This window comes from Streptomyces sp. VNUA24, assembly GCF_029167005.1.
Taxonomy (GTDB): domain Bacteria; phylum Actinomycetota; class Actinomycetes; order Streptomycetales; family Streptomycetaceae; genus Streptomyces; species Streptomyces scabiei.
In genome coordinates this window covers 9,070,126-9,127,796 of record NZ_CP119143.1, presented here as the reverse complement: position 1 = coordinate 9,127,796, position 57,671 = coordinate 9,070,126, and the positions used below count along the sequence as shown (strand labels likewise).

50 protein-coding genes (2 of these 50 only partly in view) are annotated in these 57,671 nt (G+C 71.0%); 5 read left to right on the top strand and 45 right to left on the bottom strand.

Annotated elements, in window-relative coordinates; all coding sequences use genetic code 11:
* The 3 genes from PYR72_RS39285 to rpe form a co-directional block, all read right to left on the bottom strand.
* Nucleotides 1-1,380 carry the 5' portion of a GuaB1 family IMP dehydrogenase-related protein gene (locus tag PYR72_RS39285; protein WP_275459702.1) on the bottom strand. Its footprint begins 63 nt before the window's first position, so the window shows 1,380 of its 1,443 coding nt (coding positions 1-1,380); it begins with the start codon at nucleotides 1,378-1,380; its stop codon lies beyond the left edge, outside the window.
* A gap of 270 nt (nucleotides 1,381-1,650) precedes the next feature.
* Entirely contained in the window at nucleotides 1,651-2,694 is a 1,044-nt protein-coding gene (locus PYR72_RS39280; protein WP_275459701.1) for a sugar-binding domain-containing protein, read from the bottom strand.
* 137 nt (nucleotides 2,695-2,831) lie between these two features.
* The gene (gene rpe / locus PYR72_RS39275) at nucleotides 2,832-3,518 is read right to left on the bottom strand and encodes a ribulose-phosphate 3-epimerase (protein ID WP_275459700.1); all 687 of its coding nucleotides are present in this window, start codon (nucleotides 3,516-3,518) and stop codon (nucleotides 2,832-2,834) included.
* A 161-nt stretch (nucleotides 3,519-3,679) separates the two neighbouring features.
* Between rpe and PYR72_RS39270 the strand changes: the two genes are divergently transcribed.
* A complete protein-coding gene (locus tag PYR72_RS39270; RefSeq protein ID WP_275459699.1) occupies nucleotides 3,680-5,821 on the top strand; it encodes an MMPL family transporter in 2,142 nt (713 codons plus the stop codon).
* On the opposite strand, the gene PYR72_RS39265 is transcribed toward PYR72_RS39270, so the two are convergent.
* Together PYR72_RS39265 and fmt are read right to left on the bottom strand one after the other, a co-directional pair.
* Nucleotides 5,802-7,232 (bottom strand): transcription antitermination factor NusB, encoded by a 1,431-nt coding sequence (locus tag PYR72_RS39265; RefSeq protein ID WP_275459698.1) that lies wholly within the window; start codon nucleotides 7,230-7,232, stop codon nucleotides 5,802-5,804. The two genes, PYR72_RS39270 and PYR72_RS39265, sit on opposite strands and share 20 nt — an antisense overlap.
* Before the next feature lie 138 nt (nucleotides 7,233-7,370).
* Complete coding sequence (gene fmt / locus PYR72_RS39260) at nucleotides 7,371-8,303, bottom strand: methionyl-tRNA formyltransferase (RefSeq protein WP_275459697.1); 933 nt, start codon at nucleotides 8,301-8,303, stop codon at nucleotides 7,371-7,373.
* Nucleotides 8,304-8,594: 291 nt separating this feature from the next.
* Between fmt and PYR72_RS39255 the strand changes: the two genes are divergently transcribed.
* Nucleotides 8,595-9,164, top strand: a complete 570-nt coding sequence (locus tag PYR72_RS39255) for a hypothetical protein (RefSeq protein ID WP_037725705.1) — start codon at nucleotides 8,595-8,597, stop codon at nucleotides 9,162-9,164.
* Between the two features lie 84 nt (nucleotides 9,165-9,248).
* Here PYR72_RS39255 and PYR72_RS39250 read toward each other — a convergent pair whose 3' ends face one another.
* The 14 genes from PYR72_RS39250 to pyrR form a co-directional block, all read right to left on the bottom strand.
* The gene (locus tag PYR72_RS39250; RefSeq protein ID WP_275459696.1) at nucleotides 9,249-11,438 is read right to left on the bottom strand and encodes a primosomal protein N'; all 2,190 of its coding nucleotides are present in this window, start codon (nucleotides 11,436-11,438) and stop codon (nucleotides 9,249-9,251) included.
* Between the two features lie 132 nt (nucleotides 11,439-11,570).
* Nucleotides 11,571-12,779: a methionine adenosyltransferase gene (gene metK, locus PYR72_RS39245; RefSeq protein ID WP_037725700.1), complete on the bottom strand. Its 1,209-nt coding sequence runs from the start codon at nucleotides 12,777-12,779 to the stop codon at nucleotides 11,571-11,573.
* Nucleotides 12,780-13,019: 240 nt separating this feature from the next.
* Entirely contained in the window at nucleotides 13,020-14,222 is a 1,203-nt protein-coding gene (gene coaBC, locus PYR72_RS39240) for a bifunctional phosphopantothenoylcysteine decarboxylase/phosphopantothenate--cysteine ligase CoaBC (RefSeq protein ID WP_275459695.1), read from the bottom strand.
* 133 nt (nucleotides 14,223-14,355) lie between these two features.
* A complete protein-coding gene (gene rpoZ / locus PYR72_RS39235; RefSeq protein WP_005485492.1) occupies nucleotides 14,356-14,625 on the bottom strand; it encodes a DNA-directed RNA polymerase subunit omega in 270 nt (89 codons plus the stop codon).
* A gap of 64 nt (nucleotides 14,626-14,689) precedes the next feature.
* On the bottom strand, nucleotides 14,690-15,283 hold the full coding sequence (gene gmk, locus PYR72_RS39230; protein WP_059083350.1) for a guanylate kinase: 594 nt from the start codon (nucleotides 15,281-15,283) through the stop codon (nucleotides 14,690-14,692).
* Between the two features lie 60 nt (nucleotides 15,284-15,343).
* Nucleotides 15,344-15,667 carry an integration host factor gene (locus PYR72_RS39225; RefSeq protein WP_003977346.1) on the bottom strand — a complete coding sequence of 108 codons (324 nt, stop codon included), beginning with the start codon at nucleotides 15,665-15,667 and terminating at the stop codon, nucleotides 15,344-15,346.
* A 253-nt stretch (nucleotides 15,668-15,920) separates the two neighbouring features.
* A complete protein-coding gene (gene pyrF / locus PYR72_RS39220; protein ID WP_275459694.1) occupies nucleotides 15,921-16,772 on the bottom strand; it encodes an orotidine-5'-phosphate decarboxylase in 852 nt (283 codons plus the stop codon).
* Complete coding sequence (locus PYR72_RS39215; RefSeq protein ID WP_275459693.1) at nucleotides 16,769-17,875, bottom strand: quinone-dependent dihydroorotate dehydrogenase; 1,107 nt, start codon at nucleotides 17,873-17,875, stop codon at nucleotides 16,769-16,771. The genes pyrF and PYR72_RS39215 overlap by 4 nt, the downstream gene beginning before the upstream one ends.
* A gap of 80 nt (nucleotides 17,876-17,955) precedes the next feature.
* Nucleotides 17,956-21,264 (bottom strand): carbamoyl-phosphate synthase large subunit, encoded by a 3,309-nt coding sequence (carB, locus tag PYR72_RS39210; RefSeq protein ID WP_275459692.1) that lies wholly within the window; start codon nucleotides 21,262-21,264, stop codon nucleotides 17,956-17,958.
* Nucleotides 21,257-22,399 carry a glutamine-hydrolyzing carbamoyl-phosphate synthase small subunit gene (gene carA / locus PYR72_RS39205; protein WP_275459691.1) on the bottom strand — a complete coding sequence of 381 codons (1,143 nt, stop codon included), beginning with the start codon at nucleotides 22,397-22,399 and terminating at the stop codon, nucleotides 21,257-21,259. Before carA ends, carB begins: the two co-directional genes overlap by 8 nt.
* The gene (locus PYR72_RS39200; RefSeq protein WP_275459690.1) at nucleotides 22,396-22,962 is read right to left on the bottom strand and encodes a hypothetical protein; all 567 of its coding nucleotides are present in this window, start codon (nucleotides 22,960-22,962) and stop codon (nucleotides 22,396-22,398) included. Before PYR72_RS39200 ends, carA begins: the two co-directional genes overlap by 4 nt.
* Entirely contained in the window at nucleotides 22,959-24,245 is a 1,287-nt protein-coding gene (locus tag PYR72_RS39195; RefSeq protein WP_275459689.1) for a dihydroorotase, read from the bottom strand. Before PYR72_RS39195 ends, PYR72_RS39200 begins: the two co-directional genes overlap by 4 nt.
* A gap of 4 nt (nucleotides 24,246-24,249) precedes the next feature.
* A complete protein-coding gene (locus PYR72_RS39190) occupies nucleotides 24,250-25,230 on the bottom strand; it encodes an aspartate carbamoyltransferase catalytic subunit (protein WP_005485479.1) in 981 nt (326 codons plus the stop codon).
* Nucleotides 25,231-25,319: 89 nt separating this feature from the next.
* On the bottom strand, nucleotides 25,320-25,919 hold the full coding sequence (pyrR, locus tag PYR72_RS39185; RefSeq protein ID WP_275459688.1) for a bifunctional pyr operon transcriptional regulator/uracil phosphoribosyltransferase PyrR: 600 nt from the start codon (nucleotides 25,917-25,919) through the stop codon (nucleotides 25,320-25,322).
* A 219-nt stretch (nucleotides 25,920-26,138) separates the two neighbouring features.
* On the opposite strand from pyrR, the gene bldD reads away from it, so the two are divergent.
* A complete protein-coding gene (bldD, locus tag PYR72_RS39180) occupies nucleotides 26,139-26,639 on the top strand; it encodes a transcriptional regulator BldD (RefSeq protein ID WP_005485476.1) in 501 nt (166 codons plus the stop codon).
* Nucleotides 26,640-26,751: 112 nt separating this feature from the next.
* On the opposite strand, the gene nusB is transcribed toward bldD, so the two are convergent.
* From nusB to PYR72_RS39090, 18 genes are all read right to left on the bottom strand, one after another.
* The gene (nusB, locus tag PYR72_RS39175) at nucleotides 26,752-27,186 is read right to left on the bottom strand and encodes a transcription antitermination factor NusB (protein WP_275459687.1); all 435 of its coding nucleotides are present in this window, start codon (nucleotides 27,184-27,186) and stop codon (nucleotides 26,752-26,754) included.
* Between the two features lie 2 nt (nucleotides 27,187-27,188).
* Nucleotides 27,189-27,755, bottom strand: coding sequence for an elongation factor P (gene efp, locus PYR72_RS39170; RefSeq protein WP_033532566.1), 567 nt, complete (start codon nucleotides 27,753-27,755; stop codon nucleotides 27,189-27,191).
* A gap of 59 nt (nucleotides 27,756-27,814) precedes the next feature.
* Nucleotides 27,815-28,921 carry an aminopeptidase P family protein gene (locus PYR72_RS39165; protein WP_275459686.1) on the bottom strand — a complete coding sequence of 369 codons (1,107 nt, stop codon included), beginning with the start codon at nucleotides 28,919-28,921 and terminating at the stop codon, nucleotides 27,815-27,817.
* A 636-nt stretch (nucleotides 28,922-29,557) separates the two neighbouring features.
* The gene (locus PYR72_RS39160) at nucleotides 29,558-30,475 is read right to left on the bottom strand and encodes an AAA family ATPase (RefSeq protein WP_275459685.1); all 918 of its coding nucleotides are present in this window, start codon (nucleotides 30,473-30,475) and stop codon (nucleotides 29,558-29,560) included.
* A gap of 177 nt (nucleotides 30,476-30,652) precedes the next feature.
* Nucleotides 30,653-31,744 (bottom strand): 3-dehydroquinate synthase, encoded by a 1,092-nt coding sequence (gene aroB, locus PYR72_RS39155; RefSeq protein ID WP_275459684.1) that lies wholly within the window; start codon nucleotides 31,742-31,744, stop codon nucleotides 30,653-30,655.
* On the bottom strand, nucleotides 31,741-32,223 hold the full coding sequence (locus PYR72_RS39150; RefSeq protein ID WP_275460638.1) for a shikimate kinase: 483 nt from the start codon (nucleotides 32,221-32,223) through the stop codon (nucleotides 31,741-31,743). The genes aroB and PYR72_RS39150 overlap by 4 nt, the downstream gene beginning before the upstream one ends.
* Nucleotides 32,224-32,255: 32 nt before the next feature.
* Nucleotides 32,256-33,440, bottom strand: a complete 1,185-nt coding sequence (aroC, locus tag PYR72_RS39145) for a chorismate synthase (protein ID WP_275459683.1) — start codon at nucleotides 33,438-33,440, stop codon at nucleotides 32,256-32,258.
* 228 nt (nucleotides 33,441-33,668) lie between these two features.
* Nucleotides 33,669-34,508, bottom strand: a complete 840-nt coding sequence (locus tag PYR72_RS39140) for a shikimate dehydrogenase (protein ID WP_275459682.1) — start codon at nucleotides 34,506-34,508, stop codon at nucleotides 33,669-33,671.
* A complete protein-coding gene (gene mltG / locus PYR72_RS39135; protein WP_275459681.1) occupies nucleotides 34,505-36,334 on the bottom strand; it encodes an endolytic transglycosylase MltG in 1,830 nt (609 codons plus the stop codon). The genes PYR72_RS39140 and mltG overlap by 4 nt, the downstream gene beginning before the upstream one ends.
* A gap of 124 nt (nucleotides 36,335-36,458) precedes the next feature.
* Nucleotides 36,459-36,923 (bottom strand): Holliday junction resolvase RuvX, encoded by a 465-nt coding sequence (gene ruvX, locus PYR72_RS39130; RefSeq protein ID WP_013005023.1) that lies wholly within the window; start codon nucleotides 36,921-36,923, stop codon nucleotides 36,459-36,461.
* Between the two features lie 38 nt (nucleotides 36,924-36,961).
* Nucleotides 36,962-39,634, bottom strand: coding sequence for an alanine--tRNA ligase (gene alaS, locus PYR72_RS39125; RefSeq protein WP_275459680.1), 2,673 nt, complete (start codon nucleotides 39,632-39,634; stop codon nucleotides 36,962-36,964).
* The gene (locus PYR72_RS39120; protein WP_275459679.1) at nucleotides 39,634-40,008 is read right to left on the bottom strand and encodes a hypothetical protein; all 375 of its coding nucleotides are present in this window, start codon (nucleotides 40,006-40,008) and stop codon (nucleotides 39,634-39,636) included. The genes alaS and PYR72_RS39120 overlap by 1 nt, the downstream gene beginning before the upstream one ends.
* 7 nt (nucleotides 40,009-40,015) lie before the next feature.
* Nucleotides 40,016-40,462 carry a DUF948 domain-containing protein gene (locus tag PYR72_RS39115; protein WP_275460637.1) on the bottom strand — a complete coding sequence of 149 codons (447 nt, stop codon included), beginning with the start codon at nucleotides 40,460-40,462 and terminating at the stop codon, nucleotides 40,016-40,018.
* 230 nt (nucleotides 40,463-40,692) lie between these two features.
* A complete protein-coding gene (rpsD, locus tag PYR72_RS39110; RefSeq protein WP_005485453.1) occupies nucleotides 40,693-41,307 on the bottom strand; it encodes a 30S ribosomal protein S4 in 615 nt (204 codons plus the stop codon).
* 303 nt (nucleotides 41,308-41,610) lie between these two features.
* Entirely contained in the window at nucleotides 41,611-42,966 is a 1,356-nt protein-coding gene (locus PYR72_RS39105) for a replication-associated recombination protein A (RefSeq protein WP_275459678.1), read from the bottom strand.
* A 67-nt stretch (nucleotides 42,967-43,033) separates the two neighbouring features.
* Entirely contained in the window at nucleotides 43,034-43,672 is a 639-nt protein-coding gene (locus PYR72_RS39100) for a vitamin K epoxide reductase family protein (protein WP_275459677.1), read from the bottom strand.
* Between the two features lie 146 nt (nucleotides 43,673-43,818).
* Entirely contained in the window at nucleotides 43,819-45,081 is a 1,263-nt protein-coding gene (hisS, locus tag PYR72_RS39095; protein ID WP_275459676.1) for a histidine--tRNA ligase, read from the bottom strand.
* Between the two features lie 13 nt (nucleotides 45,082-45,094).
* Entirely contained in the window at nucleotides 45,095-45,811 is a 717-nt protein-coding gene (locus PYR72_RS39090; protein ID WP_275459675.1) for an MBL fold metallo-hydrolase, read from the bottom strand.
* 170 nt (nucleotides 45,812-45,981) lie between these two features.
* Here PYR72_RS39090 and PYR72_RS39085 point away from each other — a divergent pair, with 170 nt between their 5' ends.
* The gene (locus PYR72_RS39085; protein WP_275459674.1) at nucleotides 45,982-46,824 is read left to right on the top strand and encodes a peptidylprolyl isomerase; all 843 of its coding nucleotides are present in this window, start codon (nucleotides 45,982-45,984) and stop codon (nucleotides 46,822-46,824) included.
* A 135-nt stretch (nucleotides 46,825-46,959) separates the two neighbouring features.
* Nucleotides 46,960-48,189: a DUF349 domain-containing protein gene (locus tag PYR72_RS39080; protein ID WP_275459673.1), complete on the top strand. Its 1,230-nt coding sequence runs from the start codon at nucleotides 46,960-46,962 to the stop codon at nucleotides 48,187-48,189.
* A gap of 96 nt (nucleotides 48,190-48,285) precedes the next feature.
* Here the strand turns inward: PYR72_RS39080 and PYR72_RS39075 are convergent, their stop codons facing one another.
* The 8 genes from PYR72_RS39075 to ruvC form a co-directional block, all read right to left on the bottom strand.
* Nucleotides 48,286-50,829, bottom strand: a complete 2,544-nt coding sequence (locus PYR72_RS39075; RefSeq protein WP_275459672.1) for a bifunctional (p)ppGpp synthetase/guanosine-3',5'-bis(diphosphate) 3'-pyrophosphohydrolase — start codon at nucleotides 50,827-50,829, stop codon at nucleotides 48,286-48,288.
* A 426-nt stretch (nucleotides 50,830-51,255) separates the two neighbouring features.
* A complete protein-coding gene (locus PYR72_RS39070) occupies nucleotides 51,256-51,795 on the bottom strand; it encodes an adenine phosphoribosyltransferase (protein ID WP_013005011.1) in 540 nt (179 codons plus the stop codon).
* Nucleotides 51,792-52,898, bottom strand: coding sequence for a protein translocase subunit SecF (gene secF / locus PYR72_RS39065; RefSeq protein WP_275459671.1), 1,107 nt, complete (start codon nucleotides 52,896-52,898; stop codon nucleotides 51,792-51,794). The genes PYR72_RS39070 and secF overlap by 4 nt, the downstream gene beginning before the upstream one ends.
* Nucleotide 52,899: 1 nt before the next feature.
* Complete coding sequence (gene secD / locus PYR72_RS39060; protein ID WP_275459670.1) at nucleotides 52,900-54,675, bottom strand: protein translocase subunit SecD; 1,776 nt, start codon at nucleotides 54,673-54,675, stop codon at nucleotides 52,900-52,902.
* A 131-nt stretch (nucleotides 54,676-54,806) separates the two neighbouring features.
* Nucleotides 54,807-55,316, bottom strand: a complete 510-nt coding sequence (gene yajC, locus PYR72_RS39055; protein ID WP_275459669.1) for a preprotein translocase subunit YajC — start codon at nucleotides 55,314-55,316, stop codon at nucleotides 54,807-54,809.
* A 174-nt stretch (nucleotides 55,317-55,490) separates the two neighbouring features.
* Complete coding sequence (ruvB, locus tag PYR72_RS39050) at nucleotides 55,491-56,561, bottom strand: Holliday junction branch migration DNA helicase RuvB (RefSeq protein WP_059081911.1); 1,071 nt, start codon at nucleotides 56,559-56,561, stop codon at nucleotides 55,491-55,493.
* An 85-nt stretch (nucleotides 56,562-56,646) separates the two neighbouring features.
* Nucleotides 56,647-57,252, bottom strand: a complete 606-nt coding sequence (gene ruvA, locus PYR72_RS39045) for a Holliday junction branch migration protein RuvA (protein WP_275459668.1) — start codon at nucleotides 57,250-57,252, stop codon at nucleotides 56,647-56,649.
* Nucleotides 57,249-57,671: the 3' portion of a crossover junction endodeoxyribonuclease RuvC gene (gene ruvC, locus PYR72_RS39040; RefSeq protein WP_275459667.1), read on the bottom strand. The gene runs 108 nt beyond the window's last position; the window shows 423 of its 531 coding nt (coding positions 109-531); its start codon lies off the right edge, out of view; the stop codon is at nucleotides 57,249-57,251. The genes ruvA and ruvC overlap by 4 nt, the downstream gene beginning before the upstream one ends.

Sequence of the window (57,671 nt, the reverse complement as noted above, 5' to 3'; positions counted from 1 at the left end):
GACCGCCCGCTGCGCGAACTCCTCCAGCGATCCGGCCCCGGCGTACGTGCAGGAGGACCGCACCCCCGCGATCACCGAGTCGATCAGGTCCTCGACCCCGGGCCGGGCCGGGTCCAGGAACATCCGCGACGTGGAGATGCCCTCCTCGAACAGCGCCTTGCGCGCCCGGTCGTAGGCCGACTCCTCGCTCGTACGGTTGCGCACGGCCCGCGCCGACGCCATGCCGAACGACTCCTTGTAGAGCCGCCCGCTCGCGTCCTGCTGCAGGTCGCCCGGCGACTCGTACGTCCCGGCGAACCAGGAGCCGATCATCACGTTGGACGCGCCGGCCGCCAGGGCCATGGCGACATCGCGCGGGTGCCGGACGCCTCCGTCGGCCCACACGTGCTTGCCGTACTTCTTCGCCTCGGCCGCGCACTCCAGGACCGCGGAGAACTGGGGCCGCCCGACCCCGGTCATCATGCGGGTGGTGCACATCGCGCCGGGACCGACACCGACCTTGACGATGTCCGCGCCGGCCTCGATCAGGTCCCGTACGCCCTCGGCGGCGACGATGTTGCCCGCCACGATCGGCACCCGGGGGTCGAGGTCGCGCACCAGCTTGATCGCGTTGATCATCGACTCCTGGTGGCCGTGCGCGGTGTCGATGACGAGCGTGTCGACGCCCGCGTCGAGCAGCTGCCTGGCCTTGCCCACGAAGTCGCCGTTGACCCCGATGGCGGCGGCGACGCGCAGCTTGCCGTGCGCGTCGACGGCGGGGGTGTAGAGCGTGGCGCGGAGCGCGCCCTTGCGGGTGAGGATGCCGGCGAGACGGCCGTCCTTGTCGACGGCGGGCGCGTACCGGCGGTTGGCGGCGTCGAGCCGGTTGAAGGCCTCGCGCGGGTCGATGTCGGCGTCCAGGAGCAGCAGGTCCCGGGACATGACGACTTCGAGCTGGGTGAAGCGGTCGACGCCGGTCAGGTCCGCGTCGGTGACGACACCGACGGGCCTGAGCGCCTCGTCGACGACGACGCCCGCGTTGTGCGCCCGCTTGGGCAGCAGGGCCAGCGCGTCGGCGACGGTCTGGTGCGGGTTGAGCACGATGGGGGTGTCGAGGACGAGGTGGCGGCTCTTGACCCAGGAGATGACGTCGGTGACGACCTCGTTGGGGATGTCCTGCGGGATGACCACGAGACCGCCGCGGCGGGCGACCGTCTCGGCCATGCGACGGCCGGCGATGGCGGTCATGTTGGCGACGACGAGCGGGATGGTGGTGCCCGTGCCGTCCGGCGAGGCCAGGTCCACGCCCTGCCGCGATCCGACGGCGCTGCGGCTGGGGACCATGAAGACGTCGTCGTACGTCAGGTCGTAAGCGGGCTGGATGTCATTGAGGAAACGCACGTGCCGCACATCCCGGTCGATCAGAGGTGACCCCCTGACAGGACCGCCAGGGGGAAGAGCACGTACCTCATTGTCCCATGTCGGCGGGTGTGAACGCCCCCGACGGATCGTCCAGAGGGGCGGTGGCCGCTCTGGGAGGATCCTCCGAGAGCGGGCACGGTGCGGCCGCCCGGGGCCACGCGATCAGCGGCCGCGGACCCCGGCCGCACGCACCGGGGCCGGGCGGAGCGCCCCGCCCCCGGGAGCCGCGGGGCACCCGGCCTGCACTGTTCAGACGCCGTCGGGATCCGCCCGGTTGAGCGCCGGGCGGGGCGTCTGGCCGGCCGTCAGCAGATGGTCCGCCGCCGAGGTGTCCGTGACGAGGCTGGTCACCAGCCCCGACCGCAGCACCGCGTCGATCGCGGCCGCCTTGCGCTGCCCGCCCGCGATCGCGACGACCTCGGGGATACGGCGGAGCTGGTCGGCCTTGACCGTGATGCACCGCTCGCCCAGGTCCCGGCCCACCCGGCGGCCCTCGGCGTCGAAGAGGTGCGCGGACATCTCGGCGGCGACACCGAGGGAGGCGTAGTGGGCGCGCTCCTCGTCGCTGAGCATGTCGTGCACCGTGGAGATGCCCGCCTCCCACGAGCCGATCGAGACACAGGCGACGGTGACCTTGTCGAAGTACTCGAAGGCCCGCGCGATGCCGGTCTGGTGGCGCAGCGCACTCGCGGTGGCCGCGTCCGGCAGCAGCATCGGCGCGTAGATGGGGTGGGCGTCGCCGCCCGACACCTGCGCGGCCCGCCGGACCGCCTCCACCGAGCCGCGCTCGGCGGTCCCGGCGTCGTACACCCCCGTCAGCTGCACCACCGTGCAGGGCGGCAGCCGGTCGAGGGCGGCCGCCATGTGGATGGTGGAGCGGCCCCAGGCGAGGCCGAGGATGTCTCCCTCGTCCACCAGTTCGCCGAGCAGGTCCGCGGCGACCTCGCCGAGGTTCTCCGGGTCGGTCGTCTCCTCGGCCTCGGCCGGGGACTCGACGACCACGGCGTGCCGCAGGCCGTAGCGGGCGCGCAGCGCGTCGGAGCGCTCGGCGTCCAGTTCCGCGGGGACGCGGATCTCGATGCGTACGAGATCCCGTTCGAGGGCGGTCTCCAGAACCCGGGCCACCTTGAAGCGGCTCACGCCGAACTCCTCGGCGATCTGGATCTTCGACTTGCCCTCTAGGTAGAAACGGCGGGCCATGGCCGCCGCCTGAACCAGCTCAGCGGGTCCCATCCGCATGGCTGACCGGCCCGCCGACATACCCGACACGGTCATCTCCTCACTGCTCTTCACACATGGATACGCCGTTCATCCTTGCAGATCCGACGTTTTCGATCAGCCCGAAGGAATGTCGTTCACGTTCCCTTGGCCCTCTATACGCACGACGTGCCACGATCGCCTCGGCGTTCGCACGGCCGTGCCCCCGCGGCTCAGTGGCCGCAGGCCCAGCCCGCGGTCGCCGTCGCGGCCTCCGCCTGCGCGCGCAGCGCACGCACCGCCTCGGCCGGGTCGTCCGCCCCGTACACCGCGGAACCGGCGACGAAGACGTCCGCGCCCGCCTCGGCGCAGCGCTCCACGGTGGAGGCGGAGACGCCGCCGTCGACCTGGAGCCACAGGTCGAGGCCGTGCTTGCTGATCAACTCGCGGGTCCGGCGGATCTTGGGGAGCATGATGTCGAGAAAGGCCTGGCCTCCGAAGCCCGGTTCGACCGTCATGATCAGCACCATGTCGAGTTCGGGCAGCAGGTCCTCGAACGGCTCGATCGGCGTGGCCGGCCTGAGCGCCATGGAGGCCCTGGCTCCCTTGGCCCGGATCTCACGGGCGAGCCGCACCGGTGCGGCGGCCGCCTCGACGTGGAAGGTGACGGAACCCGCACCCGCTTCCACGTACTGGGGTGCCCACCGATCGGGGGCCTCGATCATCAGATGACAGTCCAGCGGCGTCTGCGTCGCACGGGCCAGGGACTCTACGACCGGCACACCGAGCGTGAGGTTCGGCACGAAATGGTTGTCCATCACGTCCACATGGAGCCAGTCGGCGCCTTCGACCGCCTTCGCCTCGTCGGCGAGACGGGCGAAGTCGGCGGACAGGATGCTGGGGTTGATCTGCGCGGCCATGGGCCAAGCCTGCCATGCCCTCCGGGGGTTGCGGGCATCGGTCCGTCCTCGGGACCGTTGTTTTCCGGCTGCGGACCGTCGCCGGCCGAGCGCGCCCGCGCGGCGGAGCCGCAGATGTCACTGACCCGCGCCTCTCGCGGGGCGCCGTTCTGGAGGCCGGTATGACAGGGAACCGGGGAATCGGGCACCTCGTCTGCGGACGGCGGGCCAAGTGGGTCGTGCTGGGGCTGTGGCTGGTGGTGCTGTTCGTGGTCGCGCCCTTCGCCACGAAACTCACCGACGCCCAGGACAACGACGCGGCCTCGTGGCTGCCGGGCTCGGCCGAGTCGACCCAGGTCCTGGAGATCTCCGAGGGCTTCCGGCCCGAACAGATCCCGGCGGTCGTCGTCTACGCCCGGGAGAGCGGGCTGACCGCCGAGGACCGGGCGGCGATCCAGGCGGAGGTACGGGAGCTCAAGGGGCTCACCGCCCACGGGATCATCGGCGACCAGACCCGGGGACCGGTCCTCGACCGGGCCGTCGACCCGAGGGCGGCCCAGGTCCTCGTCCCGATCACGATGGACGAGAAGGGCTGGGAGCGGATCGCGCCGGCGGTCGACTCGATCCGGGACGTGGTGGGCGAGGGCGGTGACGGGCTCGCCGTGCACATCACCGGGCCGGGCGGTACGTCCGCCGACTTCTCCGAGGCGTTCGAGGGCATCGACTCCACCCTGCTGATGTCCGCGATGGCCGTCGTCATCGTGATGCTGCTGCTCACCTACCGCAGTCCGACCCTCATCCTGGTCCCCCTGCTGGGGGTCATCGCCGCCCTGTTCACGGCCCAGGCCCTGATCTACCTGCTGGCGCAGCACACCGGTCTGACCGTGAACGGTCAGAGTGCCGGCATCCTCACCGTCCTCGTCTTCGGCGCGGGCACCGACTACGCCCTGCTGCTGGTGGCCCGCTACCGCGAGGAGCTGCGCCGTCACGAGGACCGCCACGAGGCGATGGCCCTCGCCCTGCACCGGGCGGGCCCGGCGGTGCTGGCGTCCGGCGCGACGGTCGTGCTGAGCATGCTGGTGCTGCTGGCCGCCGAGATGAACTCCACGAGCGGTCTGGGCCCGGTGGCGGCCATCGGTGTCGCGGTCGCGCTGCTGGCGATGATGACGCTGTTCCCCGCCCTGCTGGTGATCTTCGGGCGCTGGATCTTCTGGCCGGTGATCCCGCACCTCGGCACCGCCGATCCGACCGAGAGCGGTGTGTGGGCCCGGATGGGCCGCCGTTTCTCGCACCGGCCGCGCACGGTCTGGGTCGCCACGGCGGCCGCCCTGGCCCTGTGCTCGCTGGGTCTGATCCAGCTGCGCGCGGAGGGCATCGGCAACGCGGACGCCTTCACCGGGAAACCGGACTCGATCGTCGGCCAGGAGGTCTCGGCACGCTACTTCCCGGCAGGCAGCGGCGACCCCCTGGTGATCGTCAGCAACCAGGCTCAGGCCCGGGAGGTGGGCCGCGCGGTGGCCGGCACGGAAGGGGTCGTGCCGGACTCGCTCGGCCTGCCGCCCGGCACGAAACCCGCCCACGAGGGCCGGGTCCTCTTCGAGGCCACCATGTCCGACCCGGCCGACAGCGAGGCCGCCAAACAGACCGTGGAACGGGTCCGGGACGCCGTCCACGCGGTGCCGGACGCCGACGCCCAGGTGGGCGGCGGCACGGCGGCCCTGCTGGACATGGACGAGGCGACGACCCACGACAACATCCTGATCATCCCGCTGGTGCTGCTCGTGGTGCTGCTGATCCTCTGCGCCCTGCTCCGCGCACTGATCGCACCGCTGCTGCTGATCGGGACGGTGATCCTGTCCTTCGCCGCCGCGCTGGGCATCAGCGCGCTCGCGTTCAGACACCTCTTCGACTACGCGGGCGAGTCGACCGACTTCCCGCTGTTCGTCTTCGTCTTCCTGGTCGCCCTGGGCATCGACTACAACATCTTCCTGACCACCCGCATCCGCGAGGAGGCCGCCCGCCAGGGCACCCGCAAGGCCGTGGTGACGGGTCTCGCGACGACCGGCGCGGTGATCACCTCGGCCGGCCTGGTCCTCGCCGGCACCTTCGCGGCCCTCGGCACGCTCCCCATGGTCGCCTTCGCCGAGATCGGCTTCGCGGTGGCCCTGGGCGTGCTCCTGGACACCTTCGTCGTACGGTCCGTCCTGGTCACCGCCCTGTTCCTGGACGTCGGCCCGAAGGTGTGGTGGCCCCACCGGCTCGCCCACGAGGACGGCGGGGCACCGCCCCCGAGGGAACGCGTGGCTACGCGACCCGGCGGATGAGAGCCAGGTACATGGCGTCCGTGCCGTGCAGATGCGGCCACAGCTGGACGTCGGGGCCCTCGCCCAGCGCCGGCACACCCTCCAGCAGGGGCCGGGCGTCGATGAGGTCGGCCGCGTCGCCGTAGCCCTTGAGCACGTCGTCGACCACCGCGCGGGTCTCCGCGAGGTGCGGCGAGCAGGTCGCGTAGCCGACGACCCCGCCGACCCGTACGGAGTCCAGCGCGGTCCGCAGCAGCGCGCGCTGGAGCGGGGCGAACCCCTCCAGGTCCTCGGGCCGCCGCCGCCAGCGGGCCTCGGGCCGCCGCCGCAGGGCACCCAGCCCCGTGCAGGGCACGTCCATCAGCACCCGGTCGAACGCGCCGGGCCGCCACGGCGGACGGGTGCCGTCGGCGGCGATCACCTGGTACGGGCCCGGGTTGCCGTGCAGCGCCTTCGCGACCAGCCCCGCCCGGTGCGGCTGCTTCTCGGAGGCGAGCAGGACGGCCCCGCGCTCGGCGGCGAGGGCGGCGAGCAGCGCGGCCTTGCCGCCGGGACCGGCGCACCCGTCGAGCCACGCCTTGTCGGGTCCCTCCAGCGGGGCGTTCGCGAGCGCCAGCGCCACGAGCTGACTGCCCTCGTCCTGGACCCCCGCGCGGCCCTCCCGTACGGCGTCCACGGCGCCGGGCTCCCCGCCCTCGGAGAGCCGCACGGCGTACGGCGACCAGCGCCCCGCCACCGCGGCCTCCTCCCGGAGCAGTTCCTCGGTGGTGGCCCGGCCGGGACGGGCGACCAGGGTGACCTCGGGCCGCTCGTTGTCGGCCTCCAACAGATCCTCGATACCGGCCCGCCCGCCGCCGAGGGAGTCCCAGAGCGCGGAGACCACCCAGCGGGGATGCGAGTGCACGACGGCGAGGTGGTCCTCGGGATCCTCGTCGTAGGGCGGTGCGACGCGCTCCAGCCAGCCGTCGAGATCGTGCTGGGCGATCTTGCGCAGCACGGCGTTCACGAACTTGGCCCGCCCGTCGCCGAGCACGACCCGCGCGAGGTCCACCGAGGCGGAGACGGCGGCGTGGGTGGGGATCCGCGTCCCCAGCAGCTGGTGCGCGCCGAGGCTCAGCACGTCGAGCACCGGCGGGTCGACCTCGCGCAGGGGCCGGTCCACGCAGCTCGCGATGACCGCGTCGTAGGTCCCCTGCCGGCGCAGCGTCCCGTAGACCAGCTCGGTCGCGAGCGCCGCGTCCCGTGCGTCGAACTTCTCGGGCCCCTCCTTCTGGCGCGCCCGGCGCAGCAGGGGCGGCAGGACGAGGTTCGCGTACGCGTCCCGTTCGTCGACCGCCCGGAGCGCCTCGAAGGCCAGCATGCGGACGGGGTCCTTCTGAGGACGGCGGTACGGCTTGCCCGGCTTGCCCGGACGACGGGACTGCTCACTCACGAAAAAGGTGCTCCGGATATGGGTCGAGATACCACGCCCAGCCTACGCCGCGGGGACGAACCGCCGGACGTCGGCCGGCGCGGCAGACCGGCCAGGACGGTGGAGGGGGACGGCGAGCCCAGTCGCCTCGCGGGGGCCTCAGTCGCCGACGGTCTCGCCGGCGTCGATCCGGGCCCCGCGCGCCCAGTCGGCGGCCCGCATCGGCTTCTTGCCCTGCGCCTGCACCCAGAGCAGCTCCACCGCGTACGACCCGGTCCCGACGTGGACGCTGTTCTTGCCGATGTCGAGCGCGCCCGGGGCGAGTCCGGTCCGCTCGGGCACCGGCGTCACCTGGACGAGCTTCAGCCGCTCACCGCGGAACGTCGTCCAGGCGCCCGGCGCGGGTGTGCAGCCGCGCACGACCCGGTCGACGCGCAGCGCGGGCGCGGCCCAGTCGATCCGGGCGTCCTCCACGGTGATCTTCGGCGCGTGGGTGATCCCGTCGGCGGGCTGCGGCACGGCCTTGAGGGTGCCGTCCTCGATCCCGTCCATCGTGGCGGCCAGCAGCCCGGACCCCGCGAAGGCGAGCCGGGTCAGCAGATCACCGCTCGTGTCCGTCGGCCGGATCTCCTCGGTGACCGTCCCGTACACCGGTCCGGAGTCGAGCCCCTCCTCGATGAGGAAGGTGGAGGCCCCGGTGATCTCGTCCCCCGCCATGATCGAGTGCTGCACGGGTGCGGCGCCCCGCCAGGCGGGCAGCAGGGAGAAGTGCAGATTGACCCACCCGTGGGCGGGCACGTCGAGGGCGACCCTGGGCAGCAGGGCTCCGTAGGCGACGACGGGGCAGCAGTCGGGCGCGATCTCCCGCAGCCGCGCGAGGAAGTCCTCGTCCCGCGGCCGGGCCGGCTTCAGCACCTCGATGCCCGCCTCCTCGGCCCGCTGTGCCACCGGGCTCGCGACGAGCCGCCGCCCCCGCCCCGCGGGCGCGTCGGGCCGCGTCACGACAGCGGCCACCTCATGCCTCCCGGACGCGATCAACGCGTCCAGTGCGGGAACAGCGACCTCTGGGGTACCGGCGAAGACTAGCTTCATGGATGACTGACGGCCTCTCACACGGAAATTCGTCCGCCCCGCACACGACGCCGCACACGCGACGACGCGGGACAACGCCCCAGTCTATGGTCCGCGTCCGGGCCGCGGACGGCGGAGCACCCCGGCCGCCGGCGGCGGGGGCGCATCCCCGCCCGCGCGCCCCGCGCATATGCCGCCACGCCCCCACACCGTGACCAGCGGAGCGAATTCGCGTTGGTCAAGAAAGAGTTGACCACTACGGGCCGCAATCGCGGCACTGCCCCTTTTCACGCCGGTTCGAGAGGCTTGTTCATGGCCGACCACGCAACCCACGACGCCCAGGCTCGGGCCAGCCTGCACTTGCTGGTGCGGGACATCGAGCGGGTCCGCCGGCAGGTGGACGCACTGCGCACCCTCACCGCCCAGTTGGGCAACGTCTACCGCCCGCGCCGCTCCGGCCCCTCCACGGGCTTCGTCGTCTACGGACGCGCCCCCGCCCCGACCGTCCGCCTCGCCCAGGAGCTGCGGGACAGTGTCGAGACCCTGGTCACGGCCGCCGTGGACTTCGACCGCTCCCTCGGATTCTCGTGGGACGCGGTGGGCTCGGCCCTCGGCGTCACCAAGCAGGCCGTGCACCGCCGTTACGGCGCCCGGCGCGCGGCCGCCCAGGCCGCCGCGGAGGCGGAGCGGACGGGCGATCCCCAGGGCCCCCGCACCGTCAACGTCGCCTCCGGCATCCCCACGGTCCCCGCGGCCCGCTCGATGCCGGCCCCGATCCCGGCCCCGATGCCCGCGCACATGCCGACCCAGCCGACAGCGGGCAGCCCCACCCTGCGCGAGGACGTCAGACCCACCGCCTTCCCCGGCCCTCGCAACGGCTGACCGATCCGCTGCCTCCCGGCGCCCCGCCGGGAGGCAGCCCCATGCCGGGGGACACCACGTCGTCCGCGGCGCGCCCGGCCCCGCTCAGCCGATGTCGGGCGGGTCCACGCGAATGCGCACGCGCGCACTCTCGCTCACTCCCCGGGCCATCCGCGCCGCCTGAGCGGCTTTCAGCGCGGCGGCCAGCGCGGCCCCGCTCCCCGGCGGCACCCGGACCAGCGCCCGCTCCCACCGCTCCCCCGGCGACGGCGCCCCCGCCCGCCGCGCCCTGCCCGAGTCCGGCCCCGGGGCGGGCCCCGCCCCGGGGACCGGCGCGGCCATCGGCACGGGTCCCAGCACCTCGGCATCCGACGGCAGTTCGACCGCGGCCAGGAAGTCGACGACCGCCTCGGCGGTCCCGGACACGGCCGCCATCCGGGAGACCGGCGGGAACCCCAGCTCGGCCCGCTCGGCGAGTTCCCGCACCGCGTGCCCCACCGGATCCCACCGCACGAGCGCCTGGACCGGCCGCAGCGTCGGCTCGGCGACCACGACGACCGTGCCGCCCGCCCCCTGGTTCCGTACCAGCGCCGCGGCGCCGATCCAGCGCCGCAGCGCGTCCTCCCCGGCCCGCAGATCGGGCCTGCCGAGCATGGCCCACCCGTCGAGCAGCAACGCGGCCGCGTACCCGCCCTCGGCGACGGGCTCGGCCCCCGGCGTACTCACCACCAGCGCGGGCGTCCCCGGCACGGTGTCCAGCACCTGTTCCCGCCCGGAGGTCCGTACGGGTACGGCCGGAAAGGCGCGCCCCAGTTCCTCGGCGGTCCGCCGCGCCCCCACGACCTGGGCCCGCAGCCGGTGGCCCCCGCACTCGGGGCAGTGCCAGCCGCCCTCCTCACGCCCGCACCACCCGCACACCAGCGCCCCGGCACCGTCCCGCGCCTCCAGCGGCCCCGCGCAGTGCCGGCACCGCGCGGGCTCGCGGCATCGCGCGCAGGCCATCCGCGGCACATACCCCCGCCGGGGGACCTGCACGAGCACGGGCCCGTCCCTGAGGCCGTCGCGCGCGACCTGCCAGGCGAGGCTGGGCAGCCGCGCCGCCCGGGCCGCCTCGTCCCGCGCGAGATCGCCGTCCCCCACGGTCCGCACCAGCGGCGCGGCGGCCCGCACCTGCTCCCGCCCGGCCACGATCGGCGCGGCCCAGCCGCTCTCCACGAGCTGGGCGGCCTCGACCGTGCAGCTCCAGCTCCCCAGCAGGAAGGCGCACCTGTCCCGCGAGGCCCGCAGCTCCAGCACCTCGCGCACATGCGGGAAGGGAGCGTTGTCGTCGCTGTGGCCGCTGTCGCCGTCGTCCCAGACCACGACCAGCCCCAGATCGCGCACGGGAGCGAACATGGCCGCCCGGGTCCCGACCACCGCCCGGACGGCCCCCCGCCGTACGGCCAGCCACTCCCGGTACCGCCGCTCCTGCCCGGCGTCGGCCGTCAGCAGCGCGTGCCGCCCCTCCCCCAGCAGCGCCCCGAGCGCCTCGTCCACCCGGGCCGCGGGCCGCCCCGCCGGTACGACGACGAGTGCCCCCCGCCCGGAGGCGAGCGTCGCCTGCACGGCCCGGGCGATCTCCTCGGCCCACTCCGGGCCCGGCAGCGCGGTCCACACCGCCCGGGGCGCACCCCCGCCCGCCAGGGACCGCAGGAACTCCGGGCCTCGCCCGTACCGCGCCCACGACCCGGGCTCGGGCGCGGCCGGGGGCCGCGGCGGCTCGCCCGACTCCACCGCCTCGGCCCGGGCGTGCCGAGGCGGGACGGCCAGCTGCAGCACGTCCGCGAGGCTTCCCGCGTACCGGTCCGCGACGGCCCGTGCGAGCCCCAGCAGCTCCGGGCTCAGCACCGGCTCCGGCGAGACGACCTGGGCGAGCGCGGCCAGCGCCCCGGGGTAGTCCGACTCGGCGACCCGCTCGACCAGGAACCCGTCGATCAGCGAGCCGCCCTCGCGCCGCCCTTCCCGGACATTGCGCCCCCCGGCCCCGAACCGCACCCGGACCCGGACCCCGGGCCGGGCGGCCTCGTCCAGCTCCTCCGGCACCGCGTAGTCGAAGTACCGGTCGAGATGGAGGACTCCCTTGTCGACCAGCACACGGGCGACGGGCAGGTCCTTCGCCAGCGCCGCGCCCCGCCAGGTGCGCGGCTTGGCGCGCGGTGCCTTGGCCTTGCGCACGGCCTCCCGGACCAGCGCGAGCTGCTCCGGCCCCGCGTCCCCCGCCGCGCCGCCGCCCCTCGTCCCGTCCTCGCCGTTCACATCCGCATTCTTCCAAACGCCACTGACAACCGGCGCCGCCCACGATCACCGCAGCCCGGTCGCGCACACGGCGAGGCCCGGCGCCCCCGAAGGGACACCGGGCCTCGCCGGAGAACGGAGGAACCGTGGGACCTACAGCCCCGCGGCCGTGCGCAGCGCCTCGACGCGGTCCGTGCGCTCCCAGGTGAACTCGGGCAGCTCACGGCCGAAGTGGCCGTACGCGGCGGTCTGGCCGTAGATCGGGCGCAGCAGGTCGAGGTCGCGGATGATGGCGGCCGGGCGGAGGTCGAAGACCTCGTCGATGGCCTTCTCGATCCGGTCGGTGTCGACCTTGGCGGTGCCGAAGGTCTCGACGAAGAGACCGACGGGCTCGGCCTTGCCGATGGCGTACGCCACCTGGACCTCGCAGCGGGAGGCGAGGCCCGCCGCGACGACGTTCTTGGCGACCCAGCGCATCGCGTACGCGGCGGAGCGGTCGACCTTGGACGGGTCCTTGCCGGAGAAGGCGCCGCCACCGTGGCGGGCCATGCCGCCGTAGGTGTCGATGATGATCTTGCGGCCGGTGAGGCCGGCGTCGCCCATCGGGCCGCCGATCTCGAAGCGGCCGGTCGGGTTGACCAGCAGGCGGTAGCCCTCGGTCTCCAGCTTGATGCCGTCGTCCAGCAGGGCCTTCAGCTCCGGCTCCACCACGAACTCGCGGATGTCGGGGGCCAGCAGCGACTCCAGGTCGATGTCGCTCGCGTGCTGCGAGGAGACGACGACCGTGTCCAGGCGGACCGCCTTGTCACCGTCGTACTCGATGGTGACCTGGGTCTTTCCGTCGGGACGGAGGTAGGGGATCGTGCCGTTCTTGCGGACCTCGGACAGGCGCTTCGACAGCCGGTGCGCCAGGAAGATCGGCAGCGGCATCAGCGTCGGCGTCTCGTCCGTCGCGTAACCGAACATCAGGCCCTGGTCGCCGGCGCCCTGGCGGTCCAGCTCGTCCTCGTCGCCCTCGACCCGGTTCTCGTAGGCCGTGTCCACACCCTGCGCGATGTCCGGGGACTGCGAGCCGATCGACACCGACACACCGCAGGAGGCGCCGTCGAAGCCCTTCTTCGACGAGTCGTAGCCGATGTCCAGGATGGTGTCGCGCACCAGCTGGGCGATCGGCGCGTACGCCTTGGTCGTGACCTCGCCGGCCACGTGGACGAGGCCGGTCGTGATGAGCGTCTCCACCGCTACACGGGACGTGGGGTCCTCGCGCAGCAGCGCATCGAGAATGGCATCGCTGATCTGGTCAGCGATCTTGTCGGGGTGGCCCTCGGTCACGGACTCCGAGGTGAACAGACGACGGGACACAACGCTCCCTGGGGTTGCAGCGGCTGCTGGCTGATCATTGGCGGACGTGCTCGGGGGCTGCGCCCGGCGTCGTCCGAGAACAGTTTATCGGTCGGGCTCGGCCACCGGCCCACCTGTCTCGCCTCTCGGGAGCCTTGTGACCTGCGGCACGTGCATTCTGCCCAATGGCCGTAGCTGTCCGCCAGGGTCGCCACGCCCCAATGTGCGAGGTTCGAGGCAGACGTGACGCGAATGGCACTGTCAGCCGAGGCGGTCCGCGACCAGGTCCCACACCGTTTCGGCCAGGGCCTCCTTCGGGCCGTACGGCACCGGCGTCTCGCTGCCGTCGGCTCCCAGCACCACGGCCTCGTTCTCCTCGGACCCGAAGGTCTTGCGCTCCCCCACCTCGTTCACCACCAGCAGGTCGCATCCCTTGCGGGCCAGTTTGGCGCGGCCGTTGGCGAGGACGTCGTCGGTCTCCGCGGCGAAGCCGACGACCACCTGACCGGGGCGCGGGCGGTCCGCCGAGATCTCCGCGAGGATGTCCGGATTACGCACCAGGACGAGGGGCGCGGGCTCCTGGCCGTCCTTCTTCTTGATCTTCCCGGTGGCGTAGGTGTCGGGGCGGAAGTCGGCGACCGCCGCCGCCATCACCACGACGTCGGCGTCCGGCGCCGCCTTGAGCACCGCCTCGCGCAGCTGTACGGCCGTGCCGATCCGTACGACGTCCACGCCCGCGGGGTCCGGCAGTCCGGTGTTGGCCTCGATCAGGGTGACGCGGGCGCCCCGCGCGGCGGCCGTGCGGGCCAGGGCGTAGCCCTGTTTGCCGGAGGAGCGGTTGCCGAGGAAGCGGACCGGGTCGAGCGGCTCGCGGGTACCGCCGGCGGTGACGACGACGTGCCGTCCGGCGAGGTCCGGCTCGGTGACGCCCCGGGCCAGCACCCGGCGGCAGATCTCGAAGATCTCCCCGGGGTCCGGGAGGCGGCCCTTGCCGGTGTCGGCGCCGGTCAGTCTGCCCACGGCGGGGTCGATGACGAGCGCGCCCCGGCGGCGGAGCGTCGCCACGTTCTCCTGGGTGGCCGGGTGCTCCCACATCTCGGTGTGCATGGCGGGGGCGAAGACGACGGGACAGCGGGCGGTGAGCAGGGTGTTGGTGAGGAGGTCGTCGGCGAGGCCGTGGGCGGCCTTGGCCAGCATGTCGGCGGTCGCCGGGGCGACGACCACCAGGTCGGCGGCCTGGCCGATGCGGACGTGCGGCACCTCGTGGACACTCTCCCAGACCTCGGTGGAGACCGGGTTGCCGGAGAGCGCGGACCAGGTCGCGGCGCCCACGAAGTGCAGCGCGGAGTCGGTCGGCACGACCCGGACGTCATGTCCGGACTCGGTCAGCCGGCGCAGCAGTTCGCACGCCTTGTAGGCGGCGATCCCACCGCTGACCCCCAGAACGACCTTCGGCTTGCCCACCGTGCCTCCCCGCACTCGGATGCGTACGCGCTCCATGACACACCACAGGCCCGACAGTCGCTCCCCCATCTGACGCTGGGAGGTGCCCCCTGCCGGGCCTGTGGAAAAACCTACCGCGACCTGCTGATACGACTTACGCGGGGCCTTCGACGGCCTCGGACGTCAGCAGACCCGCGTTGATCTCGCGCAGGGCGATCGAGAGCGGCTTCTCGTGCACGTGGGTGTCGACGAGAGGACCGACGTACTCGAGGAGACCCTCGCCGAGCTGCGAGTAGTACGCGTTGATCTGGCGAGCACGCTTGGCCGCGTAGATCACGAGGCTGTACTTCGAGTCGGTTGCCTCGAGGAGCTCGTCGATCGGCGGGTTGATGATGCCCTCGGGCGCGGAGATGGAAGAGGACACGCTCTACCTTCCGATGGATGGGAAAAGACCGGTCGTGATCACAGAAAACGGACAGAACCCGTGATCACACAACATCCATCAAGGCTAGCAGCTCGCGGGCCACGTCCTCGACGGAGGTGTTGACCAGGGTGACGTCGAACTCCGGCTCGGCCGCCAGCTCGATCTTGGCCGCCTCCAGACGGCGTTCGATCACCTCGGGCGGTTCGGTGCCCCGCCCGGTGAGCCGGCGCACCAGCTCGTCCCAGGAGGGAGGCGCCAGGAAGACCAGCTGGGCGTCCGGCATGGTCTCGCGGACCTGCCGCGCGCCCTGGAGGTCGATCTCCAGCAGGACCGGCTCGCCCTTCTCCAGGCGTTCGAGTACGGCGGCCCGGGGGGTGCCGTAGCGGTTGCCGGCGAACTCGGCCCACTCCAGCAGTTCGCCGTTGGCGATCAGCTTGTCCATCTCCTCGTCGGTGACGAAGAAGTAGTGGACTCCGTTCCGCTCACCGGGGCGCGGCTTGCGGGTCGTCGCCGACACCGAGAGCCAGACCTCGGGGTGCGCCTTGCGCATATGGGCGACGACCGTGCTCTTGCCGACCCCGGAGGGGCCGGAGAGCACGGTCAGCCGCGGACGTACGTCCGGGGGCTCGGGGGTCGTCCCCCGGAATGTTGCAGCCATGCAGCGATTATTCCAGCAATCCCGGAGTGCCCGGGACTCCCTTCCCGTCAGTGCCCGGGATCAGGAACCGGTGCTGCCGAACTCACGCTCCAGGGAGGCGATCTGGTTGGAACCGAGGCCGCGGACACGACGGCTCTCGGAGATGCCCAGTCGCTCCATGATCTGCTTGGCGCGGACCTTGCCCACGCCCGGCAGGGACTCGAGCAGGGCGGAGACCTTCATCTTGCCGATGACGTCGTTCTCCTGGCCCTGCTTGATGACCTCGTGCAGGGAGGCGCCGGAGTGCTTGAGTCGATTCTTGACCTCGGCCCGCTCCCGGCGAGCCGCGGCGGCCTTTTCGAGCGCGGCTGCGCGCTGTTCAGGGGTAAGGGGCGGAAGAGCCACGCCTACGTCACCTCGGATGTCGAACTGTCGGATACGGACCGGTGAGGAACCTAGTCGCCCCTCACCTGGGGTGCCACGAGCAACACGCTTGCCCGTCGACCCTGCTCGGAGACTAGCGGCCAAGTCCGCCGGAGTCAGCGAGAACAGCGGAAAAGTCCTGGTCAGCCTCCATGGACTCGGACATAAGACGCATAATGCCCCGGATTTGAGAATGTATTCAGACTCAAGTCGTCCGGGAACCGCCTCCCGGCACTCATCGGAGGTCTCGGGCGGCGGTCGTCGCGGTGCGGATCTCGTCCGCGAAACGATCCGAGGCGTCACGCAGAGCGACGATCGCGGGACCGTGACGAAGGACACCCCGGCTGACGTTCGGGACGACCTGACGCACGGCGCTCCCGAAGACCGCCGGAAGATCGGCCGGAGTGGCTCCCTGGGCGCCGATCCCGGGTGCCAGGAGGGGGCCGCCGATGTTCAGGTCGTAGGACGAGAGGTCACCGAGCGTGGCGCCGACGACGGCACCGAAGGACCCCAGCGGCGCCTCGCCGGCGTTCTCGGCCGCCAGGTGCGCCAGCATGGTCGCGCCCACGTTCCGTCCGTCGCCGCGCAGCGCGTGCTGGACCTCGCCGCCCTCCGGGTTCGAGGTGAGCGCCAGCACGAACAGCCCGGCCCCGTTCTCGCGCGCCAGGGCCACGGCGGGCTGCAGGGAGCCGTAGCCCAGGTACGGCGAGACCGTCAGCGCGTCCGAGAACAGGGGCGCGTCCTTGTGCAGAAAGGTCTCGGCGTACGCGGCCATGGTCGAGCCGATGTCACCGCGCTTGGCGTCCATGACGACCAGCGCGCCGGCCGCCCGCGCCTCCTGGACGGACTTCTCCAGTACGGCGACGCCCCGCGACCCGAAGCGCTCGAAGAACGCGCTCTGCGGCTTGAGGACGGCCACCCGGTCCGCGAGCGCCTCCACGACCGTGCGGCTGAACCGCTCCAGCCCGGCGATGTCGTCGTCCAGGCCCCAGTCGGCCAGCAGGGAGGCGTGCGGGTCGATGCCGACACAGAGCGGCCCGCGCTCGTCCATGGCACGGCGCAGCCGCGCACCGAAGGACTCGGTCATACCGTCTTCCTCACGTCGGCGCCGACCGCGTCGGCGAGGGTGGCGTACGGGCTGGTGCGCAGGCGGGCGGCGAGGCCCTTGTGGACGGAACGCGCCCAGAAGGGGCCCTCGTAGACGAAGGCGCTGTAGCCCTGGACCAGCGTGGCGCCCGCCAGGATGCGCTGCCAGGCGTCCTCGGCGTCCTCGACGCCGCCGACGCCCACCAGGGTGATCCGGTCGCCCACGCGCGCGTAGAGGCGGCGCAGGACCGCGAGGGAGCGGGCCTTGACGGGGGCGCCGGAGAGACCGCCCGTCTCCTTCACGAGGGAGGGTGCGGAGGTGAGGCCGAGGCCCTCGCGCGCGATGGTGGTGTTCGTGGCGATGATCCCGTCCAGGCCGAGCTCCACGGCGAGGTCGGCGACCGCGTCGACGTCCTCGTCGGCGAGGTCCGGCGCGATCTTCACCAGCAGCGGGACGCGGCGGGTGCGGACCGTGCGGTCGGCGGCCTCGCGCACGGCGGTGAGCAGCGGCCGCAGCGCCTCGGTGGCCTGGAGGTTGCGCAGGCCGGGCGTGTTGGGCGAGGAGACGTTGACGACGAGGTAGTCGGCGTAGGGGGCGAGGCGCTCGGTGGACTTCACGTAGTCCTGCGCGGCCTCCTCCTCGGGGACGACCTTGGTCTTGCCGATGTTGACGCCCACGACCGTCCGGAACACGGGCGTACGGGAGGCCAGGCGGGCGGCGACGGCGAGGGAGCCCTCGTTGTTGAAGCCCATGCGGTTGATCAGGGCGCGGTCGGCGACCAGGCGGAACAGCCGCTTCCTGGGGTTGCCGGGCTGGGCCTCGCCCGTCACCGTGCCGATCTCGACGTGGTCGAAGCCGAGCATCGACATCCCGTCGACGGCGACCGCGTTCTTGTCGAAGCCGGCGGCGAGTCCGAAGGGGCCGTGCATGCGCAGCCCGAACGCCTCGGTGCGCAGCTCCTCGTAGCGGGGCGCGAGCGCGGCGGCGACGAAGGTGCGCAGGACGGGGACGCGGACGGCGAGACGGATCCAGCGGAAGGCCAGGTGGTGGGCCTGTTCGGGATCCATCCGTCGGAAGACGAGCCGGAAGAAGATCTTGTACATGTTCCTGTCCTCGAAGGAGCGCCTCACGAAGAGGTCTCGCGAAGAGGGGGACACCGTTTCCGGTGTCCCCCTCAGGGCTGCTAGTCGCGGGCCGCGATCAGGTGTTCGGCGTGTTCCTGGAGCGAGCGCACGCCCACGTCGCCGTGGTTGAGCGCGTCGATGCCCTGGACGGCCGCGGCGAGCGCCTGGACCGTCGTCAGGCAGGGCACGGACCGGGCCACGGCCGCCGTACGGATGTCGTAGCCGTCGAGGCGGCCGCCGGTGCCGTACGGGGTGTTGACGATGAGGTCGACCTCGCCGTCGTGGATGAGCTGGACGATGGTCTTCTCGCCGTTCGGGCCGGTGCCCTCGGACTGCTTGCGCACGACGGTGGCGTTGATGCCGTTGCGCTTGAGGACCTCGGCCGTGCCGGACGTGGCGAGCAGTTCGAAGCCGTGCGCGACCAGCTCGCGCGCCGGGAAGATCATCGAACGCTTGTCGCGGTTGGCGACCGAGATGAACGCGCGGCCCTTGGTGGGCAGCGGCCCGTACGCGCCGGCCTGCGACTTGGCGTACGCCGTGCCGAAGACCGAGTCGATGCCCATGACCTCGCCGGTGGAGCGCATCTCCGGGCCGAGGATGGTGTCGACGCCGCGCCCGTGGATGTCGCGGAAGCGCGACCAGGGCATCACGGCCTCCTTGACGGAGATCGGCGCGTCGAGCGGCAGCTCCCCGCCGTCGCCGTTGGCCGGAAGCAGCCCCTCCGTCCGCAGCTCGGCGATGGTCGCGCCCAGCGAGATCCGGGCGGCGGCCTTGGCCAGCGGCACCGCGGTCGCCTTCGAGGTGAAGGGGACGGTGCGGGAGGCGCGCGGGTTGGCCTCCAGGACGTAGAGGATGTCCCCGGCCATCGCGAACTGGATGTTGATCAGACCGCGCACGCCGACGCCCTTGGCGATGGCCTCGGTGGAGGCGCGCAGGCGCTTGATGTCGAAGCCGCCGAGGGTGATCGGGGGCAGGGCGCACGCCGAGTCGCCGGAGTGGATGCCGGCCTCCTCGATGTGCTCCATCACACCGCCCAGGTACAGCTCGTGGCCGTCGTACAGGGCGTCCACGTCGATCTCGATGGCGTCGTCGAGGAAGCGGTCGACCAGGACCGGCCGGGAGGGGCTGATCTCGGTCGACTCGGCGATGTAGGACTCCAGGCGGGCCTCGTCGTACACGATCTCCATGCCGCGTCCGCCGAGCACGTAGGACGGGCGGACGAGGACCGGGTAGCCGATCTCGTCGGCGATGGCCTTGGCGCCGGCGAAGGTGGTGGCCGTGCCGTGCTTCGGCGCGGGCAGGCCCGCCTCGGCGAGCACCTGGCCGAAGGCGCCGCGGTCCTCGGCGGCGTGGATGGCCTCCGGGGAGGTGCCCACGACGGGGACGCCGTTGTCTTTGAGCGCCTGCGACAGGCCCAGCGGGGTCTGGCCGCCCAGCTGGACGACGACACCCGCGATCGGACCGGCCAACGACTCGGCGTGCACGATCTCCAGCACGTCTTCGAGCGTGAGCGGCTCGAAGTACAGGCGGTCGGAGGTGTCGTAGTCCGTGGAGACCGTCTCGGGGTTGCAGTTGACCATCACGGTCTCGTAGCCCGCGTCGCTCAGCGCGAAGGAGGCGTGGACGCAGGAGTAGTCGAACTCGATGCCCTGGCCGATGCGGTTCGGGCCCGAGCCGAGGATGATCACGGCCGGCTTCTCGCGCGGGGCGACCTCCGTCTCCTCGTCGTACGAGGAGTAGAAGTACGGGGTCCTCGCGGCGAACTCGGCGGCGCAGGTGTCGACCGTCTTGTAGACCGGGCGCACGCCCAGCGCGTGCCGCACCTCGCGCACGACGTCCTCGCGCAGCCCGCGGATCTCGGCGATCTGCTGGTCGGAGAAGCCGTGCCGCTTGGCCTCGGCCAGCAGCTCCGGACCGAGCTTGTCGGCCTCGGCCAGCTCGTCGGCGATCTCCTTGATCAGGAAGAGCTGGTCGACGAACCACGGGTCGATCTTCGTGGCCTCGAAGACCTCCTCGGGCGTGGCGCCCGCGCGGACGGCCTGCATGACGGTGTTGATCCGGCCGTCGGTGGGGCGGACGGCCTCTTCGAGGAGAGCGGCCTTGTCGCCGGGCTCGCCGACGAAGGTGAACTGGCTGCCCTTCTTCTCCAGCGACCGCAGCGCCTTCTGCAGCGCCTCGGTGAAGTTGCGGCCGATCGCCATGGCCTCGCCGACCGACTTCATGGTCGTGGTCAGGGAGGAGTCCGCGGAGGGGAACTTCTCGAAGGCGAAGCGGGGGGCCTTGACGACGACGTAGTCGAGCGTCGGCTCGAAGGAGGCCGGGGTCTGCTCGGTGATGTCGTTGGGGATCTCGTCGAGCGTGTAGCCGACGGCCAGCTTGGCGGCGATCTTGGCGATCGGGAAGCCGGTCGCCTTGGAGGCGAGGGCGGAGGACCGCGACACGCGCGGGTTCATCTCGATGACGATGACCCGGCCGTCCTCGGGGTTCACCGCGAACTGGATGTTGCAGCCGCCGGTGTCGACGCCGACCTCGCGGATGATCGCGATGCCGACGTCCCGCAGCACCTGGTACTCGCGGTCGGTCAGGGTCATCGCGGGCGCGACCGTGATCGAGTCGCCGGTGTGCACGCCCATGGGGTCGAAGTTCTCGATGGAGCAGACGACCACGACGTTGTCGTTCTTGTCGCGCATCAGCTCCAGCTCGTACTCCTTCCAGCCGAGGATGGACTCCTCCAGGAGCACCTCGGTGGTCGGCGAGAGGGTGAGGCCCTGGCCGGCGATGCGGCGCAGCTCCTCCTCGTCGTGGGCGAAGCCGGAGCCGGCGCCGCCCATGGTGAAGGAGGGGCGGACGACGACGGGGTAGCCGCCGAGGGTCTCGACACCCTTGAGCACGTCGTCCATGGAGTGGCAGATGACCGAGCGGGCGGACTCGCCGTGCCCGATCTTGGCGCGCACGGCCTCGACGACGTCCTTGAAGAGGTCGCGGTCCTCGCCCTTGTTGATGGCCTCGACGTTGGCGCCGATCAGTTCGACGCCGTACTTCTCCAGCGTCCCGGCCTCGTGCAGCGAGATGGCCGTGTTGAGGGCCGTCTGACCGCCCAGGGTGGGCAGGAGGGCGTCGGGGCGCTCCTTGGCGATGATCTTCTCGACGAACTCCGGGGTGATCGGCTCGACGTAGGTGGCGTCGGCGATCTCCGGGTCGGTCATGATCGTCGCCGGGTTGGAGTTGACCAGGATCACGCGCAGGCCCTCGGCCTTGAGCACGCGGCACGCCTGGGTGCCGGAGTAGTCGAACTCGGCGGCCTGGCCGATGACGATCGGGCCGGAGCCGATGACCAGGACGGACTGGATATCGGTGCGCTTAGGCACGCTGGCCCTCCATCAGGGATACGAAGCGGTCGAACAGGTAGGCGGCGTCGTGCGGGCCCGCTGCCGCTTCGGGGTGGTACTGGACGCTGAAGGCCGGGCGGTCGAGGAGCCGGAGCCCCTCCACCACGTTGTCGTTGAGGCACACGTGGGAGACCTCGGCGCGGCCGAAGGGGGTCTCGGAGACCTGGTCGAGCGGGGCGTCGACGGCGAAGCCGTGGTTGTGCGCGGTGACCTCGACCTTGCCGGTCGTGCGGTCCTGCACGGGCTGGTTGATGCCCCGGTGGCCGTACTTCAGCTTGTAGGTGCCGAAGCCGAGGGCGCGGCCGAGGATCTGGTTGCCGAAGCAGATGCCGAAGAGCGGGGTGGAGCGTTCCAGGACCGCCCGCATGACGGAGACGGCGTGGTCGGCGGTGGCGGGGTCGCCGGGGCCGTTGGAGAAGAAGACACCGTCCGGGTTCACGGCGTAGACGTCCTCGGCGGTCGCCGTGGCCGGCAGGACGTGCACCTCGATGCCGCGCTCGGCCATGCGGTGCGGGGTCATGCCCTTGATGCCGAGGTCGACGGCGGCGACGGTGAACTTCTTGGTGCCGATCGCGGGGACGACGTACGTCTCCTTGGTGGCGACCTCGGCCGAGAGGTTCGCGCCCTTCATCTCGGGGGCCTCGCGGACCTCGGTGAGCATGACGCCCTCGTCGGGCAGCGCGTTGCCGGAGAAGATGCCGACGCGCATGGCGCCGCGCTCGCGCAGGTGGCGGGTGAGGGCGCGGGTGTCGATGCCGGAGATGCCGACGACGCCCTGGGTGCGCAGTTCGTCGTCCAGGGAGCGGCGGGAGCGCCAGTTGGAGGGCACGCGCGCGGGGTCGCGGACGACGTAGCCGGAGACCCAGATCTTCCTGGACTCGGGGTCCTCGTCGTTGACGCCGGTGTTGCCGACGTGCGGGGCGGTCATGACGACCACCTGGCGGTGGTACGACGGGTCCGTGAGGGTCTCCTGGTAGCCGGTCATCCCGGTGGAGAACACGGCCTCGCCGAAGGTCACCCCCACGGCCCCGTAGGCACGGCCGCGGAAGATCCGGCCGTCCTCCAGGACGAGTACGGCGGGAACCCTGGTGGCTCCCCGAGTGGAGGTCGTCATCGTGCGCCTTCCGTTTCCGTCTTGTTGATCATCTGGTTCAGGGTCTCGACCCACTCGTTGTGCTCGGCCGCGCGGTCGGAGCGGAACCCGGAGTCGAGCAGCTTGCCGCCGTGCTCCCAGGTGACGACCAGCAGTCCGCCCTCGGTGAGGACCTTGCCGGCGATGCCCTTGTCGAGCCGGGCCTCGCGCAGGGCGCCGACCGGCACGAAGAAGTCGGTCGCTCCCGGGCGTACGACGTCCAGGCCCGCGTCCGTCAGCGTCAGCTCGACCCGGCTGCGGGCGCCCAGGCCGTGCGCCACGATGCGATCGAGCCACTGGCCGGCGGTCGTGGAGCCGTGGTACCGGCCGCTCATGCCCAGTCTGGCCTCGCCCGGCTCGTCCGGCGCGCCGGGCAGCTCCGGCAGGTCGCCCTGGAGCGTGCCGCGCCACCTCCAGCCCTCGCGCATCAGCCAGTAGACGAGCGCGACGAACAGGGCGAGTCCGACGACCCAGCCGATACGCGCGGCCCAGTCGGTGACCTCGGCCGATTGCTTCTCGGCGGCCAGCAGAATTACAGGTGTCACGTGAGCTTCCCGTCGACGAGCGTGGCCTTGCCCCGCAGCCACGTGTGCGTGACACGGCCCGGCAGCTCGCGGCCCTCGTAGGGGGTGTTGCGGCTGCGCGAGGCGAAGCCCGCGGGATCCACCGACCCACGGTATGCCGTGTCGACGAGCGTGAGGTTGGCGGGCTCACCTGCCGAGACGGGACGTCCGTGTCCGGCCGCCCCACCGATCTTCGCGGGCTTGACCGACATACGGTCCGCGACGCCCGCCCAGTCGAGCAGACCGGTGGCGACCATCGTCTCCTGGACCACGGACAGCGCGGTCTCCAGGCCGACCATGCCCATGGCCGCGGCGGCCCACTCGCAGTCCTTGTCCTCGTGGGGGTGCGGGGCGTGGTCGGTGGCGACGATGTCGATCGTGCCGTCGGCGAGCGCCTCGCGCAGGGCCAGCACGTCGCGCTCGGTGCGCAGCGGCGGGTTGACCTTGTAGACCGGGTTGTAGGAACGCACCAGCTCGTCGGTGAGGAGGAGGTGGTGCGGGGTGACCTCGGCGGTGACGTCGATACCCCGGGACTTGGCCCAGCGGACGATCTCGACGGACCCGGCGGTCGACAGGTGGCAGATGTGGACGCGGGAGCCGACGTGCTCGGCGAGCAGGACATCCCGGGCGATGATCGATTCTTCGGCCACCGCGGGCCAGCCGCCGAGGCCCAGCTCGGCGGAGACGACGCCCTCGTTCATCTGGGCGCCCTCGGTCAGCCGGGGCTCCTGCGCGTGCTGGGCGACGACCCCGCCGAACGCCTTCACGTACTCCAGGGCCCGGCGCATGATGACCGCGTCGTCGACGCACTTGCCGTCGTCCGAGAAGACGGTGACCCCGGCGGCCGACTCGTGCATCGCGCCCAGCTCGGCGAGCTTCCTGCCCTCCAGGCCGACGGTGACGGCGCCGATGGGCTGGACGTCGCAGTAGCCGTGCTCCCGCCCGAGCCGGTAGACCTGCTCGACCACTCCGGCGGTGTCGGCGACGGGGAAGGTGTTGGCCATGGCGAAGACGGCCGTGTAGCCGCCGGAGGCCGCCGCGCGCGTGCCGGTCAGCACGGTCTCGGAGTCCTCGCGGCCGGGCTCGCGCAGATGGGTGTGCAGGTCGACCAGGCCCGGCAGGAGCACCTTGCCGTCGGCCTCGACGACCTGGGCGTCCTCGGCGGACAGCCCGGTACCGATCTCCGCGATGATCTCGCCGTCGATCAGGACGTCCTGCGGCTCGCCGCCCAGCACCTTCGCACCACGGATCAGGATCTTGCTCATGGTCTTACTTCTCCTCGGTGGTGCGGGTGTGGGTCACGGCGGGCTCGTTGCCGCCGAGCAGCAGGTACAGCACGGCCATCCGGATGGAGACGCCGTTGGCGACCTGCTCGACGACGGTGCAGCGGTCGGAGTCGGCGACCTCGGCGGTGATCTCCATGCCGCGGACCATCGGGCCGGGGTGCATCACGATGGCGTGTTCGGGCATGCGGGCCATGCGGTCGCCGTCGAGGCCGTAGCGTCGCGAGTACTCGCGCTCGGTGGGGAAGAACGCCGCGTTCATCCGCTCCCGCTGCACGCGCAGCATCATCACCGCGTCGGACTTGGCGAGGGTGCTGTCCAGGTCGTAGCTGACCTCGCAGGGCCAGGCGTGGACGCCGACCGGCACCAGGGTGGGCGGGGCGACGAGGGTGACCTGGGCCCCGAGGGTGTGCAGCAGGTCGACGTTGGAGCGGGCGACGCGGCTGTGCAGGACGTCGCCGACGAGCGTGATGCGCTTGCCGGAGAGGTCCTGGCCGAGCCCGGCGTCACGGCCGACGAGGCGGCGGCGCATGGTGAAGGCGTCCAGCAGGGCCTGGGTGGGGTGCTGGTGGGTGCCGTCGCCCGCGTTGATGACGGCGGCGTCGATCCAGCCGGAGGTCGCCAGCCGGTACGGGGCCCCCGAGGCGCCGTGCCGGATGACGACGGCGTCGACGCCCATGGCTTCGAGGGTCTGGGCGGTGTCCTTCAGGGACTCGCCCTTCGACACGCTCGATCCCTTGGCGGTGAAGTTGATGACGTCGGCGGACAGACGCTTCTCGGCGGCCTCGAAGGAGATCCGGGTGCGGGTGGAGTCCTCGAAGAAGAGGTTGACGATCGTCCGGCCGCGCAGGGTCGGCAGTTTCTTGATCGGCCGGTCGGCGACCCGGGCCATCTCCTCGGCGGTGTCGAGGATCAGGACGGCGTCGTCGCGGGTGAGGTCGGCGGCCGAGATGAGATGACGCTGCATCTTTCAGGCTCCGTAAGGCAGTTCGGGAGATTACGGGCAGTCAGGGGCATCGCGAAGGGACGTACGGCGCGGGGCCGCACGCGCGCGTGCTACTGCTGGGCGGTCCGCTTCGCACCGAGCAGGACGGTGTCCCGACCGTCTTCCTCGGCGAGCTGGACCTTGACCGTCTCCCGCAGCGACGTGGGGAGGTTCTTGCCGACGTAGTCGGCGCGGATGGGCAGTTCGCGGTGGCCGCGGTCGACGAGGACCGCGAGCTGGACGGCGCGCGGACGGCCGATGTCGTTCAGCGCGTCGAGTGCCGCGCGGATCGTCCGGCCGGAGAAGAGCACGTCGTCGACGAGGACGACCAGCCGGCCGTCGATGCCGTCACCGGGGATCTCGGTGCGGGCCAGCGCACGCGGCGGGTGCATGCGCAGGTCGTCGCGGTACATGGTGATGTCGAGCGAACCGACCGGGATCTTGCGGTCGGTGATCTCCTCCAGCTTGGCGGCGAGCCGCTGGGCGAGGAAGACGCCGCGGGTCGGAATGCCGAGGAGCACCACGTCGTCGGCGCCCTTGGCGCGTTCGACGATCTCGTGGGCGATGCGGGTCAGTACGCGCGCGATGTCGGGGCCTTCGAGTACGGGCCTGGCATCGGACGCCTGCGCGTCCTGGCGCGGGTCTCCCTGCGGGGTTTCTTGCGTGTCCATATGAAACGGACCTCCTTCTCCGCCTCACGGGACGGACCTTAAAGGACGTCGGAATTGCGCCGTCCACGGTAGCAGGCCCCCGCATCGCCCCAGATCACCCCCCTGGCCCAAGGGATCTCGGTTACCACGGAAGAGTCGGTCCGGACCATTCGGCTTGACGGGGCAGAGTCACGCTGCGTAACCTCACAGTGAGTCACCAGCCTTCGTCCGGGGAGCTATATGTCCAGCGAATACGCCAAACAGCTCGGGGCCAAGCTCCGGGCCATCCGCACCCAGCAGGGCCTTTCCCTCCACGGTGTCGAGGAGAAGTCCCAGGGACGCTGGAAGGCGGTCGTGGTCGGTTCGTACGAGCGCGGCGACCGCGCCGTCACCGTGCAGCGCCTCGCGGAGCTGGCGGACTTCTACGGGGTCCCCGTGCAGGAGCTTCTTCCCGGTACGACCCCGGGCGGCGCCGCCGAGCCGCCGCCGAAGCTCGTGCTGGACCTTGAGCGCCTGGCCCACGTGCCGGCCGAGAAGGCGGGCCCGCTGCAGCGCTACGCGGCGACGATCCAGTCCCAGCGCGGCGACTACAACGGCAAGGTGCTCTCGATCCGCCAGGACGACCTGCGCACACTCGCCGTCATCTACGACCAGTCCCCCTCGGTCCTCACCGAGCAGCTGATCAGCTGGGGCGTCCTGGACGCGGACGCGCGCCGCGCGGTCACCCACGAGGACGCCTGACCCCTCCGGGCGGAGCCCAGCAGAAACGTGCCGCCGGGGTGGCTCGAACCAGTTGGTTCGGGCCACCCCGGCGGCATTTCGCTTTCCCCGTTGTTCCTGCCTGCTCGGCTGCCTACTCGGCTTCCCGGCGGAGCGAGGGCTTGAGGTCCTTCAGCCGGCCGAGCAGACCGTTCACGAAGGACGGCGAGTCGTCCGTGGAGAACTCCTTCGCCAGCTGCACCATCTCGTCCAGCACCACCGCGTCCGGGGTCGCGTCGACCCAGATCAGCTCGTAGGCCCCGAGTCGCAGGATGTTGCGGTCGACGACCGGCATCCGGTCGAGCGTCCACCCCACCGAGTACTGCGCGATCAACTCGTCGATCCGCTTGGCGTGCTCCGAGTACCCCTCGACCAGCTGCATGGTGTACTCGCTGACCGGAGGCTGCCGGGTGTCGCTGTGGGCGTGCCGGATCCAGTCCGCGAGGACGGTCAGGACGTCGGCCCCGCGCTGGTCGCCCTCGAAGAGGATCTGGAAGGCACGCTTGCGGGCCGTGTTACGGGCAGCCACGGTTAGCTGTTCACCCGGCCGAGGTAGTCGCTGGTGCGGGTGTCGACCTTGATCTTCTCGCCGGTGGTGATGAAGAGCGGCACCTGGATCTGGTGACCGGTCTCCAGCGTGGCGGGCTTGGTGCCACCGGTGGAGCGGTCGCCCTGGACGCCCGGCTCGGTCTCCTGGATCACGAGCTCGACGGCGGCCGGCAGCTCGACGAAGAGCACCTCGCCCTCGTGCTGCGCGACGGTGGCGGTGAAGCCCTCGATCAGGAAGTTGGCGGCGTCGCCGACGGCCTTGCGGTCGACCATGAGCTGGTCGTAGGTCTCCATGTCCATGAAGACGAAGTACTCGCCGTCCATGTAGGAGAACTGCATGTCGCGCTTGTCGACAGTGGCCGTCTCGACCTTGACGCCGGCGTTGAACGTCTTGTCGACGACCTTGCCGGAGAGCACGTTCTTGAGCTTGGTGCGCACGAAGGCCGGGCCCTTGCCGGGCTTGACGTGCTGGAACTCGACGACGGACCAGAGCTGGCCGCCTTCGAGCTTGAGCACCAGGCCGTTCTTGAGGTCGTTCGTGGAAGCCACGGTTGCGGAATCTCCTGGACTGACGTGGACGACCCCGGGCCACGCGCGCAGCCGATGAGCTAGAGCGCGAGCAGCTCCTTGGTCGTGATGGTGAGTAGCTCGGGTCCGCCGTCCGCCTCGGGGCGTACGACGAGCGTGTCATCGATCCGGACTCCGCCCCGGCCCGGGAGGTGGACCCCCGGTTCGACGGTGACCGGCACGCAAGCGTCCAGTTTACCCATGGCCGCGGGGGCCAACTGCGGGTCCTCGTCGATTTCGAGTCCGACCCCGTGCCCCGTCATCACCGGCAGCCCTTCTCCGTACCCCGCGGAGTCCAGGACCTGGCGGGCCGCGCGGTCCACCTCGCGGTAGGCCGCGCCGGGGGTCAGGGCTTCTCGTCCGGCGCGCTGGGCTGCGAAGACCAGGTCGTACAGCTCGATCTGCCAGTCGGCCGGAGAGGTGCCGATCACGAAGGTACGGCCGATCTCGCAGCGGTAGCCGCGGTAGGTCGCCCCGAGACAGACGGAGAGGAAGTCGCCCTCCTCGACCCGGCGATCGGTGGGGCGGTGACCGGGCCGGCCGGAGTTCGGGCCGGCGGCGACGGAGGTGGCGAAGGCCGGGCCGTCGGCGCCGTGGTCGACGAGCCGGCGCTCCAGCTCCAGGGCGAGGTGACGCTCGGTGCGGCCGACGAGGATCGATTCGAGCAGTTCGCCCAGCGCCTGGTCGGCGATCTCCGCGCCGATGCGCAGACAGGAGATCTCCTCCTCGTCCTTGATCACTCTCAGCTGCTCCACCGCGCCACCGAGGTCGGCGAGGCGCAGCCGGGGCGTGACGGAGCGGATGGCTCGGTGCCGGGCCATGGTGAGGTGGTGCTCCTCCACGGCCAGGCAGTCGGCGCCCAGGGCGGTGACCAGGTCGGCGGCCGCGACCGCGGGGTCGCCACCGGGCCGCGGCAGCACCTGCACGCGTACGGCGTCGTCGGGCCGGCCCTCGCCGATCTCGCCGCTCGGCGATGCCTCGCAGAGGAGGACGTCCTCGCTCCTGCCGAGCAGCAGCGCGGCGCCTCGCGGTGCCGCTCCCGCGAGGTAGCGCACGTTGGCCGGGCGGGTTACGAGTGCGGTGTGGCTGCCGCCGGCCTGGCAGCGTTCTCTCAGCCGGGCTCTGCGGGCCGCGTAGACCTCAGACATGTCCCGAGCGTATGAGCTTCGCTGGGCGGGCGCTGGTTGGGCGGGGCCGAGTGGGGGCGCGGGGTGGGGGGGCGGGGTGTGTGGGTGGGGTGGGAGGTTGAGTGCCGGCTGCGGGCTGGTGGGGGCTGGTCGCGCAGTTCCCCGCGCCCCTGAACGACGCCGAGGCGGGCCGGCGGGTGCCGGTTGAGCGGGGCCAGAGGGGTGCGTGGGCGGGAGCTTGTGTGCCGGCTGCGGGCCGGTGGGGGCTGGTCGCGCAGTTCCCCGCGCCCCTGAACGGCGGCGAGGCCGCGGCCGGCGGGTGCCGGTCGAACGGGGCCAGAGGGGTGGGAGGGCGGGAGCTTGTGTGCCGGCTGCGGGCCGGTGGGGGCTGGTCGCGCAGTTCCCCGCGCCCCTGAACGGCGGCGAGGCCGCGGCCGGCGGGTGCCGGTCGAACGGGGCCAGAGGGGTGGGAGGGCGGGAGCTTGTGTGCCGGCTGCGGGCCGGTGGGGGCTGGTCGCGCAGTTCCCCGCGCCCCTGGCGGGGCGCGTTCTCATCGGCGGGTTGCCAGGGAGAAGGCCGTTGGATGGGACGTGTGTCGGCCGTGCGCCGGAGGGGGCTCGCGCCCCTGGCGGGGCGCGGTCGGGGGCGTTCAGGTGGTTACCACTTGGGAGGGCTTGCTATCGAGCGGGCCAGGACTTCGTCCAGGACTCGGGCCGTGGCCGGGACGTCGAGCTGGGAGTTGTCGATGATCGGGAGGCCCGAGCCGTACCAGCCCGCCATTCGGCCGTGGATGCGGGCGACCTCCTCGTCGGTGAGGCGGCGGTTGCCCGAGCGCTCGGCGTTGCGTTCCAGGACAATCTCCAGGCCCGGCAGGAGGACGACGGGCAGCAGCCCGGGGCCGACGTGCCGCTTCCAGCCGCCGAGGCCGACGACCGGGCGGTCGGGGAAGACGGCGTCGTCGAGGATGCAGGAGATGCCGTTGGCCAGGAAGTTCCGGGCGGAGAAGCCGCAGGTACGGCGGGCGAGGCGGTACTGGGCCTCGGAGTTGTCGTTCCAGCCGGACTGGGGGTCCGCGAAGCCCGAGCGCACCCACTCGCGTACGTCGTCCAGGCTGATGTGCGCGGTGGGCACCCGGCGGTGGTCCGCCCAGTACTTGGCGACGCTGGTCTTGCCGGCTCCGGCGGGGCCGATGAGCAGCACCGCGAGCGTGGTGCTGGTGACGTCCGGCGCGCCGGTGGCGGGCGGCGGCATGGTGACCGGGCCGCCCGGCGGCAGTGGCACGTGTCCGGTGGTGTCGCGCGGCACCCCGGGGCTGCCGGTGAAGCCCGGTGCGGGCGGGGCGGCGGGACCGGGGGGCGCGGCAGGTGGCGGGGCCATCGGCGCGGGCGGGGGCGGCGGCACCGGGCCGGGGTGACCGCCCGGGGGCATCGGGTGCCGGGGCGGGTGGGGGCCGGGCGCTCCCGGGTGAGGGGGGGCCGGGCGTCCCTGCGGGGTCGCGGTCGGCGGCCAGGGGGCCGCCGGGTCCTGCCCCGGCCGGTGGGGCGGCGGCAGCGGAGCTCCCACTGCGTCCTGCATCCGGTGCCACTCCGTCTCGTACAGTCACATCGACACTGGCGGGCGGGGCCTGTCGACCCCGCCCTTACCGAACGGTACCGTCCCCGGCCGTCGTTTGGTGAACGGCCGGGGACGGCCCGAAGTGCCCAAGTGGCCAGGGACACAAGGCGAATCGGGCAAGAGCGGCCCGAGTGGGCGTTACTGGCCCACTTCGCCGTAGGCGGCGAGGAGGATCGCCGGGTCGGGGCCTTCCAGGACGGTCGGCTTGGCCAGGCCGTCCAGGACGATGAAGCGCAGCAGGTCCCCCCGCGACTTCTTGTCGACCTTCATGGTCTCCAGGAGCTTCGGCCACTGGTCGTAGCGGTAGTGCAGCGGCAGACCGACCGCTTCGAGGACCGTGCGGTGGCGGTCGGCGGTCGCGTCGTCCAACCGGCCCGCCAGCCGGCCCAGTTCGGCGGCGAAGTGCATGCCCACGGACACGGCGGCGCCGTGCCGCCACTGGTAGCGCTCGTTCTTCTCGATCGCGTGGGCGAGCGTGTGCCCGTAGTTGAGGATCTCGCGGCGGCCGGACTCCTTGAGGTCGCCGGAGACGACCTCGGCCTTGACCCGGATCGACCGTTCGATCAGCTCCGAGGTGTGGGGTCCGGCCGGCGTGCGGGCCGCCTGCGGGTCGGACTCGACCAGGTCCAGGATCACCGGGTCCGCGATGAACCCGGCCTTGATGATCTCGGCGAGCCCGGAGACGTAGTCGTTGACCGGCAGCGAGTCCAGCGCGGCCAGGTCGCACAGGACACCGGCCGGCGGGTGGAAGGAGCCGACCAGGTTCTTGCCCTCGGCGGTGTTGATGCCGGTCTTGCCGCCGACGGCCGCGTCCACCATGGCCAGGACGGTGGTGGGGATGGCGATCCAGCGGACGCCGCGCAGCCAGGTCGCCGCCACGAACCCGGCGAGGTCGGTGGTGGCGCCGCCGCCGACGCCGACGATGACATCGGTACGGGTGAACCCGGACTGCCCCAGCGCCTTCCAGCAGTAGGCGGCGACCTCGGCGGTCTTGGCCTCCTCCGCGTTCGGTACCTGGATGGCCACGGTCTCGAAGCCCTGCCCGGCCAGATCGGCCCGCAGGGCCTCCCCGGTGTCCGCCAGCGCCTCGGGGTGGATCACGGCCACCCGCTTGACCCGGTTGCCGATCAACCCACCCAGCTCACCGAGGAGTTGACGCCCCACCAGGACCTCGTACGGCTCGGTGCCCGCCGTACCGCCGACCTGGATACGGGTCACTGTCTCGCTCATGCTTCCTTCAACTCCAGTGCGTCCAGCGCCGCTCGGGTGACTTCCTCGGGCGTACGGCCGTCGGTGGCGACGACGGCCGTGGCGACCTCCTCGTACAGGCTCCGCCGGGCGTCCATCAACTCCCGCCACTGCTTGCGGGGGTTGACGGCCAGCAGGGGGCGGGCGGCGTTGAGGCCCGTGCGTTTGACCGCCTCCTCGACGTCCATGGAGAGGTAGACGACCCGCTGCCCGGACAGCAGGGCGCGCGTGTCCGCGTCGAGGATCGCGCCGCCGCCGAGGGCGAGGACGCCGTCGTGAGACGCGAGCGCCGTGCGCACCGCCTGCTTCTCGATGGCGCGGAAGGCGGCCTCGCCCTCGTCGAGGAAGATCTCCGCGATCTCGCGGCCCTGCTCGGCCACGATGTCGTCGTCGGTGTCGCGGTAGGCGACACCGAGCCGCTCGGCGAGCAGCTGTCCGACGGTGGACTTGCCGACACCCATGGGGCCGACGAGGACGACCAGAGGCACCGGGCTCACCGGATCGCGAGGTGGTCGAGGTAGGAACGGACGTTGCGGGCGGTCTCGGTGACGCTGTCGCCGCCGAACTTCTCGGCCACCGCGTCGGCCAGCACCAGGGCCACCATCGCCTCGGCGACGATGCCGGCCGCCGGCACGGCGGAGACGTCGGAGCGCTGGTGGTGGGCCTGCGTGGCCTCGCCGGTGGTCACGTCGACGGTCTGCAGGGCGCGCGGCACGGTCGCGATGGGCTTCATCGCCGCCCGGACCCGCAGCAGCTCACCGGTGGTGAGGCCGCCCTCGGTGCCGCCGGAACGGCCGGAGACGCGCCGGATGCCCTCGGGGGTGTTCACGATCTCGTCGTGCGCCTTGGAGCCGGGCACCCGCGCCAGCTCGAAGCCGTCGCCGATCTCGACGCCCTTGATGGCCTGGATGCCCATCAGCGCGCCGGCGAGACGGGCGTCCAGCTTGCGGTCCCAGTGGACGTGCGAGCCGAGGCCCACGGGCACGCCGTACGCCAGGATCTCGACGACGCCGCCGAGGGTGTCGCCGTCCTTGTGGGCCTGGTCGATCTCCGCGACCATCGCCTTCGACGCGTCCGCGTCCAGGCAGCGCACGGGGTCCGCGTCCAGCTTCTCCACGTCGGCGGGCGTGGGGTACACGCCCTGCGGGGCCTTCGCGGCCGCCAGCTCCACGACGTGGCTGACGATCTCGATGCCGGTCGTCTCCTTGAGGTACGACCGGGCGACGGCTCCGAGGGCGACCCGGGCCGCGGTCTCCCGGGCGGAGGCCCGCTCCAGGATGGGCCGGGCCTCGTCGAAGCCGTACTTCTGCATGCCCGCCAGGTCGGCGTGGCCGGGACGGGGACGGGTCAGCGGGGCGTTACGGGCCAGGCCGGCGAGGATCTCCGGGTCGACCGGGTCGGCCGACATGACCTGCTCCCACTTGGGCCACTCGGTGTTGCCCACCATGATCGCCACCGGCGAGCCCATGGACAGTCCGTGCCGCACACCGCCGAGGAAGGTGACCTCGTCGCGCTCGAACTTCATCCGCGCCCCGCGCCCATAGCCCAGGCGCCGCCGGGCCAGGTGGTCCGCCACCAGCTCCGTGGTGATCGGCACGCCGGCGGGAAGACCCTCCAGCGTCGCGACGAGTGCGGGACCGTGGGACTCCCCCGCGGTCAGCCAGCGCAACCTGCTCAACGGTGCTCCTATGCTCGCGTCCGGTACTTGCGTCGTCCTGTCTGCGTGTACGCGATTCCTCGCGTACGGCGACGGCTACCGGTGCGCGGCCCCGGCCCGCCGCCTCCGATCCTCCCACGTCCGGGGCGGGACCCCGGCCGCAGGTCCATCAGGCGGACGGCTCGTACGGCGGTTCCTCGCCACCGGCCGCCCCCTCGGACCGGCCCTTCTCCGCGCGCCCGGAACGCTTCAGCCGCGCTCGGCCAGCGCCCGTTCCCCGGCCCGCCTCATCGCGCTCACGGGAGCCGTCTTGCACCCGGTCATCTGCTCGACCTGCAGCACGGCCTGGTGCACCAGCAGATCGAGCCCGCTGACCACCGCCCCGCCGTAGGCGGACCACCGCGCGGCCAGCTCCGTGGGCCAGGGGTGGTACAGGACGTCGAACAAGGTGGTCGGCATCTCCGGCACCGCACCGGACAGCGCGTCCGTCGCCCCGGCCGGGGTCGTGGCGATGACGAGGGGGGCGCTCAGCGCGCGCCCGGCCTCCGCCCAGTCCGCCGTACGCACCTCGACCTCCAGCCGCTCGCCCCACTGCCGCATCTCGGCGGCCCGGGCCTCGCTGCGGACGTACGCCACGACCTCACCGGTGCAGATCCGGGCGAGCGCGGCCAGCGCGGAGGAGGCGGTGGCTCCCGCGCCGAGGACGGCCGCCGACTCCACCTGCTCGATGCCGCGCTCCCGCAGGGCGGCGACCATCCCGGGGATGTCGGTGTTGTCGCCGACCCGTCGCCCGTCCTCCGCGAACACCAGCGTGTTGACGGTCTCGACGGAGGCCGCCGTCTCGCTGATCTCGTCCAGCAGGGGAATGACCGCCCGCTTGAGCGGCATCGTCAGCGACAGCCCGGCCCACTCCGGCCCGAGCTGCTCGACGAAGCCGGGCAGCGCCTCCTCGTCGACCTCGAAACGGTCGTACGTCCTGTCGGTGAGCCCGAGTTCGGCGTACGCCGCCCGGTGCAGCACCGGAGACAGCGAGTGGGCGATCGGCGAACCGAGCACGGCGGCCCGGTACTTGGTGGAGGTGCGGCTCATCGTCCGTTCTGGGCTTCCTCGTACTTCTTGCGGTTCCTGTTGTGCTCTTCGTTGGTCACGGCGAACAGCGTCTCTTCCTTGCTGATCGACACGAAGTAGTACCAGTCACCCTTGGCCGGCTTGAGTGCGGCCTTTATCGCCACTTCGCCGGGGTTGTCGATCGGGCCGGGCGGCAGACCCTTGATCTTGTACGTGTTGTACGGGTCGTTGATCTGCCGGAGCGAGTTGACCGAACCCGTGGCCAGCTTGGACTCCCCGCGCAGGTAGTTCACGGTGGAGTCGAAGTCGAGCAGTCCGTAGGTCTCGGTGTTGTTCTTGTCGAGCCGGTTGTAGACGACCCTCGCGACCTTCTCGAAGTCCTTCTTGCTGAACCCTTCCGCCTGGACGAGGCTCGCCACGGTGAGCACCTGGAGCGGATTCTCCAGCTTCAGCCCCTTGGCCTTGCCCTCCAGGTCCATCGCCTCGTACTTCGCCTTGGCGAGGTCGACCATTTCCTTCAGGACGGCCTCGGGCTTCATGCCCTTGGCGACCGGATAGGTGGACGGGTAGAGGAATCCTTCCAGCGGATCCTTGATGTCCTTGTTGTCGTTCGCCCACTCGGGAAGACCGAGGGTGTCCCACTTCTTTTCGGCGACATCCTGAGTCGCACCCTTGTCAAGACCCAATTCCTTGTCGATCTTGACGTAGATGTCGTTGTTCCGCTCGCCCTCGGCGACGGTGAAATTGCTCTGGCTCTTCGGGTCGAGCATCAGAGCGATGGCTTTCTCGGCGGACATCTCCTTCTTCAGGAGATAGACGCCCGCCTGGATCTGGTCCTTGTCGGGAAGCTGCGCCAGTGCGTTCGTGAAGGCGTCCACACTCTTGACGACCCCGGCCGTCTTCAGTTTCTGCCCGATGGCCGAGCCGAATTCGCCCTTGTCGACCGTGATCGTCACGGTCTCGTTCGTACCGTTCCCCTCATAGTCGGGGACATCGCCGAAACGGCTCTGATAGAACTGGTACCCGAAATAACTGACACCGGCGAAACCGCCGCCGAAGACCATGACGACCACCAGGCAGGCGCAGCCGCTGCGGCGCTTCTTCCCGCCCTTGCCCGACTTCCCGCCTTTGCCGGACTTACCGCCGCGGCCTTTCCGGTCCGCCCGGCTCCGGCCCTCGGGCTCGTCGTCATCGTCGTCGTCACCGCCACCGGCGAAGAACGCGTGTTCGCCCTGGTCCGGCCCGGGATCCCAGTCCGTCCGCTCGGCGGCCGGCTGCTCCTCGGGTTCGGGCGCGGGCTCCGGTGCGGGCGCGGGCGCCGCCGCGGATTCCGTTCCTCGGCGTGAGGGCGGCTCCGGCGGCGGATACGCGTCCGGCGTGCCGTAGAAGTCCTGTTGGCCGCCGCCGTAGGCCATCGCCTGCTGCTGTGCCGCGTAGGGGTCGGCCGGGTCCGGGACGTAGGCGCCCTGCGTGTGCGGGTGCGTTCCGTTGTCCCAGCCGTTGTGGCCCGTGTGGTCGTACTGCTGCTGGCCATGACCGGCGTACTGCTGCTGATGCTGGTTCTGGCCGGCGTACTGCTGCGCGGGGTCGCCGTACTCCTGCTGGTACTGCTGCTGGGCGTAGCCGTCCTGGTGACCCTGATGGCCCTGATGGCCGTTGTTCCAGGTGGCGTTGCCGTTGTCGTACTGCTGCTGGTACTGCTGCTGCTCCGGGTAGTGCTGCTGCGGCCGGCCGCCGTAGGAGGACTGCTGGCCCTGGGCCTGCTGTCCGTCCCATCCGGCGTCCCCGTACAACGGGTCGTCCGGATGCCACGGTTCGGAGCCCGGGCCCCGGCCATACTCAGTCATCGATCCCCTAGAGCCGCGAGGCGGCGGTCACGCGGGGCCTGTGGCTCGGCGTTCGTCCCCGCCTCTTTTTGTGCGGTGGCTGTTCGAAGGCCACCGCATCGCGCGGAACGTTACCGTATCGCGATCAGATGACCACTTCGACGCCCTCGCCCGGAGCTTTACCTGACATCCGTTCGGATTCCAGCGCCTGTTGCAGGATGATCACGGCCGCTGCCTGGTCGATGACCGACCTGCCCTTCTTGGATTTCACTCCAGAAGCGCGCAGACCCTGACCGGCCGTCACCGTGGTCATCCTCTCGTCGAGGAGTCTGACCGGGACCGGCGCGATCATGCGGGCCAGTTCCTGGGCGAATCCCCGTACCTTGACTGCGGCGGGCCCCTCGCCCCCCTTGAGGGAGCGAGGGAGTCCGACGATTACTTCCATGGGTACGTACTCGTCGACGAGTTGTCTCAATCGGCGCTGGGCTGCGGGAACGTCGCGTCCGGGAACGGTCTCGACCGGGGTCGCGAGGATCCCGTCGGGGTCGCAGGAGGCGACCCCGATCCGGGCGTCGCCGACGTCGAGCGCGAGCCGACGGCCGCGGCGCATCACCGGGCCGTCGTCCCCGCTCGTGTGATCGGTCGTGTTCACTTGGCCGTCTCGGCGACCAGGCGCTCCACCGCGTCCACGGCCTCACCGATGGCGGCCGGGTTCTGGCCGCCACCCTGGGCGACGTCCGGCTTGCCGCCACCGCCGCCGCCGAGGGTCTTGGCGGCCGTGCGGACCAGGTCACCGGCCTTCAGTCCGCGCTCGCGGGCGGCCTCGTTGGTGGCGATGACCGTCAGCGGCTTGCCGTTCACGGTGGTGAAGAGGGCGACCACGGCGGCCCGGCCGCCCTGGATGCGTCCGCGCACGTCGAGCACCAGCTTGCGCAGGTCGTCGGCGGTGGTGCCGTCCGGGACCTGACCGGTCACCACGGCGACACCGGACACGTCCTTGGCGGACTCGGCGAGACCCGCGGCGGCCTGGAGCACCTTCTCGGCGCGGAACTTCTCGATCTCCTTCTCGGCGTCCTTCAGCTTGCCGAGCATGGCCGAAACCTTCTCCGGGAGCTCCTCGGGACGGCCCTTGATCAGCTCCTGGAGCTGGGCGACGACCGTGTGCTCACGGGCGAGGAAGTTGTAGGCGTCCACGCCGACCAGGGCCTCGATACGGCGCACACCGGAGCCGATGGAGGACTCGCCGAGCAGCTTGACCAGGCCGAGCTGCGAGGTGTTGTGGACGTGCGTGCCGCCGCACAGCTCCTTGGAGAAGTCGCCGATGGTGACGACACGGACCCGCTCGCCGTACTTCTCGCCGAACTCGGCGATGGCACCCTGCTTCTTGGCCTCGTCGAGGCTCAGGATCTCCGCGTGCACGTCCAGGTCGCGGGAGAGCACCTCGTTGATCTTCTGCTCGACGTCGGTCATCACGGCCGTCGGCACGGCGGACGGGGAACCGAAGTCGAAGCGGAAGCGGCCGGGCTGGTTCTCGGAGCCGGCCTGGGCGGCCGTCGGGCCGAGGGCGTCGCGCAGGGCCTGGTGGGTGAGGTGGGTGGCCGAGTGGGCGCGGGCGATGGCGGTGCGGCGGCGGCCGTCGATGGAGGCGTGGGCCTTGGCGCCGACGGTCACCTCGCCGACCTGGACGACGCCCTTGTGGACGTAGACGCCCGGGACCGGCTTCTGGCAGTCGCGGATCTCGATGACGGCACCGGAGTCGACCTTGATCCGGCCGGTGTCGCCGATCTGGCCGCCGCCCTCGGCGTAGAACGGGGTGCGGTCGAGGACGATCTCGACCTCGTCGCCCTCGGTGGCGGCGGGCGAGGAGAGCCCGTCGACGAGGATGCCGACGACGGTGGACTCGCCCTCGGTGTCCGAGTAGCCGATGAACTCGGTCTCCCCGGAGGCGTCGGCGATCTCGCGGTAGGCGCCGAGGTCGGCGTGGCCGGTCTTCTTGGCGCGGGCGTCGGCCTTGGCGCGGTCCCGCTGCTCCTTCATCAGGCGGCGGAAGCCGTCCTCGTCCACGGAAAGGCCCTGTTCGGCGGCCATTTCGAGGGTGAGGTCGATCGGGAAGCCCCAGGTGTCGTGGAGCAGGAACGCCTTGTCGCCGGAGAGGACCTGACCGCCGGCGGCCTTGGTCTCCGTGACGGCGGTGTCGAGGATGTTGGTGCCGCCCTTGAGGGCCTTGAGGAAGGCGGCCTCCTCGGCGAGGGCCACCGTCTCGATGCGCTTGCGGTCGGTGACGAGCTCCGGGTACTGCTGCCCCATCATGCCGATGACGACGTCGATGAGGTCCTGGACGACCGGGCCGGTGGCACCGAGCAGGCGCATGTTGCGGATGGCGCGGCGCATGATGCGGCGCAGGACGTAGCCGCGGCCCTCGTTGCCGGGGGTGACGCCGTCGCCGATGAGCATCACGGCGGTGCGGATGTGGTCGGTGACCACGCGCAGGGAGACGTCGGAGGCGTGGGCGTCGCCGTAGCGGACACCGGTGAGTTCGGTGGCCTTGTCGATGACGGCCATGGAGGTGTCGATCTCGTACATGTTCTGCACGCCCTGCAGAATCATGGCGAGTCGCTCCAGGCCGAGGCCCGTGTCGATGTTCTTGCTGGGCAGCTCGCCGAGGATCTCGAAGTCCTCCTTGGAGGTGCCCTCGCCGCGCTCGTACTGCATGAAGACCAGGTTCCAGATCTCCACGTACCGCTCGTCGTTGACGGCCGGGCCGCCCTCGGCGCCGAACTCGGGGCCACGGTCGTAGTTGATCTCGGAGCACGGGCCGCACGGGCCGGGGACGCCCATGGACCAGTAGTTGTCCTTCTTGCCGAGGCGCTGGATGCGCTCCTTGGGCACGCCGATCCGCTCGTGCCAGATGCGCTCGGCCTCGTCGTCGTCCTTGTAGACAGTGATCCAGAGCTTCTCCGGCTCCAGGCCGTAACCACCCTTGTCCTGGGGGCTGGTGAGCAGCTCCCAGGCGTACGTGATGGCGCCTTCCTTGAAGTAGTCGCCGAAGGAGAAGTTGCCGCACATCTGGAAGAACGTGCCGTGCCGGGTGGTCTTGCCGACCTCTTCGATGTCCGGCGTGCGGACGCACTTCTGCACGCTGGTGGCGCGGTCGAAGGAGGGCTTGACCTCACCGAGGAAGTACGGCTTGAAAGGGACCATGCCGGCGTTGACCAGGAGCAGAGTCGGGTCGTCCGCGATGAGCGACGCCGAAGGGACAACGGTGTGACCGCGCTCCTCGAAGAAGCTCAACCAGCGGCGACGAATCTCGGCCGACTCCATCAGTGGTCCTCATTCCGGTTGTGCGGGTACGACGAGCTGTCGACGTACCTCGGATTCCTGCTGTACTTCGGGGTGTTGCTGTTCTCGATGGCGACGACACGCCTCGGGGCGGGCAGCTCCGGGTGGCGGTCGGCAGGGGCCTCGATGCCGAGTGCCTCGCCGAGTTCGGCCTCCCGCTGGGCCATGTTGTCGCGGACGTCGAGCGCGAAGCCGACCGCCCGGTCCTTGAGCCGGTGGCCCGCCTCGACCGCCTTGTGCGCGGCCTGGCCCGCCAGGTGCTCCGGGGTGAGCTGCTTGAGCTTGCGGTTGACCTTGGTGGTGGCCCACACGCCGGCAGCGACCCCTGTGGTGAACCAGAACGTACGACGGAACATCGCTCGGTCAGTCCTTCTTTCCACGGGTGTCACGCCTGCTCCGGCGGGGGCCCGCGACGGTGCGTCCCACGATCACGGTACGACGCCGCTCCTCGGCGGGCTCGCCCTCCCGGCGGCCGCCCATGGCCCGGCGTACGCCGTAGCCGAAGGCGGCGACCTTGACGAGGGGGCCGCCGAAGGTGGACGCGACGGTCGTGGAGAGCGCCGAGGCGTTCGACGTGACCTCCTGGACGTCCGACGCGATGGCGTCGACCCGCTCGATCTGGGTCTGCGCGGAGCGGACCGCGGTGGACGCGTCGGCGAGGAGGGGGACGGCCTGGTCGGTCACGTCCGCGACGAGCTTGGTGGTCGCCTTGAGCGTCTGGGCCAGCCTCGCCAGCGCGACGGCGAGGAAGGAGACCAGGATCGCCCAGAAGACGGCCACCAGGATCCCGGCCACCTCTCCACCGGACACTGTCTGCACCCGCTCCCTGGAACATGCCTGAACGTCGGAAACTCGTGTCCCGAGCCTATCGCGCCGCAGCGATCGCTCAGTACCGCATTAATGCCTATCCGGCAGGCCCTCGGCGACGCCTCGCCGCGGGAAGGCGAGAGCCCGCCGCCCCGCCCGCCAGAAGGGCGGGGGGACGACGGGCTGACGCTCGGTGCGTGTGTCCTACGACCGTCGAAGACCCTGGGAGGGGATCAGCGGGCGTAGTACTCGACGACGAGCTGCTCGTCGCAGATGACCGGAACTTCCTTGCGGTTGGGCTCGCGGTCCAGGCGGAACGCCAGGGCCTTGAGGTTCACCTGCAGGTAGCGGGGGGTCTCACCGTCCGCGGCGAAGCCACCCTCGCGGGCGACCTCGAACAGCGGCTTCTGGCGGCTGCGCTCACGGACCATGACGACGTCGTCCGGCTTGACGCGGAAGGACGGCTTGTCGACCTTGTGGCCGTTGACCTCGATGTGGCCGTGGACGACCATCTGGCGGGCCTGGTAGATCGTGCGGGCGATGCCCGAACGCAGGACCAGCGCGTCGAGACGACGCTCCAGCTCGATGATCAGGGCCTCACCGGTCTTGCCCTGGACCTTGGAGGCACGCTCGTAGGCGCGGACGAGCTGACGCTCGGACACGTCGTACTGCGCGCGCAGACGCTGCTTCTCCAGCAGACGGACCTTGTAGTCCGAGTTCTGCTTGCGGCCGCGGCCGTGCTCACCCGGCGGGTAGGGGCGGGCCTCGAAGTACTTGACGGCCTTCGGGGTCAGCGCGATGCCGAGGGCACGCGACTTCTTGACCTTGGGGCGGGACTGGTTCGCCACTTCTTTTCCTTTTCCTTCAATTCGGCTGCCTCAGGGTTACGGGAGGTCGCATCCGCAGCCGGGGAATCCCGCCGGGTCCGCTCGGGACCTGTCGGGTAGCCGCTCCCCTGGTCTGGGCACATACGTGCAGCACACGAACGGCCCACCGACCTGTCCCGGGACTCCGAGTGGTGGTGGGCTGCCCGCGACACCTACGACGGTGCGCGACGCTCCTGGATCGTGAAGATCCGGCTGGATGTCCCGCCTGAGGCGCCGACCGGAGCCGGACACGGGACGCAGCACTGGGAGGAGTCTACAGGGGGTTCAGGACTGCTTCCGACCGAGGTTCTTCCTGGTCCACTCCACCGCGTCGGCGTACCGGGCCTCGGCTCCGTGCCTGGTCGGGGCGTAGTACTCCCGCCCCTGGATCTCGTCCGGCGCGTACTGCTGGGCGGCGATCCCCTCGGGGAGGTCGTGCGGGTACACGTATCCCTGGGCGTGGCCCAGCTTGGCCGCGCCCTTGTAGTGCCCGTCCCGCAGGTGCGGGGGCACGGGACCGGCCAGACCCTTGCGTACGTCCTCCATCGCGGCGCCGATGGCCGTCGTCGCCGCGTTCGACTTCGGGGCCAGGGCGAGGGCGATGGTGGCGTGGCTGAGGGTGAGCGCGGCCTCGGGGAAGCCGATCATGGCGACGGCCTGGGCGGCGGCGACGGCTATGGGCAGGGCGTGGGGATCGGCGAGGCCGATGTCCTCGCTGGCGGAGATCATCAGCCGTCGGGCGATGAACCGGGGGTCCTCACCGGCCTCGATCATCCGCGCCAGGTAGTGCAGCGCGGCGTCCACGTCCGAACCCCGGATGGACTTGATCAGGGCGCTGGCCACGTCGTAGTGCTGGTCGCCGTCGCGGTCGTACTTCACGGCGGCGCGGTCGACGGTCTCCTCCAGGGTCTGGAGACCGATCTCGCCCTCCCCCTTGTCGAGGGCCGCGCCTGCCGCGGCTTCCAGGGCGGTCAGCGCGCGGCGGGCGTCACCGCCCGCGATCCGCAGCAGGTGCGCCTCGGTGTCCTCGGGGAGGGTGACGGCACCCTTGAGGCCGCGCTCGTCGGTCAGCGCGCGCCGCAGCAGGCCGCGCAGGTCGTCGTCGGTGAGGGGTTCGAGGGTGAGGAGGAGGGAGCGGGACAGCAGGGGGGAGATCACCGAGAAGTACGGGTTCTCCGTCGTCGCCGCGATCAGGGTGACCCAGCGGTTCTCGACGGCCGGGAGCAGGGAGTCCTGCTGGGCCTTGCTGAAGCGGTGGATCTCGTCGAGGAAGAGGACGGTCTCCTTGCCGAAGCCGCCGGTGGCGCGGCGCGCGCCCTCGATCACCGCGCGGACCTCCTTGACCCCGGCGGTGATCGCGGAGAGCTCCACGAAACGCTTGTTGGTGGCTTTGGAGACCACGTACGCCAGGGTCGTCTTGCCCGTGCCGGGCGGGCCCCAGAGGATCACCGAGGAGGGGCCGGCCGGTCCGCCGCCGGACGCGCCGACCAGTCGGCGCAGGGGCGAACCCGGCTTCAGCAGATGCTGCTGGCCCACGACCTCGTCGAGGGTGCGCGGACGCATCCGTACGGCCAGGGGGCTGGCGGCCGGGTCCTTCTCCTGGCGTTCTTCTGCGGCGGCGGTGAACAGATCAGGCTCCACACGGAAAACCCTATGTCACGCCACTGACACTCGGGCCGGCCCGGCGGCCGCTCCCGGAGGAGGCCCGTCAGCTGGTCCAGAAGTCCCACCAGCGGGTCAGGATCAGCATGCCGATGATGCCGATGTGCATCACGGGCAGGACCCAGGTGAACTCGCCGAAGAAGCCCTTCAGCCAGCCGGGGGCGGGCAGGAGGCCGCTGCGGATGTTGGAGGACGTGACGTACCAGAACATCAGGATCGTGGCGACCCAGGCGAGGCAGCACCACAGGCAGAGCGAGTTGATGTTGTACAGCGACTGGTACTGCAGCCAGGTCACGAAGCCGACGCCGAAGGCGGTGCCCGCGTTGAAGGTCAGCCAGTACCAGCGCGGGTAGGTGGCCCGGGCGAGCAGGCTCACGCCGACGCAGATGACGATGCCGTACGCGACGAGCCCGAGCATCGGGTTCGGGAACCCGAAGACGGACGCCTGGTCGCTCTTCATGATGTTGCCGCAGGAGACCACGGGGTTGAGGCTGCAGCCCGGTGTGAAGTTCGGGTCCTCCAGCAGCTTGAACTTGTCGATCGTGATGACCCAGGACGCGAGCAGTCCGGCCGCGCCGGTGATCAGCAGCAGGATCGCGAAGGCGCGGCTGCCGCCCACCGTGCGAGGGGCCTCGGTGTGTGCGCGGTCGGTGGTCGAGACGTCCCTGACTGTCGTCTTGCTCATCACGTCGATTCCGTCGATTCCGTAGCGTCGAAGGGGCCGCTGGGGCACGGTCATTGTGCCGTACACCCTCGCGCCCGGACCGTTCACTGGACGTAAAAGTCGCCCCTGCCACCCGTAAAGGGCGGCAGGGGCGACAAGGGTTCGACTCAGCCGAGCCGTGCCTCCAGTTCGGCCACGATCTCGTTCACGCCGACGGCGACCTGCTCACCGGACTCCATGTCCTTGAGCTGGACGACACCCTCGGCGAGGTCGCGCTCCCCGGCTACGACCGTGTAGCGCGCGCCGCTGCGGTTGGCGTTCTTCATCGCGCCCTTGAGGCCCTTGCCGCCGTAGGCGAAGTCGGCGGCGATGCCCACCTTGCGCAGTTCGGTGACCTTGGCGAAGAGCAGGCGACGGGCCTCCTCGCCGAGCGGGACCGCGTACACGCTGGTGGTGGCGGGGAGTTCGAGTGCGACGCCCTCCGCCTCCAGGGCGAGGACCGTGCGGTCGACGCCGAGGGCCCAGCCGACCGACGGCAGGGCGGGGCCGCCGATCATCTCGGAGAGGCCGTCGTAGCGGCCGCCGCCGCCCACCGCGGACTGGGAGCCGAGACCGTCGTGGACGAACTCGAAGGTCGTCCGGGTGTAGTAGTCGAGGCCGCGCACCAGTTTGAGGTCGTCCTCGAAGGCGACGCCCGCCGCGGTGATCAGCTCACGGACCTCCTCGTGGTACGCCTTGCAGGCGTCGCACAGGTAGTCGCGCAGCAGCGGGGCGTCCCCGAGCTGCTTCTGCACCGACTCGCGCTTGTCGTCGAGGACGCGCAGCGGGTTGATGTCGGCGCGGCGGAGGGTGTCCTCGTCGAGGTCGAGGCCGCGCAGGAAGTCCTGGAGCGCGGCCCGGTAGACGGGACGGCACTCCTTGTCACCCAGGCTGTTGAGCAGGATGCGGAAGTTCTGCAGGCCCAGCGAGCGGTACGCCTGGTCGGCCAGGATGATCAGCTCGGCGTCCAGCGCCGGGTCCTCGGCGCCGATCGCCTCGGCGCCCACCTGGGAGAAGTGGCGGTAACGGCCCTTCTGGGGGCGCTCGTAGCGGTAGTACGAGCCGGAGTACCAGAGCTTGACCGGCAGGTTGCCCGTCTTGTGCAGGTTGGCCTCCAGCGCCGCGCGCAGCACGGAGGCGGTGCCCTCGGGGCGCAGGGCGAGCCGGTCGCCGCCCTTGGTCTCGAAGGCGTACATCTCCTTGGTCACGATGTCGGTGGACTCACCGACCCCGCGGGCGAACAGCTCGACGTTCTCGAAGCCGGGCGTCTCGATGTAGCCGTAGCCGGAGTCGCGCAGCGGGGCGGCGATGGCCTCGCGGACGGCCAGGTACTTGGCGCTGTCCGGCGGGATCAGGTCGTACGTGCCCTTGGGGGCCTGAAAGGTGCTCACGGGAGGTCTCTCGTCACATTCCTCGTCGTGGAGGGGTCGTCGGACCCGCTCCCTGGCCGCCGGCGGCCACCTGCCGCAGATACGGATTGGTGGCGCGCTCCTGGCCGATGGTCGTCTGGGGGCCGTGGCCGGACAGCACCACGGTCGAGTCGTCGAGCGGCAGGCACACACGGGCCAGCGAGTCGAGCATCTCGGCCATGTCACCGCCGGGCAGGTCGGTGCGTCCGATGGAGCCGGCGAACAGCAGATCCCCGGAGAAGAACACCGAGGGGATCTCCGTGTTCTCGGGCATCCGGAAGGTCACCGACCCCTTGGTATGGCCCGGCGCGTGCGAGACGGCCAGTTCCAGCCCGGCCAGCTCCAGCTTCGCGCCGTCGGTCAGCTCCCTGACGTCACCGGGCTCCCCCACGGTCAGCTCGCCCATGAGCGGCATGCCGATGGAACGGCCGAGCGCCTTCTCGGGGTCGCTCATCATGTACCGGTCCTCGGGGTGGATCCAGGCCGGCACGTCGTGTGCGCCGCACACCGGGACGACCGAGGCCACATGGTCGATGTGGCCGTGGGTGAGGACGACGGCGACGGGCTTGAGCCGATGCTTCTTCAGCGTCTCCTCGACTCCCTGGGTGGCCTGGTGGCCCGGGTCGATGATCACGCACTCCTCACCGGCGGCGGGGGCGACCAGATAACAGTTGGTCCCCCAGGCCCCGGCGGGGAACCCGGCAATGAGCACGATCGTCCTTCTTGTGGCCTACGAGGGTGGTGGGTTGCTGTGGATCAGAGCCTACCGGCGCTGCCGTTTCCTCAGCGAACCCATATACGGTACGGGTCACACGCAATCAGTCGACTCGACGGACGCGCGGCAGATCTGTCGGCGGACGAGACGTATGAGGAGAGAACCCCGTGGTCAGCCAGGATCAGCGGCGGCGTCAGCTCGCCCGGGAGAAGTTCTTGCGGCAGCAGCAGCGGCGTACGTCCGCGCGGCGCAAGGCCCATGTCCGCAACGCCGTGATCGCCTCGGTGCTCGGTGTGATCCTGGTGGGCAGCGTGGCGCTGTACACGACCGACGTGCTGAAGGGCGACGACAAGAAGGACAACGCGGGCGCGGAGGTGTCGCAGAGCCCCTCGCCCAGCCCCAGCAAGGCGCCGGATCCGTGCGAGAAGCCGGCCGCGGGCAAGGTGGAGAAGCTCACCTTCAAGAAGGAACCCGCGATCACGATCGACAAGACCGCGACGTACACGATGAATCTGGAGACGACCTGCGGTTCCATCCCCATAACGATGGACGCGGCGAAGGCCCCGCACACGGTCAACTCGTTCGACTTCCTGGTGAACAAGGGCTACCTGGACCACACCAAGTGCCACCGTCTGACGACGCAGGGCATCTACGTGCTGCAGTGCGGTGACCCGCAGGGCACCGGCATGGGCGGCCCCGGCTACACGATCCCGGACGAGAACCTCAAGGACCCGCGTCTGAAGGGCGACACGTACCCGGCGGGAACGGTCGCGATGGCCAACCAGTTCAACGCGCAGACGGGCGAGGGCAAGAACAGCGGCGGCAGCCAGTTCTTCCTCGTCTTCCAGGACAGCCCGCTGCCGGCCAACTACACACCGTTCGGCACGATCTCCAAGGCCGGGATGAAGGTCCTGACGAAGATCGCCAAGGCCGGGGAGAACACCGGCATGGGTGACGGGACGCCCAACGCGACCGTCGTGATCAACAAGGCGACTGTCAAGAAGTCCTGACCGTCATCAGTGAAATTTCGGTCGCGCGGGATGCGGACAGGCAACCCGCCGGTCGCCTATGTTGGCCGTGACGAAACTGTGGACGATGCCCGGGGGCACTGAGGCCCCTAGCAGGCATCATGTGGAGGAGGCGCTGTGAGCAGCGACCCGTGGGGCCGCGTCGACGAGACGGGGACCGTGTACGTGCGTACGGCCGACGGCGAGCAGGTCGTCGGTTCCTGGCAGGCCGGCTCCCCCGAGGAAGCGCTGGCCTACTTCGAGCGCAAGTACGAGGGCTTGGTCGTCGAAATCGGCCTCCTCGAGAAGCGGGTGAAGACCACCGATCTGTCGGCGAGGGACGCGTCGGTCGCGATCGACCACATCCGCGAGCAGGTGGACGCGCACCACGCGGTCGGCGACCTGGACGCGCTCAAGGTGCGGCTGGACAAGCTGGTCGAGACGGTCGACGCGCGCCGTGAGGAGCGCAAGCAGCAGCGGGCGAAGCAGTCCGACGAGGCCCGGCACGCCAAGGAGGCCCTGGTCACCGAGGCGGAGGAGCTGGCCCAGTCCGACCAGTGGCGCTCCGCCGGTGAGCGGCTGCGGGCGCTGGTGGACACCTGGAAGGGTCTGCCCCGGCTGGACCGCAAGTCCGACGACGAGCTCTGGCACCGCTTCTCGCACGCCCGCTCGGCGTTCTCCAAGCGTCGCAAGGCCCACTTCGCGCAGCTCGACGCGCAGCGCGAGGACGCCCGCAAGACCAAGGAGAAGCTGGTCGCGGAGGCCGAGAGCCTGTCGAACTCGACGGACTGGGGTCCCACGGCGGCGCGCTACCGCGAGCTGATGGCCGACTGGAAGGCCGCGGGCCGCGCCCAGCGCGAGCACGAGGACGACCTGTGGAACCGCTTCCGCGGCGCCCAGGACGTCTTCTTCGCCGCCCGCAGCTCGGTGTTCGCCGAGCGGGACGCGGAGCAGTCGGAGAACCTGAAGCTCAAGGAGGAGCTGGCCGGGGAGGCGGAGAAGATCCTGCCGGTGACGGATCTGAAGTCCGCCCGTGCCGCGTTCCGCTCGCTCAACGAGCGCTGGGAGGCCATCGGCCACGTCCCGCGCGACGCCCGCCCGAAGGTCGAGGGCCGGATGCACGCCGTGGAGCGGGCCATCCAGGAGGCCGAGGAGACGGAGTGGCGCCGGACCAACCCGGAGGCCCGCGCCCGTGCCGCCGGTCTCACGGGTCAGCTGCAGGCCGCCGTGGACAAGCTGCGCGGCCAGATCGAGGCGGCCCGCGCCCAGGGCAACAACGCCAAGGCCGACAAGCTCCAGCGTGAGCTGGACGGCCGTCAGGCCCTGCTGGACCAGGCGCTGAAGGGTCTGCAGGAGTTCGGCGGCTGACGCGCTTCCTGCGATGCGGTACATGTGAGAGGGGCTCCCGTACGGTCGTACGGGAGCCCCTCTCACATGTCCGATGTCGTGCCCACGGCCTCGTGCCTACGGCCGCCGCGCCGAGGTCACCCGGTACACGTCGTAGACGCCCTCGACGCCGCGTACGGCCTTCAGGACGTGGCCCAGGTGCTTCGGGTCGCCCATCTCGAAGGTGAAGCGGGAGGTGGCGACGCGGTCGCGGGAGGTCTGCACGGCGGCGGACAGGATGTTGACGTGCTGGTCGGACAGGACGCGGGTGACGTCCGACAGCAGCCGGCTGCGGTCCAGGGCCTCGACCTGTATGGCCACCAGGAAGACCGAGGACTGGGTGGGCGCCCACTCGACGTCCAGGATCCGCTCCGGTTCCCGGGAGAGCGACTCGACGTTGACGCAGTCGTTGCGGTGGACCGAGACGCCGCTGCCGCGGGTGACGAAGCCGATGATGGGGTCGCCGGGGACGGGGGTGCAGCAGCGGGCGAGCTTGACCCAGACGTCGTCGACGCCCTTGACCACGACACCGGGGTCGTTGCTGCCGCGGCGCTTGCGGCTGCGGCCCCGGGTGGGCGGTACGGTCTCGTCGATCTCCTCGGTGGCCGCCTCCTCGCCGCCGAGCGCCTGGACGAGCTTCTGCACGACGCTCTGTGCGGAGACATGGCCCTCGCCGATGGCCGCGTAGAGCGCGGAGATGTCGGGGTAGCGCATCTCGTGGGCGAGGGTGACGAGCGAGTCGCCGGTGAGGATGCGCTGGATCGGCAGGTTCTGCTTGCGCATCGCGCGGACGATGGCGTCCTTGCCCTGCTCGATGGCCTCGTCGCGCCGCTCCTTGGAGAACCAGGCACGGATCTTGTTGCGGGCCCTCGGGGACTTGACGAAGTTCAGCCAGTCCCGGGACGGTCCGGCGCCGGCCGCCTTGGAGGTGAAGACCTCCACGAGGTCGCCGTTGTCCAGGGTCGACTCCAGCGGGACGAGCCGTCCGTTGACGCGGGCCCCTATGGTGCGGTGGCCGACCTCGGTGTGCACCGCGTAGGAGAAGTCCACGGGGGTCGCGCCGGCCGGCAGCGCTATGACGTCGCCCTTCGGCGTGAAGACGAACACCTCGTTGCGGGACAGGTCGAAGCGCAGGGACTCCAGGAACTCGCCCGGGTCCTCGGTCTCCTTCTGCCAGTCCAGCAGCTGCCGCAGCCACGCCATGTCGTTGAGGTGGTCGTCCTTGCCGGTGCTCCGGGGCGCGTCCGTGCGCACCTTGGAGGCGCCGGCGACGGCCTCCTGCTTGTACTTCCAGTGCGCGGCGATGCCGTACTCGGCGCGGCGGTGCATGTCGAACGTACGGATCTGGAGTTCGACGGGCTTGCCGTTGGGTCCGATGACCGTCGTGTGCAGCGACTGGTACATGTTGAACTTGGGCATCGCGATGTAGTCCTTGAACCGCCCCGGAACCGGGTTCCAGCGGGCGTGGACGGTGCCCAGGGCCGCGTAGCAGTCGCGGACGGTGTCCACCAGGACGCGGATGCCGACCAGGTCGTAGATCTCCGCGAAGTCACGGCCGCGGACGATCATCTTCTGGTAGACGCTGTAGTAGTGCTTCGGGCGGCCGGTGACGGTCGCCTTGATGCGGGCGGCCCGCAGGTCCTGCTGGACCTCGTCGGTCACTATGGCCAGGTATTCGTCGCGCTTCGGTGCCCGCTCGGCCACCAGCCGGACGATCTCGTCGTACATCTTGGGGTAGAGGATCGCGAAGGCGAGGTCCTCCAGTTCCCACTTGATGGTGTTCATGCCCAGGCGGTGGGCGAGGGGCGCGTAGATCTCCAGGGTCTCGCGCGCCTTCTTCTCCTGCTTCTCGCGCTTGAGGTAGCGCATGGTGCGCATGTTGTGCAGGCGGTCGGCGAGCTTGATGACCAGGACGCGGGGGTCCTTGGCCATGGCGACGACCATCTTGCGGACGGTCTCCGCCTGCGCGGCCTCGCCGAACTTGACCTTGTCCAGCTTGGTGACGCCGTCGACGAGCAGCGCGACCGAGTCGCCGAAGTCGCGGCGGAGCTGGTCGAGGCCGTACTCGGTGTCCTCGACGGTGTCGTGCAGCAGCCCGGCCATCAGGGTGGCCGGATCCATGCCCAGTTCGGCGAGGATGGTGGTGACGGCGAGCGGATGCGTGATGTACGGGTCGCCGCTCTTGCGCTTCTGGCCGCGGTGCCAGCGCTCGGCGACCTGGTAGGCCTTCTCGATCTGGCGGAGCGTCGACGTCTCGATCTTCGCGTCGTTGCCGCGCACGATCCGCAGCAGTGGCTCCAGGACCGGGTTGTACGGGTTGGAGCGCTGCACGCCGAGGCGGGCGAGGCGCGCGCGTACGCGGTTGGAGGAGCCGGAGCGCGCGGGCTGACCCGTGGCCGCGGGGCGGGGCGCCGGAGCGGGGCTCTCGGCCGGGTCCGGCTTGGGGCGCGAGGGGCCGGCGGCCTTGTCTGCGGGCGCGGACTGGGCGTGCTCGACCGGGCTCTGCGCGGACTTCGCCGTCGCGGGCTTCGCGGGCTCGGTCGCGTCCGGCGCGGGCTCGGCCGCGGGGCCCGAGGCGGACTCGGGCTTGGCGGCGGTCAGGTGCTGGGCCTCGTCTGCCAAGAGGACTCCTCGTGCGCGATCCGGGTCCCCCGGTCAGGCTCCGGAGCACCCATGGTAGCGATCCCGCGTCCCGGGATCGCCTTCAGGCCACCGGGAGGGCTGTGTACTGGAGAAACACCAGAGGCGGGCCCCTGAATTCCATGGGGCCCGCCTTCGGTGGGATGCCGGGGTGGTCACGGGTGCCGGCCGGGTCCGCGGGACCTGGCGTCGGCGGTCACAGCACCCTTCGGACACCGAGCCGGTCAGGCGGCGGTGTCGTCCTCCGCGGGGTGACCGGAGGTCGTGGAGGTGCGGTCCCGGGTGCCGTCGCGGTTGATCCAGCCGGACCGTGACGCCCTTGGAGAACGGCGAACGGTGCCTCCGTGACACGCCGTTTCCGGCGCGCCTCGGAGGCACCGTGGACACACTCGCGAACCCGGTCCGCTTTCAGACCTGGATCAGCGACTCCAGCGGAGCGCCGGCCAGGGCGTGCTCCAGCCGTGCGCGGCCGCCCAGGAAGCCCAGCTCCATGAGGACGGCCACGCCCGCGACCTCGGCGCCCGCCCGTCGGATGAGCTGCAGGGACGCCTCGGCCGTGCCGCCGGTCGCGAGGACGTCGTCGATGACCATCACGCGGTCGCCCTCGATCAGGTCCTCGGCGTGCACCTCGATCTCGGCGGAGCCGTACTCCAGGTCGTACGCCTGGCTGAGCGTGGCCCCGGGGAGCTTGCCCGCCTTGCGTACGGGGATGAAGCCGACGCCCGCGCGGACGGCGGCCGGGGCGCCCAGGATGAAGCCCCGGGCCTCCAGGCCGACGATCTTCGTGGCGCCGTGCCGGAGCGTCAGCTCCGCCAGCGCGTCCGTCAGCGCGGTGAACGCCGCCGGGTCGGCGAGCAGCGGGGTGATGTCCTTGAACATCACGCCCGGCTCGGGGTGGTCGGCGACGTCACGGATGCGGCTGAGCAGCAGCTCCTTGATGTCGGTCATCGCCGCTTACCGCCCCGGCCGCGGCTGCGGCCTCCGGACTGGGCGCGCGGGCCGACCACCGCGGGGGCGGCCCCCGCCGGCTCGTCGTCGTACGGGCCGTCGGCCGCCGGCTCCGGGCCGTCCTGCCCGGCCTGGGCCCGCTTGGCGAGGACGCGCTTCTTGAGGGCCTTCAGCTGCGGCTCGCGCTCCTTGAGGTCGGCGACGAGCGGCGTGGCGATGAAGATCGACGAGTACGCACCGGCCGCGAGGCCGACGAACAGCGACAGCGAGATGTCGTTGAGCATGCCCGCGCCGAGGACACCGCCACCGATGAACAGCAGACCGGCGACCGGCAGCAGCGCGACCACCGTGGTGTTGATCGACCGCACCAGGGTGCTGTTGATCGAACGGTTGGCGATCTCGGCGTACGTCCAGCGGGTCTGCTTGGTGATGTCCTTGGTCTGCTCCTTGAGGCTGTCGAAGACGACGACCGTGTCGTAGAGCGAGTAACCGAGGATCGTGAGCAGACCGATCACCGTGCCCGGCGTCACCTCGAAGCCGACGAGGGCGTAGATGCCGATCGTGATGGTGATGTCGTGGATCAGGGCGACGAACGCGGCGATGGCCATCCGCCACTCGAACGCGATCGCCAGATAGATCACCACGAGGACCAGGAAGATGACGAGACCCTGCCAGGCCTTGTTGGCGATCTGGTCACCCCAGCTGGGGCCGACCAGTTCACCGGTGACGTCCTCCGGCTTCATGTTCATGTCGTCGGCCAGCTGCGCGGAGACCTTGTCGGCCTGGGCCGTCTCGATGCCCGAGATCTGGATGCGGAGGCTGCCCTCGCTGCCACTGCCGAGCTTCTGGACGATCGCGTCGTGGCCGGACGCCGACTCCGCGTACTCCTCGGCCTGGGCCACCGAGATGCTCGTCTTCGGTGTGGTGAAGACGGCGCCGCCCTGGAACTCGATACCCATCGTCAACCCGCGGAACATCAGGCCGCCGATGGCCGCGATGGTGATCAGGATGGATACGCCGTACCAGATCTTGCGGTGGCCGACGAAGTCGTAACCGACCTCGCCGCGGTGGAGACGGGCTCCGAGGTCGCCGAGCTTCGACATCTCAGGCCTCCTTCGGGTCGGCGGGGACGGCGGGACGGCGGGTACGGCGCAGCGGGGGCCGGGCGCCCAGTCGCTGCGGATCGAGGCCGGACCACTTGTGTCCGCCACCGAAGAACTTCGTACGGGCCAGCAGCGTCAGCAGCGGCTTGGTGAAGAAGAAGACCACCACGACGTCGAGCACCGTGGTCAGGCCGAGCGTGAACGCGAAGCCCTGCACCTTGCCGACGGTGACCACGAAGAGCACTGCGGCGGAGAGGAACGACACGAAGTCGGAGACCAGGATGGTGCGCCGGGCACGCGGCCAGGCCCGCTCCACGGCGGGGCGCAGGGTGCGGCCCTCGCGGATCTCGTCCCGCACACGTTCGAAGTACACGATGAACGAGTCCGCGGTGATACCGATCGCGACGATCGCGCCACAGACCGCGGGCAGGTTCAGCGCGAAGCCGATGGCCGGGCCGAGCAGGGCCATGAGCACGTACGTCAGGGCCGCCGAGATCAGCAGGGAGGCGATGGCGATGAGGGACAGGCCGCGGTAGTACACGATCAGGTAGATCATGACCAGGGCCAGACCGATGGCGCCGGCGATCAGACCGGCGTGCAGCTGCTCACCGCCGAGCGCGGGGCTGACCGTGGTGACGCTCGCCGTCTTGAAGGTGAGCGGGAGGGCGCCGTACGACAGCATGTTGGCGAGGCTCTCGGCCTCCTGCTGGGTGAAGCTGCCGGAGATCTCGGCCTTGCCGCCGGTGATCGCGCTGGTCACCTGGGGGTGCGAGACGACGTCGTCGTCGAGGACGATCGCGAACTGGTTCATCGGCGAGGTCTGGGCCGCCAGCGCCTTCGTGACCTCGGTGAACTTCTTGCCACCGGCGTCGTTGAAGTCCATGACGACCTTCCAGCCGCCGCCGTTCTGGGTGTCGAGGAGCGCCTGCGCCTTGGTGACGTCCGTGCCGTCGACGCCGACCGGGCCGAGGACGAACTTGCTCCAGGCGCCGTTGTCCTGACCGCACGCGATGATCGTGTCGGTGGTCTTGCTCTTGCCGAGCTTGGCGCGCTGCTTGGGGTCGGAGCAGTCGAGGGCGTTGTACCGGTCGATGAGGGCCTGTGTGGCCTTGTCCGGGGTCGGGCTCGGCGAGGCGCCGTCGGTGGCCTTGGCGGACTCCGATGCCTTGGCCGAGCCGGAGGCGCTGGAGGACGGCGTGGGGTCGGCCTTGAGCGCGTCGGTCACGGCGCGGCCCTGGGAGGTGGCGGAGGCCGACGGGGAGGAGGACCCGGGCGAGGTCGCTTTGTCCGGCTCGTCGGCGGCCTTGTCACCGGAGGAGCTGGGCGAGGCGCTGCCGCTGGAGGACTCGCTCGGCGTGGGGGTCGGCGTCGGCGTGCCGCTGTCGGTCCGCAGCAGGGGACGGAAGTAGAGCTTCGCGGTGGTGCCGACCTGCTCCCGGGCCTCTTTGGAGTTCGTGCCCTTGGGAATGTTGACGATGATGTTGCGATCGCCCTGGGTCTGGACCTCGGCCTCGGAGACACCCAGACCATTGACACGGCGGTTCATGATCTCGACCGCGGTGTCCATGTTGGTCTTGTTGATCGCCGATTCCTGGCCGCTCCTCGCCTCGAGCGTGATGCTCGTACCACCGGCGAGGTCGATGCCGAGACGCGGAGTGGTGTGTCCGGAGGCGAACATTCCCCCGGTGAGCGCCACTAGGGCGATCAGGATGAGGGCCAGCGCGCGCCCAGGCTTGCCCTGGGCGCTCGCGCTCCGGCCCTTCTTCGGTGCTGCCACCTTCTCGTACTCCCTCTCGGGCCGCCGTGCGGGGTCAGCGCGGCGGCGGCCATGACTGGTGTCGGGAGTCCGGGCGAAAACGGCACGTTCCCGGGGCGCGGGCGGTTCTCGCTCGCACTCCCGGGACGTGACTACTTCGCGTCGGACTCGCCGTCGGTCTTCTTCGGCTCTGCTTCGACGGACTTGGCGTCGTCGTCCTTCGCCTCGGCGGTCTCGTCGGCCGCGTCGTCGGACGCGTCCTTCTTGCCGAGGTCGATGGGCTTGTCGTCGGAAGCGGCGGAAGCGTCGTCGGAGGGCTCGTCGGTCTCGGTGAGGGAGGAGGCGTCGTCCGGGACGACGTCGGACTTCAGGTCGTGCTCGATGCCGTGGACGATGCGGTTGTACTCCTCGTCGCTGAGGACGGCACCGATGGCGTTCTTCGCGAACAGCAGCTCGACGCCCGGCCCGGCGTCGAGGAGGACCGTGTCCTCGCTGACCTCCTTGACCGTCGCGTACATACCCCCGATCGTGCGGACGCCGGAACCGGGCTGCATCTGGTTCCGCATGTCGGCGGCCTGCTGCTGCTTCTTCTTGGCCGATCGGGTCATCAGGATCATGGCCCCGATGAGCACGATGAACGGGAGGAGGGTCACGAGACTCACGGGTCGGAACTTCCTTCACACGACCGCGATGGCGAGCGGCCTGATGGTTGGGGGTATGTGCGCTGCCGTCAAGGGCGGCATCGGCGGAGTCTAAGCGAGTCCACCGTGATGGAACAACGCACAGCATGTCACCGGGGTTCCATGCCGGGCGAGTACCGCGCCGTCACGAGAGGGTCACGCCCCGAACAGGTCCTGTTGTCCGTTTCCCCCGGTCGTACCGCGTGGCGGGGTGAGTCCGAGGTGGGCCCAGGCGGCGGGGGTCGCGACCCGCCCGCGGGGGGTCCGGGCGAGCAGTCCCTCCCGGACGAGGAAGGGCTCGGCCACCTCCTCCACGGTCTCACGCTCCTCCCCCACCGCGACCGCGAGCGTGGAGAGGCCGACCGGTCCGCCGCCGAAGAGCTTGAGCAGGGCTTCGAGGACGCCCCGGTCCAGGCGGTCCAGGCCCCGGGCGTCCACCTCGTAGACGGCGAGGGCGGCCCCGGCGATGTCGCGGGTGATGAAGCCGTCGGCCTTGACCTGCGCGTAGTCCCGTACGCGGCGCAGCAGACGGTTGGCGATACGGGGGGTGCCGCGGGAACGGCCCGCGATCTCGGCGGCACCGTCCGTGTCGATCTCCACGTCGAGGAGGTTCGCCGAGCGGTGGACGACCCGCTCCAGCTCGGCGGGCTCGTAGAACTCCATGTGCGCGGTGAAGCCGAAGCGGTCCCGCAGCGGCGGGGGCAGCAGTCCCGCGCGCGTGGTGGCGCCGACCAGGGTGAAGGGCGGCAGTTCGAGGGGGATGGCGGTGGCGCCGGGGCCCTTGCCGACGATCACGTCGACACGGAAGTCCTCCATCGCCATGTAGAGCATCTCCTCGGCGGGCCGTGACATGCGGTGGATCTCGTCGAGGAAGAGGACCTCGCCCTCCTGGAGGGAGGAGAGGATCGCGGCGAGGTCGCCGGCGTGCTGGATGGCGGGGCCGGAGGTGATCCGGATGGGGGCGCCCATCTCGGCCGCGATGATCATCGAGAGGGTGGTCTTGCCGAGGCCGGGGGCGCCGGAGAGCAGCACGTGGTCGGCGGTGGCGCCGCGCGCGCGTGCCGCCCGCAGGACCAGGTCGAGCTGTTCGCGGACCTTCTCCTGGCCGATGAACTCCCCCAGGTCCTTCGGGCGCAGGGCGGCCTCGACGGCCTGGTCCTCACGGTCGGCGACGGAGCCCACCAGCCTCTCGGCGGCGGTGTCGTCGGTCGTGTCGTCCCAGTTCATTGCGTGTGCCTCGTGGTCGTGGTCGTGGTCGCGGTCGGACGGTCGGAGCTGCGGTGCGCGGGCCGGCGGGCCCGGCCGGCGATGTTCAGCGCGTTCTGTTGAGGGTCTGCAGGGCGGCCTTCAACAGCTGCCCGACCTGGGGCGTGCCCGGGGCGGCCTCCGCCTGGGGGGCCACGGCCGCCACGGCCTCGTCGGCCTCGCGGGTGGCGTAGCCGAGGCCGATCAGGGCGGCGTGCAGCTGGTCGCGCCAGCCCTGGGTGACCGGGGCGCCGACCGCGGGGGCGCCGACGGGCTCGCCGAGGCGGTCCTTCAGTTCCAGCAGCAGCTTCTGGGCGCCCTTCTTGCCGATGCCGGGGACGGCGATCAGCGCCTTCTCGTCACCGGTGGCGACCGCCCGGCGCAGTGCGTCGGGGGTGTGCACGGCCAGCATCGCCTGGGCCAGTCGGGGTCCGACGCCGCTGGCGGTCTGCAGCAGTTCGAAGACCTGGCGTTCGTCGTCGTCCACGAAGCCGTAGAGGGTGAGCGAGTCCTCGCGCACCACCAGGGACGTGGCCAGCTTGGCCGGTTGGCCCATGCGCAGCCCGGAGAGGGTGCCCGGCGTGCACTGCACCGAGATGCCGATCCCGCCCACCTCGACCACCGCGGAGTCGGGGGCGAGGGCGGCGACCGGGCCGGAGACGAAAGCGATCATGCCGTACGGCCTTTCGAAGCGTGCAGGGCGACGGCCTGCTGGAGGCGGTTCTGCGCGGGGGCCCGCCAGATGTGACAGATGGCGAGGGCGAGGGCGTCGGCGGCGTCCGCCGGCTTCGGGGGTGCGTCGAGCCGGAGAAGACGGGTGACCATCGCGCCGACCTGAGCCTTGTCGGCACGACCGCTGCCGGTGACGGCGGCCTTGACCTCGCTGGGGGTGTGCAGGGCGACGGGGATGCCGCGGCGGGCGGCGCACAGCATCGCGACGGCGCTGGCCTGGGCGGTGCCCATGACCGTCCGGACGTTGTGCTGGCTGAACACCCGTTCCACGGCGACGTATTCGGGGCGGTACTCGTCGAGCCACTGCTCGATGCCCTGCTCGATCGCGACGAGACGCCGGCCCAACTCGGCGTCGGCGGG

What these genes read in the sequence shown, in the direction of transcription:
- rpe (WP_275459700.1), bottom strand. Translation starts at nt 3,518, where the DNA reads ATGGCCGCGCAGATCAACCCCAGCATCCTGTCCGCCGACTTCGCCCGT.
- PYR72_RS39270 (WP_275459699.1), top strand. Translation starts at nt 3,680, where the DNA reads ATGACAGGGAACCGGGGAATCGGGCACCTCGTCTGCGGACGGCGGGCC.
- fmt (WP_275459697.1), bottom strand. Translation starts at nt 8,303, where the DNA reads ATGAAGCTAGTCTTCGCCGGTACCCCAGAGGTCGCTGTTCCCGCACTG.
- PYR72_RS39255 (WP_037725705.1), top strand. Translation starts at nt 8,595, where the DNA reads ATGGCCGACCACGCAACCCACGACGCCCAGGCTCGGGCCAGCCTGCAC.
- gmk (WP_059083350.1), bottom strand. Translation starts at nt 15,283, where the DNA reads ATGGCTGCAACATTCCGGGGGACGACCCCCGAGCCCCCGGACGTACGT.
- pyrF (WP_275459694.1), bottom strand. Translation starts at nt 16,772, where the DNA reads ATGACCGAGTCCTTCGGTGCGCGGCTGCGCCGTGCCATGGACGAGCGC.
- PYR72_RS39215 (WP_275459693.1), bottom strand. Translation starts at nt 17,875, where the DNA reads ATGTACAAGATCTTCTTCCGGCTCGTCTTCCGACGGATGGATCCCGAA.
- carA (WP_275459691.1), bottom strand. Translation starts at nt 22,399, where the DNA reads ATGACGACCTCCACTCGGGGAGCCACCAGGGTTCCCGCCGTACTCGTC.
- PYR72_RS39195 (WP_275459689.1), bottom strand. Translation starts at nt 24,245, where the DNA reads ATGAGCAAGATCCTGATCCGTGGTGCGAAGGTGCTGGGCGGCGAGCCG.
- PYR72_RS39190 (WP_005485479.1), bottom strand. Translation starts at nt 25,230, where the DNA reads ATGCAGCGTCATCTCATCTCGGCCGCCGACCTCACCCGCGACGACGCC.
- pyrR (WP_275459688.1), bottom strand. Translation starts at nt 25,919, where the DNA reads ATGGACACGCAAGAAACCCCGCAGGGAGACCCGCGCCAGGACGCGCAG.
- bldD (WP_005485476.1), top strand. Translation starts at nt 26,139, where the DNA reads ATGTCCAGCGAATACGCCAAACAGCTCGGGGCCAAGCTCCGGGCCATC.
- PYR72_RS39165 (WP_275459686.1), bottom strand. Translation starts at nt 28,921, where the DNA reads ATGTCTGAGGTCTACGCGGCCCGCAGAGCCCGGCTGAGAGAACGCTGC.
- PYR72_RS39160 (WP_275459685.1), bottom strand. Translation starts at nt 30,475, where the DNA reads ATGCAGGACGCAGTGGGAGCTCCGCTGCCGCCGCCCCACCGGCCGGGG.
- aroB (WP_275459684.1), bottom strand. Translation starts at nt 31,744, where the DNA reads ATGAGCGAGACAGTGACCCGTATCCAGGTCGGCGGTACGGCGGGCACC.
- PYR72_RS39150 (WP_275460638.1), bottom strand. Translation starts at nt 32,223, where the DNA reads ATGGGTGTCGGCAAGTCCACCGTCGGACAGCTGCTCGCCGAGCGGCTC.
- PYR72_RS39140 (WP_275459682.1), bottom strand. Translation starts at nt 34,508, where the DNA reads ATGAGCCGCACCTCCACCAAGTACCGGGCCGCCGTGCTCGGTTCGCCG.
- mltG (WP_275459681.1), bottom strand. Translation starts at nt 36,334, where the DNA reads ATGACTGAGTATGGCCGGGGCCCGGGCTCCGAACCGTGGCATCCGGAC.
- ruvX (WP_013005023.1), bottom strand. Translation starts at nt 36,923, where the DNA reads ATGCGCCGCGGCCGTCGGCTCGCGCTCGACGTCGGCGACGCCCGGATC.
- alaS (WP_275459680.1), bottom strand. Translation starts at nt 39,634, where the DNA reads ATGGAGTCGGCCGAGATTCGTCGCCGCTGGTTGAGCTTCTTCGAGGAG.
- PYR72_RS39120 (WP_275459679.1), bottom strand. Translation starts at nt 40,008, where the DNA reads ATGTTCCGTCGTACGTTCTGGTTCACCACAGGGGTCGCTGCCGGCGTG.
- PYR72_RS39100 (WP_275459677.1), bottom strand. Translation starts at nt 43,672, where the DNA reads ATGAGCAAGACGACAGTCAGGGACGTCTCGACCACCGACCGCGCACAC.
- PYR72_RS39070 (WP_013005011.1), bottom strand. Translation starts at nt 51,795, where the DNA reads ATGACCGACATCAAGGAGCTGCTGCTCAGCCGCATCCGTGACGTCGCC.
- secF (WP_275459671.1), bottom strand. Translation starts at nt 52,898, where the DNA reads ATGTCGAAGCTCGGCGACCTCGGAGCCCGTCTCCACCGCGGCGAGGTC.
- ruvB (WP_059081911.1), bottom strand. Translation starts at nt 56,561, where the DNA reads ATGAACTGGGACGACACGACCGACGACACCGCCGCCGAGAGGCTGGTG.
- ruvA (WP_275459668.1), bottom strand. Translation starts at nt 57,252, where the DNA reads ATGATCGCTTTCGTCTCCGGCCCGGTCGCCGCCCTCGCCCCCGACTCC.